The organism is Arthrobacter sp. AQ5-05 (genome assembly GCF_003287975.1).
Classification (GTDB): Bacteria; Actinomycetota; Actinomycetes; order Actinomycetales; family Micrococcaceae; genus Paeniglutamicibacter.
The window spans coordinates 57,672-113,722 of record NZ_QMKQ01000013.1 but is presented as its reverse complement, the minus strand read 5'-3'; the positions used below and the strand labels follow the sequence as shown (position 1 = coordinate 113,722).

Here is a 56,051-nt window from a genome sequence, read left to right as displayed (position 1 = left end):
CGGTGGTGCGGCCGCGGACCATGTGCTGGTCGGAGCCGCAGATGTTGGTGCTCACGGTGCGCAGGATGGCCCCGTGCGGGACCTTGCGCCCCACGTTGGCGGGGTTGACCCCGGGTCCGTCCCTGAGCTCAAGGGTGGGATACGGGGTATCGATGATTTCCACGATCCCCGGCGCCTTGTATGCAACGGCTTTGTTACCTGACATTGAATGGCTCCTATGGGTTGGCGATCAAACCTTCACGGTGCTGCTGGCCGCATCGGACCGTCTGCGAGGGTGGTTGTTGTACGTTTCCGTGAAGCAAGTTGGGTAAATCGACACGTGCAGCGCATATCGCTGCTCGGTGACGAGGGCTTTCAATCCGACTGCGGCGATCGATGGGGTTTCGCTGCCAGGCAGGTCCATCGCAGGTGCCCGGCGGGCGCGGAAGCGACGCCGTTGCCTTGGTTTGGTGCTGTGTTGACATTCCGGGATGGCAATAAGCGGTCGGGGGAGCCCGTGGATCCGGAGCGGGCGATCGGGATTCCTCGCTTGGCATTCTCACGTTGATGTTCCTGCCATGGAAGGCATCCGGTCGATCATTGTCGGAGCTGCTCACCCGGGACCTTGTCGTGGCGAGTCGCGGAACGCCCGGCTGCGCGATGGGACCAGCACCCGTGGGCTTCTCGCCCATGCCACTGCGGCGGAGAAACTGCTCCAGCGGCACGAATCCGCGCAATACCCGGTGCGATACTGCCTTGCGCAGCTGGCAGCGGCTAGGCATCGATCACCAAATCGGTCAATGCTGTCGAGCAGCATGGCAGGAACTTGCCGGCCTCGATTTCCCGTGCCCGGATCCCGCCCTGGTGGTTCATCTCCACGTCCCCGGAAAGCTTGACGATCTTGCATGAACCGCACATGCCTTCCTGGCAGTTAGCGCCAATCCTGACACCTGCCCGTTTGGCAGTCCCGAGGATATGTTCCTCGGGGTCGATGCGCACGTTGATGCCGGTTCGAATGAAGGACAAGATGAGGCTTCCGGTTCCAACGGTGTCGAACGTCGTGACGTCGGGGGAACCGGCCTCCGGCCCTTCTCCCGGCCCGCCGTCGGGGGAGTCGGGGACGGGAGCAGTCGGGTCAACCGTTTCGAGCGGCAGGCCCGTGGCCTCCAGGGTTCCCTCGGCATCGTAGCCAGGCTCATAGATTCCGAACGCCGTGGGCTGGCTTTCGTAATATTCTTCGGCCGAATCCGCGATTTCCTCGGCGATTTCTTCCGCAATATCCACAGCCAGCGCGATCTCCGCCTGGTATTCCAGGATCGTCTGGCGGTCTCCGGAGAAAAACTCCATGTGTATGGATGTATCGTCGACACCGACCCTGTCCAGGAGCTCGGTGGCGGTGTTCAGGTACCCCTCGGGGCCGCAGGCGTAGACCTGGCGGCCGTTGGCATCGGGGGCCACCTCGTCGAGCATTGCCGTGGTCAGCCTTCCGGTCAGTCCTTCCCACGCCTCCGGCTTGCTGCGATTGCCCAAGGAATAGAAGACCTTGACACGCGAATCGACGGCGGCGATGTAGGCCAACTCCCGGTGGAAGGCGAACCCTCCGGCCTCGGCACCGTGGTAGAGCACCACGACATCGGCCTGTCCGGGCAGGGAATGGATTGTCCGCAGCATTGACATGATGGGGGTGATGCCGGCGCCCGCGGCCAGCAAGAGGTAGCGCGCCCTCCGATCGACATCGGGCAGGTGGAACGCACCGACGGGTCCGAGCATGTCCAGCACGGTGCCCGGCTTGACGTTCTCGTGCACCCACGGCGAGACCAGCCCCGTGGGATCGCGTTTGACCGTGACATTAAAGGTCCACGGCTCGGTGGGCGAGCTGGACAGCGAATAGCTGCGGTCCACCGGGTCCTGGTCCTCGCCGTTCACGGGAAAGGCGATGTTCAGGTACTGGCCCGGCCGGAACGCCAAGGGTGCACCGTCGGAACGGCGGAACACGAAGGTCATCATGCCGCCGTCCTCGGGAACGGTCTCGACGCATTCGGCCATGAATTCCTGCGGATGCCAGGGCCCCAGGGCGCGGGCGGCACCGGCGGGTCCATCGGTGGTGCCCATGACCCTGTTCCATGGCATTTCAAGTCCGCGGATGCGCTGCGGTTCCTGAAATGGGGCGGTGGTCGTGCTGTTGATCATGCCAGGTGCTCCTGCACGCGCTGAATGTACCAGTTGATGAATGCCTCGACCTGGTATTCACTCTTCATGTACGGACCTGGCTCATAGGCGGGGCTGCTCGCGCCCTTCTGGCACAGCTCCACGAACGCCTTGTCCTGCAGGTTGGTCTGCTTCCAGGTGTGGGTGAGCTTCTCGAGGTCGTAGTCGACGCCTTCGACGGCATCGTCGGCCACCAGCCAGGTGGTGCGCACCAGGGTCTGGTGCTCGTTGACGGGGAACACGGCGAACGTGATGGCGTGGTCGCCGAGAAAGTGGAACCAGCTGTTGGGTTGCAGGTGCATCGAGCAGCGGCCGAGGCGGAAATCGCGCAGGTCCCCAAGCAGCTTCTTGGAAAGTCGGTGCCCGTCGGGCGAGAACGACTCGCCGTCGCCGTCGAGGGACTCGCGGGAGATGCGGATTCCCGCCACGCGGGTGTCGAGCTCCTCGACGACCTCGTAGGGAATGCCGTAGCGCTGGCAGCGCTTTTCGAGCGCAGCCTGTGCTTCCTTGTTGCGGTCCCACACTTCTTCGAGATGTGGCGGGATGAGGCCCTCCGTCAGGCCCCAGGTGGGGAAGAGGGAGCAGGCGAGTTCCGGGTGGCCGTCGCAGTGGTAGCACTCCCGGTTGTTCTCCATCACGAGCTTCCAGTTGGCTTCTTCGATGATGTTCTGCTGGTAGGCGACCCTCGTCTTGGCCAGGTCGTGGGGTGCGAGGTAGGGCTCGAAGATCTTGGCTGTTTCATCGAAGTCGGCCGGGGGCTCGTCGGCCATGCAGACGAAGATGAGTCCGGCGTATTCGCGGCTGTGGGCGCGTTTGAGGCCGAAGCAGCTCTTGTCGAAATTGGTTTCTCCGGGCGCGGAGGCATGGATCAAGTCGCCGTTGGGGGAGTAGGTCCAGGAGTGGTAGCCGCAGACCATGTTGCCGGTGGTCCCGGCAGGTTGTGTCAGGACCCGTGCTCCGCGGTGGCGGCACACGTTGTGCATGACATTCACGCCGCCCTCGTCGTTGCGCAGGACGATCAAGGAATAGGGGCCGTAGTCGACAGTGACGTAGTCGCCCGGCTCCGGGAGCTCTGCAACACTCGCGGCAAAGATCCAATGCTTGCCGAAAATGGCCTGCATGTCGATCTTGAAGACCGCCGGATCGACATAGAAGGGGGCATCGAGGGAGTAGCCTTCACGCCGATCGTCGAACAGCTCGCTGATTTCTGCCAGCTGCCCTGCAGGCAAGGTCGAAGCGAGTTTGCCTCGTGATGACAGAGGCACGTTCACTGAAGCAGACATGTGTTTACTCCTCGGAGGAATGGGTATGCGTTCGGGGCCCGGGGGCCACGGGGTGATCTTCGTCACCGCAGCTGTCGAAATCGTCTTACTCATGAGGTTAGGGATCCTCCATCTGCAATAAAAGCGCAAGATTTTGGAGATAATGATGCACAATGTGTGCATGATCGATTCACGAATCACCACGCTCAGGGTATTCGCCCGATGCGGCACCGTCGCAGGAACCGCGGAGCTCACTGGCTATTCACCTTCCGCCGTCTCCGCGCAGCTGCGGGAACTGCAGCGCGTGCTCGGCATGCAGCTTCTGGCAAAGGACGGACGGGGCGTCCGCTTGACCGCCACGGGGCGATTTCTTGTGGAGGGTTCGGACACGCTGATTACGCAGTGGGAGCGGCTGCGCGCCGCGGCCCTGGAGGCCGGCGACCAGGTGCAGTCCCGCTTGGGGCTCGGCGGCTTTTCCACCGCAGCTGCCCAATTGCTCGCGCCGCTTGCAGCCACCCTGCGCACGGCACACCCGTCGTTGGAGGTCCAGGTGCTCGAGGCGAATCCGGCACGGTGCTTCGACCTGTTGGTTGCCGAGCGAATCGACCTTGCGGTCATCGTGGCAATGCAGTCCGAGACGTATGTTGAAGAGGATCCACGTTTCGAGCAGACAACGCTGCTCAATGATCCCCTCGACGTGATCCTTCCCTCCGACCATCCCCTGGCGTCGCGGGAAACGGTGACGCTCGAAGAGCTGGCGACGGACCCCTGGATCACGGAAGCCCCCGGGTCCACCTACCATTCGCTGTTCACAGCGGCGTTCACTGCTGTTGGCGTCACTCCGAGAATTGCCCATGAAGCCGTCGAATGGGAAACCCAGATCGCCTTTGTCGGCGCGGGACTGGGAGTTGGACTGCTGCCGCGCCTGGCGACCCTGGGAAATGCAGAGAACGTGACCCGGCTGCCCATATCGGGCAGGGGGCGGCCCTCGCGCAGGATCGTCGCTGCCGTGCGCAAGGGCAGCCTCGGATCACCGCTCATCAAGGAATCCCTTGGCATCCTGCAGGCCCGGGCGAAGCGAATCCTCACCGAGCGACTGGAAGGCGACCTGTGACACCGCGTGATCATCGGCTTGGTCCCTTGGAGGCGAGGAGAACAGATGGTCCGGCGCGTCCTAAGCCATCAAGCGCCTGGGGACGCCGGGCCATCGTTCTGCAATTTGCCGTGTGGTTTCCTCCCCGCAGGGAACGCAGGGGTCCTGAATCAGCGGTTTTCGGTCACGAGGGATGCCGGACGGGTTTGTGACCGGCGGGCCCCCGCTGGCGTCCTTCGAAATCTGTCACGTCCGGAAATGAGGACTGGGCCAATGGTGGCAACGCACCTGCTTCACGGGCGTTGATGCCGTCGGCCTTCGAACCCGGGTTCCCTCGGCGACGCCCACTCGCATGACCCCTGCCCTGCGGAAGTGGGGAAAAGCATCCACGCCAAGGTCCCACCAGCGATTCCTCGCGTTTCCACTCGGCGCGCCGGGCTCCATGCATCGGTTGCACGCATTGCCGCCGCGTAGGCCGGAAATTCTCGTGGTCCTTCTCCGTCGGGAACGCATCTCATTCAGCCAGCCATTTTCATTAGTTCGCAATCCCTTGACTTTGCGATGTGAGGTGGGCCACGATTGTTGCTCGAGACGCTTGCTGTTGATCGATACGAAACAATATCCATCCTTTAGTTGCCGCACCGATCACGCAGCAGGCAATCATTCCGCCCGGCGTCATCCACCGCGAATAGCGCTCCCGCGTTGGGCGCATCTCCCCGTTCCACGGCTCCACCTGGCTCCAAAGACGCAATTCGAATCCCCAGTCAAAGGAAATCCGCATGGCAGTGAACACCGATGAAACCTTGTCCGACGATCAGGATGTGCCCGAGGCGGAACTGGCCGAGGAGGCGGAAACCGTGCGCCCGCCAGCGGACGACAGCATGATCCTGCAGGAGTTGAAAGACAGCGAATCGGAGCGGAAGGCACTGCGGGTGATACCGCGCCTGCCCGAGGGTTTGGACAAGGTCACCTTCGGCGTTGCCGGAGCCTTCGCGCTGGCCTTCGTCATCTGGGGGCTGACCAACACAACATCGCTCTCGACGGCCTCCAGCGTGGCATTGTCCTGGGTCACGGAGAACACCGGTTGGCTGTTTGTCTCGCTGGCCTCGTTCTTCGTGATCTTTGTGCTCTGGCTGGCCCTGGGCCGCTTCGGGAACATCCCGCTTGGCCGGGACGGGGAAAAGCCCGAGTTCCGCACCGTCTCCTGGATCTCGATGATGTTCAGCGCCGGCATGGGCATCGGACTGGTCTTCTACGGCGTGGCGGAACCGCTCTACCACTATGTCTCCCCGCCCCCGGGAACCGTGGACGGAAGCACCCCCGAGGCCATCCAGACGGCCATGGCCACCTCCATCTTCCACTGGAGCATCCACCCGTGGGCGATGTTCGCGGTGGTCGGCATCGCGATGGCCTACTCGACCTTCCGGCTGGGGCGCCGGCAGCTGATCTCCTCCGCGTTCACTTCACTGTTCGGCCCGCGTGTCGAGGGGCCGGCCGGCAAGATCGTGAACATCCTGGCCATCTTCGCCACGCTCTTCGGAACAGCCGCCTCGCTGGGGCTCGGGGCCATGCAGATTGCCAGCGGCATCGAGTTCAACGGCTGGGTCGGCAAGGTCGGCTCCCCGGTTCTGGTCGCGGTCATCACGGTGCTGACCATCTGCTTCGTGCTCTCCGCAGTCTCCGGGATCTCCCGGGGCATCCAATGGCTCTCCAACATCAACATGGTCCTGGCCCTGCTGCTGGCGGTGCTCGTCTTCGTGCTCGGACCCACGCTGTTGATCCTCAACCTGATTCCTTCGGCCATCGGCGACTTCGTCCGGGACCTGCCATCGATGGCCTCCCGCACCGAGTCGGCCGGAGACGAGTCGGTGCGGGCATGGATGTCGGGCTGGACCATCTTCTATTGGGCCTGGTGGGTGTCCTGGGCACTGTTCGTGGGGATGTTCATTGCCCGGATCAGCCGCGGACGCACCATCCGCCAGTTCGTCACCGGCGTGCTGCTGGTCCCGTCCCTGGTGTCCGTCATCTGGTTCTCGATCTTCGGCGGAGCCGCCTTCGACGTCCAGCTCAAGGCCGAAGCGTCCAACGGGGCCTCCGGCTCGATGGTGAGCATGGTCGACGGGGAACCGTCCATTGACTTCGAGGGCGCCATGTTCGATCTGATCCAGCATCTTGGCACCGGCCCCGGGGTCACGCTGGCCATTGCCATCCTGGCGATGGTCCTGGTCGGCATCTTCTTCGTCACCGGCGCCGACTCCGCTTCGATCGTGATGGGCTCGCTGAGCACCAATGGGCGCATGGAGCCCTCCAAGCGCGTGATCGTGTTCTGGGGCGTACTCACCGGTGCGGTGGCAGCCATCATGCTGCTGGCCGGCGGGGACGACCCCGGGCAGGCGCTGAACGGCCTGAAGAACATCACCATCGTCTCCGCCCTTCCCTTCGCGATCGTCATGTTCGTCCTGTGTATCGCCCTGGTCAAGGACCTGCGTCGCGACCCGCTGGCCCTGCGCAAGAGACTGGCCGACTCGGTGGTCGAACGGGCCATCCGCAGCGGTGTTGACGAACATGGCGGGGTGCCCTTCGAGCTGGTGACCAGGCACGACTGCACCGAGACCTGCGAAGCGGAGGCCCGTTGCCCGGGCCGGGGCACCGACGCCTGACGAACCTCCGCGATCCACTGGCCACCATCACCCAACAACCATCCACCTTTCAGCGACCCAAGGGAGCAACCAACGTGACCACCACGACCCACGAGACGACAGCGACCGCCAACGCCACGCACCCGCGCAGCGTCCGCTTCGTCCTGACCCTCTCTTGTCCCGACAAACCCGGCATCGTGCGGGCCGTGACCGGGTTCCTCGACGATGCCGGCTTTGACATCGCCGAGCACCAGCAATTCGACGACCACGTCGGCGGCCGGCTCTTCCTGCGCACCGCGCTGTCCGGAGGCGATCCACGGGAAACCGCCGGGACGCTGGAAGCCGCGTTCGGAAAGCTGGCGGGGGAGTTCGACATGGACTTCGCGTTCCACGACGGGCGGGCGCAGCGCGTGCTGGTCATGGTCTCGAAGTTCGGGCACTGCCTCAACGACCTGATCTACCGCTGGCGGACCGGAACGCTCGGGGCCGAACTGGTGGCCGTCGTCTCCAACCACGAGGACCTGCGCCCCATGGCCGAGGCCGCCGGGCTGCCGTTCATCCACATCCCGGTCACCGCCGACACCAAGCCCGCGGCCGAGGCCCGGCTCCAGGACGTCATCGCCGAACACCGGGCCGACGTGGTGGTGCTGGCCCGCTACATGCAGGTGCTCTCCAACGAGCTGACCGCCGCGCTGCACGGGCGGGCCATCAACATCCACCACTCGTTCCTGCCCGGGTTCAAGGGAGCCAAGCCCTACCACCAGGCCTACGCACGCGGCGTGAAGATGGTCGGGGCCACCGCGCACTACGTCACCGAGTCCCTGGACGAGGGACCGATCATCGAACAGGAGGTGTTCCGGGTCGACCATGTCCCGGACGCCGACGCCCTGGCGCGGATCGGGCGCGACGCCGAGGCCCAGGCCCTCGCCCGGGCCATCACCTGGCATTGCCAGCACCGCATCCTGCTGAACAACACCCGCACCGTCGTCTTCCGCTAAGCACCCCCGAAAAGGAGCATTTCCATGAACCAAGCACCGAACGTCGTGATCATCGGGGCCGGCATCGTCGGCGCGAACCTGGCCGACGAGCTGGCCGTCCGCGGCTGGACCAACACCACCGTCATCGAGCAGGGGCCCCTGCACCTGGCCGGCGGGTCCACCTCCCACGCCCCGGGCCTGGTCTTCCAGACCAACCCGTCCAAGTCGATGACCGAGTTCGCCAGCTACACCGTCGAAAAGCTGCTGTCCCTTCAGAAGGACGGCACCTCCTGCTTCAACCAGGTCGGAGGGCTGGAAATCGCCACCACCCCCGAACGCGTGGAGGAGCTGGCGCGCCGGCACGGATTCGCCACCTCCTGGGGACTCGAATCGCGGCTGATCGACGCGGCCGAATGCAAGGCGCTCCATCCGTTGCTGGATGAGAATGCGGTGCTGGGCGGCTTCCTGGTTCCCTCCGACGGGCTGGCGTCCGCGGCGCGGGCGGTGCAGCTGCTCATCGAGAAGTCCACCGCTGCCGGGGTGCGGTTCCTGGGGGACACGACCGTCACCGGGATCGAGCAGGACGGGGGCAAGGTCACCGGGGTGAGGATCGGGGACGACACGGTCATCGAGGCCGACATCGTGGTCTCCTGCGCCGGATTCTGGGGCCCCGCCATCGGGGACATGATCGGGATGCGCGTGCCGTTGCTGCCGCTGGCCCACCAATACGTCACCACCGACGCGCTGCCGGAGCTCGCCGGGCACAACTCCGGCCCCCACGGGGCGTCCCTGCCGATCCTGCGCCACCAGGACAAGGACCTGTACTACCGCGAGCACGGGGATCGGATCGGCATCGGCTCCTACGCCCACCGCCCGATGCCGGTGGCCCTGGACTCCCTGGCGAAGGTGCCGGCCCAGGACATGAGCGAGCACGAGATGCCCTCGCGGCTGGACTTCACCGAAGCCGACTTCCTGCCCTCCTGGGAGGACTCGAAGGCGCTGCTGCCTGCATTGGGCGGTCGTTCGATCGAGGACGGGTTCAACGGCATCTTCTCCTTCACCCCCGACGGCGGCCCGCTGGTGGGTGCGGCCCCGCAGCTGGAGGGCTTCTACGTGGCCGAAGCCGTCTGGGTGACCCATTCGGCCGGCATCGCCCGCGCGGTGGCCGAGCTGCTGATCGACGGGCAGTCCTCGATCTCCCTGCACGAGGGCGAGGTGACCCGCTTCGAGCCGGTGCAAACCACCAAGGAGTACATCTCGGAGACGTCCCAGCAGAACTTCGTGGAGATCTACGACATCCGCCACCCGCTCGAGCCGCGCACCTCACCCCGGGATCTGCGCTCGGCCCCGTTCCGGGCCCGCCAGGAAGAGCTTGGCGCGTTTTTCCTGGAATCCGCCGGCTGGGAACGTCCGCACTGGTTCGAGGCCAACCGGCACCTGCTCGAGACCATGCCCGATGCATGGCGCTCCCCTCAGCGCGACTCCTGGTCCAACCAGTTCCACTCGGAGATCTCGGCGGCCGAGGCCTGGCGGACCCGCACCGCGGTGGCCATGTACGACATGACCCCGCTCAAGCGGCTCGAGATCACCGGGCCCGGCGCCCTGGCGCTGCTGCAGAGGCTCAGCACGGGCAACATCGCCAAGAAGCCGGGCGCTGTCACCTACTGCCTGCTGCTGAACGCGGACGGCGGTATCCGAAGCGACGTGACGATCGCGCGGCTGGGGGAAGAACGCTTCCAGCTGGGCGTGAACGGAAACATCGACCTGGACTACTTCAGCGTTGAGGCGCGCCGGGCCGCCGCGGCGGACCCGGGGGCCTGGGCACACGTTGCCGACATCACCGGTGCCACCTGCTGCATCGGGCTGTGGGGGCCGCTGGCCCGCGAGGTCATGGCGAAGGTGAGCGCGAACGACTTCTCCAACGACTCGCTGAAGTACTTCCGCAGTGCCGAGGTGGTCATCGGCGGGATCCCGGTCACCGCGATGCGCCTGTCCTACGTGGGCGAGCTCGGCTGGGAACTTTATGCCAGCGCCGAGACCGGGCAGCGGCTCTGGGACGTGCTCTTTGCGGCCGGGGCCGAACACGGGATCATCGCCGCCGGGCGCGGGGCGTTCAACTCGCTGCGCCTGGAAAAGGGCTACCGTCTCTGGGGCACCGACGTGACCCCCGAGCACCACCCGTTCGAGGCCGGGCTGGGCTTCTCCATCGCCAAGGACAAGACCGGGTTCGTGGGGGCGCAGGCCGTGGACGTGCTGCGCAACCAACCCTCGGAGCGGGCGCTGCGCTGCCTGACCATCAACGACGGGACCTCGATGGTGCTGGGCAAGGAGCCGGTGTACCTCGACGGGAGCCCGGCCGGCTACGTGACCAGTGCCGCCTACGGCTACACGGTGCGCACGCCGCTGGCCTACGCCTGGCTCCCCGCCTCCACGGTGGAGGGGGACCAGGTCGAGATCGAGTACTTCGGCCGACGGATACCGGCGACGGTGGCCGCGGACCCGCTCTTCGATCCGAAGATGGAGCGACTGCGCGGCTAGGACGCGGAGGCCGGCTCCTGGGACGGCGGGGCGGTGCGCACCAGCGGGGCGGCGGGGGCCGGCTGCGCGGTGTTGCGCCGTCCCTCGATGGCGCGGGCCAGGGTGACCTCGTCGGCGTACTCCAGGTCCCCGCCCACCGGCAGGCCGGAGGCCAGCCGGCTGATCTTGATGCCCAGCGGGCGCAGCGTGCGCACCAGGTAGGTGGCCGTCGCCTCGCCCTCCAGGTTCGGGTCGGTGGCCAGGATGATCTCGGTGATGCGCTCATCGCCCAGCCGGGCGATCAGCTCGCGGATGTGCAACTGCTCCGGGCCGATCCCGTTGATCGGGTTGATGGCCCCGCCCAGCACGTGGTACCTGCCGGTGAAGGCGCGCGAGCGCTCGATGGCGATGACGTCCTTGGATTCCTCGACCACGCAGATGATGTCGTCCCCGCGTCGCTCGTCGCGGCAGATCGAGCAGGTCTCCGACTCGGAGACGTTGAAGCACACGGTGCAGAATTTCACCCGTTCCTTGACCACGGAGATGACCTGCGCCAGGCGCTTCATGTCCTCCGCATCCGCTTCGAGGATGTGGAAGGCAATGCGCTGGGCAGACTTCGGGCCGATGCCCGGAAGCCTTCCCAATTCGTCAATCAGTTCCTGGACTGCGCCTTCGTACACTTGGATTCACACTGCCTAATCTTGCTGTTCGCTGCGACCTTGTTTGCGTGCACCAGACACTACACACCGGCCCCGACGCTTGGTCCCGGCCGGCGGGCCGTCATCGAGGCCGGTTGGGGCGCTCGATCACGTTGCCCTGCGCGTCGCGTTCCTCGATGACGAGGCCCTTGAGGATGCGTTCGATGGCGGGAACCCCGATCAACGAGGAATCCTCGATCTCGATGTCGTCGTCACTGGGGACGAACTCCGTCTCATCCAATTCTACTGGTGCAACCGGTGCCTGCGGGCGCTGCTCCGCAAGCGGCGTTGTCCGCGGGCGGGCGAAATCCGGGGCGTCGTCCGGGTTGCCCCAGGCACCGGCCGACGGATCGGTGGTGATCGGGGCATGCACGGGTGCCGGGTGCGAATCGGTGAACCCGGCGGCCCGGTTCATCAAACGCTGGTAGCGGCTGAGCTTGCCGCCGGTGGCGGGCACCGGGGCACCTGGTTCCTCGGCGGCCGGGACGGGAGCCGGAACCGGCATGCCCCAGGTGGCGGCCGATGCACCGGGGGGAGGAGCAACCGGGCGGTCGGCAGCACCCAGGGACGGGGCCGGGGCGACGTAGCCCTTGGGCGTTGCCGGAGGCGGGGCCGCCGGCAACGTGGCGCCGGCCGCTCCCGAAGGATCGTCCTCGACGGCAGGACCGGCAACCGGGGTTCCCAGCTCACCTTCCCAGTCGGGCACCGGCACGGAGGAAGCATCCCAGTCGCCGCCGCCGTCATCCCACGGCTCGGAATCCCAGGTGGGTTCCGGTCCGAAGCCAGGGTCCTCGGCGGAGGCCTCCGCGAGGGGCTGCTCGGCCACCGGAAGCGGGGTCGGTGCCGGTGCCGCGGGCGCGACTGCGGCTGCAGGCTGCGGGGCGACCGGTTGTGGAGCAGCCGGTGCCGCGGATGCCGCCGAGGGTGCGGTTGCCGCGGCGGGCGCGGGCGCGGCGGGAGCGCCCTGGGCGGCAGGTTCCGGTGCGGCTTCCCGGCCGGGTTGGCTCGGAACGGGCGCACTGGAAGGGGAAGGGGCGGTGTGCTGCTGTGGTGCGGATTCAGCTGGACCAGTGGTCACCGCCGGCTCGGGCCGGCGATCAACTTTTGGGCCAGAACCACCCGCGGGTGCGGAGCCTCCCTCTGCGATGACCAACTCTATGTTCACGCCGAGCACCTTCTGGATGCTCTGCCCCAGGATCGCAACGTTGTCCGCCCGCGCGGTGAATGCGGTCATGGCGCCGGTGTGAGCGAAGCTCACGGTCAGCGTGCGGCCGTCAAAGCCGGTGACCGACGCGTTCGGCGCCACCATCATCCAGACGAACCGCTTGTTGCCCTTGAGCTCTTCCAGGATGTCGGGCCAAGCGCGGCGGAACATTTCCACCGAGCCGGTGCCGCCGGATTGCGCCGACGGGCCCTGGCCCTGCTGCGGATGTGCGGCCGGTGGCTGCTGCTGACGCGGTGCCTGATTCTGCTGTTGCTGCAGCGGAGGCATCTGACCCTGCGGCTGCCCCTGCTGTTGCCGGGCTTCGGTCGGCTGCTGCTGGCGTTGCTGCCCGGGGGCTTGGCTCTGCTGCTGCGCGGCGTATTGCTGCGCATTCCGCGGCTGGGGGGCGGCCTGTTGCTGTTGCGCGGCTCGCTGCTCGGCTGCAGCACGTTCTTGCGCGGCACGTTCTTGCGTGGCACGTTCCTGTGCAGCTCGCTCGGCGGCGGCATGCTCCTTGGCGGCCTGCTCTTCCTTGACCTTCTTGGTGAAATCCGCCATGGCCTGGTTTTGCTGCAGCGGTGCGGGTTCGGGTGCCGGAGCTGCTGGCTCGCCCTCGGTCTCCGGGGCGCGATCGGGCAGGATGCTGAACGGTGGCACATTGGCTGGCGGGTGCACCGGGGTGCCCTGGGCGGGCGAGACCGGCTCGGTGACGGGGTTGACGGGGCCCTCGGGAACCGGTCCCCAGGTTCCGCCCCAATCGGGGGAGTGCCCGGCCGGTTCCCCGGCTGCGGGAGCTTCCGCAACGGGTGCCGACGGTGCCGGTGCCGCCGATGTTTCCGGTGCGGGTGCAGCAGCGGCGGCGGGAGCGGCCGAAACCGGGGCTTGGGAAGGCTCGTCGACCTGTTCGATGAGAACTTCAGCGGGTGCGGACGGGGCAGGCGCGGCTTCGCTTGCAGCGGGGGCATCGGGGATTGCCGGGGTTGCCGGCGCCTCGGCGGCGCCGCCTTCCTTCTGCGCACGGGCCGCGCGCAGGGCCTCGCGTACCGCGGCCGCACCCTGGCCCGAGGATTCGCCCTCGAATCCGGCGTTGGAACCGCCATGGCCCGGCTGGCCGGAGTCGCCTGCCGGCATCGGTGGAATCTCGTCGCCGGAGTAGGCCAGGCGGCGTTCGATCCGGTCCATGCGCGCGTTGAAACCACGTTCGGTGGCGTCCGAGGCCGGAAGCAGCAGTCGGGCGCAGAGCAGCTCGAGGTGCAGGCGCGGCGACGTCGCACCGGTCATCTCGGTCAGACCCGCATTGGTGACATCGGCCCAGCGGCTGAGCTCGGCCTGGCCGAGTCCCGCGGCCTGGGCCTGCATGCGGTGCAGCTGGTCCTCGGGCAGGCCGCGAATGATCTGGGAGGCATTCTCGGGAACCGCGCGCACGATGATCAGGTCGCGGAAGCGTTCGAGCAGGTCCTCGACGAATCGTCGCGGGTCGTGCCCGGTCTGCACCACGCGGTCCACGGCGGCAAACACGGTTGCCGCGTCCCCGGCGCCGAGGGCATCGACGACATCGTCGAGCAGCGTGGCGTGGGTGTAGCCGAGCAGCGAAACCGCCAGCTCGTAGTCCAGGCCGTTGGGCCCGGCACCGGCGATCAGCTGGTCAAGCACGGACAGCGAGTCGCGCACCGACCCGCCGCCTGCCCGGATGACCAGCGACAGCACGCCCGGGGCCACGGAGACGCCCTCGGCCGTGCACAGGTACTCGAGGTACTTGATCAGCGGCTCGGGCGGGACCAGACGGAACGGGTAGTGGTGGGTGCGCGAGCGGATGGTGCCGATGACCTTGTCCGGCTCGGTCGTCGCGAAGATGAACTTGATGTGCTCCGGCGGCTCCTCGACGATCTTCAGCAGGGCATTGAAGCCCGCCGAGGTGACCATGTGGGCCTCGTCGATGATGAAGATCTTGTACCTGTCGCGCACCGGGGCGAAGGTCGCGCGTTCGCGCAGGTCGCGGGCGTCGTCGACGCCGCCGTGGGACGCCGCGTCGATCTCGATCACGTCGAGGGACCCCGGGCCGCCGCTGGCCAGCTCGATGCAGCTGGGGCAGGTTCCGCACGGGGTCGGCGTTGGGCCCTGGGCGCAGTTCAGGCAGCGGGCCAGGATGCGGGCGGACGTGGTCTTGCCACAGCCGCGCGGACCCGAGAAGAGATAGGCATGGTTGACCCGGTTCTTTTCCAGGGCCGTCATCAGCGGCGTGGTGACATGTTCCTGCCCGATCACGTCCGCAAAATTGTCTGGACGGTAGCGACGGTAAAGAGCTGTACTCACGAGGGCCACCCTATCGGTTTTCCGGATGCATGCGCACCCGGATCGGTTGTGAAGACCCACGGTTGCGTGGGCAGCAGTGCTGGATCGAAGGCCGCCAGCGCCGCGGAGAGCGAGTCGCCGGGCAACCCCAATGAGGCAAGGATCATGGTGCGTGCCGCCGCGGCGTCGATGCCCACGGCGGCAAGCCGGCCCAGGGTCACCGACCCGTCGCGCTTGGCCAGGCGCTTGCCGTCCGCGTTCAGGGCCAGCGGCACATGGGCGTAGACCGGAGGTTCGGCGCCGAGCAGCCGGGCCAGGTAGGCCTGCCGCGGGGCCGAGGAGAGCAGGTCGTCGCCGCGGACCACCTGGTCGATGCCCTGGGCCACGTCGTCGACGACCACCGCCAGATTGTAGGCCGGGACCCCGTCGTTGCGCAGCACCACGAAGTCGTCCACGACCCCGGTGTATTGGCCGTGCAGCACGTCGGTGACGGTGAAGGCTTCCGCCTCGGTGCGCAGCCGCCAGGCTGCCGGCCGCAGCCCGCGCTTGGCGACCCGTTCGGCCTCGGTGAGATCCCGGCAGGTCCCGGGATAGGTTCCGGGTGCGGCGTGCGGGGCGCTGGAGGCCTCGGCAATGTCGCGCCGGGTGCAGAAGCATTCATAGAGCAGGTCGCGGGCCCGCAACGAGCCGAGGGCCTCCGCATAGAGGCCGGAGCGCTCGGACTGCCTCACGACCTCTCCGTCCCAGGTGAGCCCGATGGCGGCGAGGTCGGCAAGCTGGAGTTCCTCGGCGCCGGCACGTGCGCGGTCGAGGTCCTCGATGCGCATGAGGAATCCGCGTGAGCTGGAGCGGGCGAAGAGCCAGGCCAGGATCGCGGTGCGCAGGTTGCCCAGGTGCAGTTCTCCCGAGGGGCTGGGAGCGAACCGTCCGGAACCCATCGACCTACTCCCTTTCGACTCCCGGTTTCGAGGTGGTGGGGCCAACACTCGTTGCGGGAAAATAGTAAAGGCCCCTCATGCACCTGCCAGAGCCCATCTACCCTTGCTACCTTCCGGTCCTGGGGGAGTTCAACAGGATGACACCACATGAGGGGCCGTCAAATAGTCTACCCGAGACAGTGCCCAGGCCCGAAATCCGCATGCGTCGATCGGCTCACGTATTCCTGCCTTCACGGCTCGGGGGCGTCGTCGCCGATTCCCGGGATCTTCTCGGACCCGTTCCAGCCCAGCAGCCGCTTGGTTTGCGCATCGATCGTGGTTCCGGGCAGCATCAGCTGGACCGGCGGCGCATCGGGGCCCAGGGGGCGGGGGTACAGCAGCCCGTCGGGCAGCTCCAGCTGAGTCAGGCCGTGCGGGGTGCGCCATTGCAGCGAACCGTTGCCCAGGTACACAGCTTGCCAGCCCAACACATGCTTGTAGATCTGGTGCCGCTTGCACAGCAGCTGGGCATTGCGCGCCGAGGTGCCGCCTCCGGCTGCCCAGTCGTCGATGTGGTCGAATTCGGAGAGGTCCGGGGCCCGCCGGCAGCCGGGAAACCGGCAATGCTCGTCGCGCACCCGCAGAAAATCACGCAATGCCTTGGAGGGCTTGTATCGCTTGCGGCCCAAATCCAGGACGGAGCCGGTCCACGGGTCGGTGAGAATGGGCCGCAGCGACGGCGCCGCGGCGGCCAGCCGCACCGCGACACCGATCGGTATGGGGCCATACCCCTCAAGGTTGGCGGTCCCGCGCTCCGGGTTGGCCAGCAGCTCCAGTGCCGGGATTGTCAGCCCCACAAAGGGCGGGGGTTTCTTCGTAGGCTGACCGGGCCAGCCCTCGAGCAGCGAATCCCTGAAGACGTCGGCACGCAGCTGGCCCAGCGCCCGGTCAGCTTCGCCCGGGAGCAACAGGTTGGCGTGAGTGGAAACGGTGTTGTAGATGGCCAGCACGTCTTCGGCGGGCATGTAGGCCTGCAGCACCGCCATCCCGTCTTCTTCGGGCCACCACACCAGCGAACGTCCCGTCTCCGCCCGCGACCTGCGGTCCGCGGCAGATTCAGGATGCAGTCGCTCCCGTGCGCGCTTGATGCGCAATGCCATGGCCGCATCGGAGGCGGTGGCCGCGGTGGGAAGCAGGCTCGCCTCGATTTGTCGGGCGGTTGCGCGTGGGATGCCGCGGGTCTGTTTCACCAGCGCTGCGGCCGTGCGTGAGGTGATGGATCCGGTGTACAAGGCGAAGAGGGAGGCCTCGTGTACGGTCCGCAGGCCCTCGGCGGTGGCCAGCCTGTTGAAGGTGGAATGCTCCGAGGTCCTGGTGACCATGGCGGCCTCGGCCACGAACGAGGATCGGTTCAGGTCCTGGTCCAGCCGGGAGAGCGGATAACCGTGTTCCTCGATCTCCCGCTTGTAGTCAAAGAGCGTGGGGTTCTCCTCCGACAGCGGAGTAGGCATGCCGCGCTGCACCATCTCGGAGGTGTCGGCCAGCAATGTGGATTCCAGCCCGTCGATCATGGCGCGGATCCGACTGAGCTCGCGCAACTGGTTCAGGCCCTGTGCCGGGTTTCGCGGGGAATGGGTCGATGTGAGCTTCGCTACTGCCCTCATGAGGGGGCTTCGGGCCAGGAAGGCTTCCACAAGGGTGCTCCAAGTGCCATCCATCCCGGCATAGTAACGAGACCCGGCAGGCGGCACGCCACCTCCTTCTGGCCCGGAATTGCTCTGGTGCGCCGCAAATTTTCCCATGTTCCAGTTCAACCCGGCACGGTCCAGCCCGCGCCCGGCCGCTGCCCGGCTGTGGAGTGCGGCCGGGGCCATCCGGGGGTGTGCGGGAAAGGGCTCCGGGCTGCCCGAAGCGGCTCTTGGGTGTGGGCTTCGAGCGTCGATTAGTTGTCATCGAAATTGTCCGCTATGCTGGAACCTGCTCTTTGGAGCAAGCTGGAGGATTCGCCTAGCGGCCTATGGCGCACGCCTGGAACGCGTGTTGGGTTCACGCCCTCGGGGGTTCAAATCCCCCATCCTCCGCGGATACGGTATCGGTCTTGACCTGAGAAATCTCGTCAAGGCCGATTTCGTTTAAGCTGCACCACCCGATCGGGAAATCGTTAGACTAACGACCAGTGCATTGGCGAAAGTTGATGGCGCCAATCGAACGTAGCTGAAGAGGTGAGTGTGTTGACCGAACGCCGTATCGCAGTGGTCGTGGAAGACGACGCCGACATCCGGGGGTTGCTGGAGGTTGTCCTGCAGCAATCCGGGTTTGACGTCCATTCCACGGATTCAGGGGTTGCCGGCGTGGAATTGGTGGAATCCCACCATCCCGATCTGGTCACCCTGGATATCGGTTTGCCGGACATCGACGGATTCGAAACCGCCCGCCGGATCCGCAGCGTCTCCGACGCGCACATCCTGATGCTCACCGCGCGGTCCGACGAGATCGATACTGTCCTGGGACTCGAATCAGGTGCCGACGAATATGTCACCAAGCCGTTCCGCCCTCGTGAGCTGCGTGCCAGGGTCGATGCGATCATGCGCCGGCGCACGGGCCTCAGCGGCCCGGCGCACGGCGCCGCGCCCGCTGAGAACCGACCTGCGGCCCAAGCCCAGGACGAGGCGGCCACCGACGAGGCCCACCTGCGCGGCTTCAACGGGTTGGTCATGAATGTGGCCACCTACTCGGTCCACGTTGACGGGGAAGCCAAAGTCGTCACGCCGACGGAGTTCACGCTGCTCGAATCGCTCCTGGGTGCCAAGGGCCACATCCGTACCAAGACCGATTTGGTGAGGCGGTTGCGCAACGAGGATTCCGACGCCGGAACCTACGTCTCGGCGTCCGATGAGCGGTCCGTGGAGGTGCATGTGGGAAACCTGCGGCGCAAGCTGGGAGACTCTGCCCAGGAACCGCGTTGGATTGAAACCGTGCGCGGGGTTGGCTACCGCGCGGTGGCTAGGCGTTAGCCGACCCTAGATATGCCCTTAGTGCGTGCTCGGCAAATCCGGGTGCGCCCAACACCGCAAGGATCGTGCCCCCGGCCCGCTCGATGCGGCCAATGAGTTCGCCCTGGACCTCCCGCTGGTCGTCCCGGAAAGCGTCGTGCAGCAGAAAAGCCAGCCAGGCCAGGCCGTGGGCTCCGGCCATGGTTGCCGCGGACTTCAAGGAGAGCGCGGCATCCTGTCCCGCGGCTCCGTCGTGCAAGGAATGGGCCTGGTTCAGCCGTGTGATTCGCCTCGGCAGAAGCGACTTGAATTGGGCAATGAACTCGTCGACGCATTGCGGTCCCAGGTCCGAGCACAGTTTTCCCAGGGTCTGCGTGCATACCGCGTCGTCAGGGGAAATGGGCAGGAACCTCATGGTCCCATCATGCTGCGCAAAGCTCACGAACGGGCCCCAAAAACGCTCAAGACAACCTCAAGGAAGTCGCCATGATTCTTGAGGATACTGTGCGGCAATATTGCCTGCGTTTGGATGAAAAATTGATGTTGACAAGGAATAGTGTTGATTGCTGAAGGATCGGGTGAATCCGCGCCGACGGCAACGGGGAAAGTGATGAGTCCCCGAATACCAATTCAAGGTTCTTCACTCGCATCATGGGGGCGTGAGTGGACTCGACGAACCTGGCAAAGTGTGAGTTTCAGGTGCACCTTGAACTCACACTTTGTTTTTAAGCCGCCGTTCAGCGGCGAGAGTCCGGGTGCACGGACGGAAGGCCCAGCGGGCGGACCGAGGACCCCGTGCCGGAGCCCGGGGACCTGCGCGGCAGGGTGACGGTCATGGTCGTTCCCGCACCCAGCTTGCTTTCGGCCGTGATCGTCCCGCCATGGGCATTGACCAGCTCCTGGCTTATTGCCAGTCCAAGGCCGACACCAGGCAGCCCGGAGCGCCTGGCCCTCTCGGTGCGGAAGAAGCGGGTGAAGAGGCCCTGGAGGTCCTCATCGGACATCCCGTGCCCGGTGTCGATGACCCGGAGCGTGATCTCCTTGCTGTTGCAGTTCATGTCCACCGTGACGGATCCCCCTGCGTCGGTGTACTTGATGGCGTTGGACACGAGGTTGTCCACCACCTGTCCCAGGCGCAACGGATCGCCCAGCACGGCCTCGTGGCATAGGTTTCCCTTGAGCAACGCGATCCCCGCGGTTTCGGCACGAGGGCAGAGGGACTCGATCTGGGCGTGGATCACCGCCCCGAGGTCCATGGCGACGATATTGACCTGGTGGTGTCCGGCCGCCGCGGCGAGCAGGTCGTTGACCATGTGGAGCATCCGCTCGGAATTCCGTGAGATCACATCCACGGCATGATTCTGGGAGTGGTTCAGGCCTGTATCGTCCTGGAGCAGTTCGAGGTAGCCCAGGATCGAAGTCAGCGGGGTGCGAAGCTCGTGGCTCACGTTGGCGAGGAAACGGTCGCGGGTCTTTGAAGCCTCGATGAGCGGGGTGATGTTCTTGAACATGGTCACCGCACCGTCGTAGGCACCGTCTTCGCCAAAGAACGAGCGGGCCGACGTGGACAGGTACATGGGGTTGGAGAATGGGCCCATCGCAAATAATTCGTCGGTGAATTCCTCTTGGCGGATCGCGCGGATGACCGGCCGGTCATGGGGATCCAGGAGCTCGTCGACCGGCTCGTAGTCGGAGGTGACTGCGCGTATCAGCAGCTGGGACTCGTTGGGGTTGGGATTGTTCTCCGGGGTGGCATGCCGGTGCTGGAAGCGCTGGACGTCGTTCATGAACACGTCGTGGCCGTCGCGATCCACCACGACGACCCCGACGTTTGCGGCATTGAGCACGGCGTTCAGCAGGTGGGTCTGCCGCCTGCTGGTGGCCAGTGTCGCGCGCAGCTGCCGTTCGGCCAGCACGGTGTTGTGTGCAGCGATGACCGTGGTGGTGGCCAGGGCCAGGATGGCCAAGGGAATGATCAGCGGCTTGGACATTGCCTCCAGGGAGAAGGCAGTGCCGTGGTGCCACAGTTGCAGCCACGTCGCAGCCAACGGCACGACGAACGAGAGCAGCAGCGTCGTGCGCGGGACGACGCCGGACCAGGCAAACCAGAAGACCGGGAAGGCAATGAACAGGCTGACCCCGCTGAGCCAGGGATAGGCGCCCACGGCCATCAGGGTTGCCGACACCAGACCGAGCGCTGGGATCGAAAGGTACGACTGTGGGCCCAGTCGCGTCCACGGGACGGTCCAGGCCAGCACGCTGTTGAGCAGCGTCAGCAGCACCCCTGCCACGAAATGCCCGTCCCCGTAGATTTCCTCGGGGGCCGTGATGGCCGCCAGGATGCAGGCGATGGCCACCGCCAGCAGCATGGGTGTTTGCGACCAGCCGGCTTTGCGGCGCAACGGGAGGTCGGCAAACGGGACGCCCTTGGTGACAAGCCGGGAGATCAGCGACGGCAACCGGGCTCCCGTGTGGCGCTGCCGGCCCGTGTTCGTGGCACTCATAGGTACAGCATAGGTTCCGTCCCGGCCTGTCCGTGGACTTGTGACCAGGCCGATCCGGATACGGACGGCCAAGTCACCCGTTACATGTCCGCAGGGGGAAGAGCTATTTCACCAGGTTCGGGTAGTGCGCCTTCGCGGTCTGAGGGTGGGCGCGAAGCCAGCCCTTGAGGACATTGGCGCCGTAGGAAGCCAGCATCGGGTTCTGCGGGTCGTCGGAAACGCCGCGGGCCTCGGAGGCTAGCTCGGCCGGCAGCGGCACGGTGTTGATGACCGAGTCCAGGCGCGGGGAATAGAAGAAGGGGACCGAGTACCGGTCAACTCCGGCCGGTGGAGCGGTGACCCGGTGGATGGTGGCCATCAGGTAGCCGTTGGTGGCGACCTCGAGCATCTCGCCGATGTTGACCACCAGAGCGCCCTCGATCGGCTCGACCTCGATCCACTCGTCCTGGCCGTAGGGCTGGACCTGGAGCCCGCCAACCGCGTCCTGCAGCAGCAGGGTGATGAAACCATAGTCGGCGTGGGCGCCGACGCCCTGGGTTCCGGCACCGGGGACGATCCCCCCACCGACGTAATGCACCAGCTTGCCCATCCATGCCGGGGTCTCCGCGAAGGGCTCGTCGAAGTATTCCTGGGGCAGGCCCAGGCCGACGGCCAGTGCGGAGAGCAGCTCGGCACCGACGCGGTTCATCAGCGTTGACCATTCCATGGCGACGGTTTCAAGCTGCGGGAACCGGGCCGGCCACTGGTTGGGACCCTGCAGGTTCAGGTAGGGCGCATCGGCCGGGACGTCGGTGAGGACCTCGCGCTCCGGCCCGTAGTCGATTTGTTCACGCGAATCGGCACGGCCTCGGGTGATTTCGGCACCCAGCCGGGTGTAGCCGCGGAACTGTGCCGAGGTGCGGTTGTCCAGTTCCAGCTTCTGTTCGACGGGCAGAGCGAAGAACTCTGCCAGGGTCTTGAGCAAGTTCTGCGTCGTGCCTTCACCGGCGCCGAAGCCGGTGATCTGGAAGAAGCCCACGCGGTGGGCGGCGTCGCGCAAGGCCGTAATGAAACCTTCATCAAAACTGCCATCGGCGCGACGTGCGGTAGACATGTCTAGGACCGGAACGGTGGTGAGAACTGTACTCATGAATCAAGAATGCACCCGGTCGGCTGGTTTGTGACAGTGAAGGTTACGTCCCGTTCCGTAGTGTGAATCCATGCGTCGGGACCCTTGACGCAGGCTGTGAAACCGCCTAAGAAATCCGCGACTCGCACAAAAATCCGTGGATCGGCCCAAATGTCGCTAGAAGTTTCCTAAGCTGGTCAAGTGATCTTCAAATCTGTCGGCGATTCCCGCCCGTACCCGGAACACGGCTACGTCACCCCGAAGGACTGGTCTTCCGTAGCGCCCATGCAGGTGCGCCTTGACGAGCTGGTGACCACCAAGAGCACCTTGGACCTGGCGGCGTTGCTGGCCGAGGACTCCACGTTCTTCGGGGACCTGTTCCCGCACGTCGTGCAGTGGAAGGGCACCCGCTACCTGGAAGACGGACTGCACCGCGCCGTCCGCACGGCCCTGCACCAACGTTCGATCCTGCACGCCCGCGTGCTGGTCCTGGAAGACTAGGGGAGACCTTGGCGCGCAATACCGATCCAAATGATTGGCACGGCCACCGAATCATCTCCGAAGACCAATTGGCGAGCCCCGAATTCACCACGGATGCCAGGATCAAGAAGCGGCGCACCATCCGCCACGGAATCATCCTTACGTTTATCCTGCTGGTCCTGATCGCGTCCCTGGTCCTGGCCTACATGGTCAACACCCGTTCCCTGATCATCGATGCGCTTGAGCCCAAGCCGGTTGCCGAGGCCCCGATTGCGGTGAACGAGGCCTGCCCCACCACGAAGTTCAACTATGTCGACCCGGCCAAGATGAAGGTCAACGTCATGAACGCCACGCAGGTTTCTGGCCTGGCCGGTGCCACGGCAACGAAGCTGAAGAAACGCGGATTCAAGGTCGGGGACGTGGGCAACGCGCGCCTGTCCAACGTCGAGGTGGTGGGCGCCGTGACCTCCGGGCCCGACGGTTACGCCCAAGCCATGACGGTGCAGCGGCACATCAAGGACCTGACCTACGTCTATGATCCCAAGCGCCCGGGGAAGACCGTGGACTTGGTCGTTGGCACCAAGTACAAGGACCTGGTCAGGGAAAAGTCGGTCAACAAGAAGCCCGGGAAGCTTGGTTGCACCCCGCCGAAGCCGAAGGGCGATGCAAAGCCGTCGACGGCCCCGGAAAAACCGGAACCGTCGACGGAGCAAAAAGACAAATAGCGGGATTAGCTGCAGCCCTCGGGACCGCACACCTCACCGTCTGGTGAGGGTGTGCCGAGCATCTGCAGGGTCTCGCCTCCGATTTCCTTCCAGACCTGGTTCAGGGCCTGCTCGAAGACCTCCGATGGCTGGGCGCCGGAAATCCCGTACTTGTCCTCCAGGACGAAGAACGGTACGCCACTGACACCCAGCTCGCGGGCACGAACACCATCGGCCCGCACCGCATCGGCGTACTTGTCCCCGGAGAGCACCTCGGCTGATTCCGCCGGGTCGAGGCCCACGGAATCGGCGATGCCTTGGAGCGCCGCGGTGCTGCCGGTGTCCACGCCCTTCTCGAAATGGGCCGAGAGCAGGGCTTCCTTCATCTTGTTGCCGAGGTTGCGCTCCTTGGCCAGCGCCAGCAGGCGCAAGGCGGTGAAGGAGTTGGCCGGGCGCAATGCCTCGAAGTCGTAGTCCAGGCCTTCCCCGGCTGCCTGGGCGGTGACATGCTCGAGCATTCCGGCGACCTGCTCGGCGGGCATGCCCTTGGCCTTGACCAGGTAGTCCACTTCGCTGCCTTCGTAGTGGTCCGGCAGCGAAGGATCGAGCTGGAACGCATGCCATGTCACGTCGACCTTGTCCCCGAAGGGAAGGGCCGCAACGGCCGTCTCGAAGCGGCGCTTGCCAATGAAGCACCAGGGGCAGGCAATGTCGGAATAAATGTCAACGCTCAGGCGGGTTTCAGTCATACCTTGGGCAACAGCCGAGCCGGAGGGCATATTCCCTGCAATCGCCGGGCCGGAGCGGGGCCTTGGTCACCAATACCGGTCGGTGCCGGATGCCACCGGCCCGGCCGGAAGTGGGGATGGCTTCGGATTCCCGGGCGCGGGAGATTGGCGGATTGGCTGCTCGCTCGGCCGGAAATGCAGGTACGCGCATCGATTTCCCCTGGCGGAATGGATCGCCATAATGCAAAAGGACCCACGGGACCACTCATTGAGCGTCCCGGGGGTCCTGCCGATGCGACTGCGGGATCCTGTCCGCTAGTGCGAATCGGCAGACACGTATTCGCGCCCGGTTTCGTCGACCAGCTCGGCACGTTCGTGGCCCTTGCCGCGGACCCATACCTTGTAGGCGACGAAGAGGAACGCGATCCACACGGTGCCCACGACCAGGGCCACGCGGGTGGCGGGCATGATGCCCAGCAGCACGATCACAAAGCCCATGAAGCCCAACGCCACGTAGGAAGCGGCCGGCCACCAGGGGGAGGGGAACTCCGAGGCGGGCAACCCCTCGCGCTTGATGGCCCGCTTCATGGCGATGTGCGAGAGCAGGATCATGACCCATACCCAGACGGTCGCGAAGGTCGCGATCGAGGCGATGATCAGGAACAGTGATTCGGGCAGCAGCGCGTTGAGCACCACGCCGGCCAGCAGCACGATGCCCATGGTCAGCACTGTCATCCAGGGCACCCCGTTGCGGGAGATCTTGGCGAAGGATGCCGGGGCGTGGCCCTGCTGGGCCAGGCCGAACATCATGCGTCCGGCCCCGAAGATGTCGGAGTTGATGGCCGAGATCGCGGCGGTGATCACGACGGCGTTGAGGATATGTGCCGCCGCGGGGATGCCCAGGGAGTCGAAGATCTGCACGAACGGACTGCCCTCCGAGCCGACCTGGTTCCACGGGTAGATCATCATCAGTACGCCCAGGGTGCAGACGTAGAACAACAGGATGCGAACCGGTACGGTGTTGATCGCAGCGGGGACGACCTTCTTGGGGTTCTCAGCTTCGCCGGCGGTGATGCCGATGGTCTCGATGCCGCCAAAGGCAAACATCACGATCGAGAAGGAAGCCAGCAATCCCCAGAAGCCGTTGGGGAAGAACCCTCCGGCTGCAAGCAGGGTGCCGAGCCCGGGGTTCGCCTCGGCCGGCAGCCCGAAGCCGAAGAGCACGATCAGCACCCCGCCGATGATCATGGCGATAATGGCGGAGACCTTGATCAGCGAGAGCCAGAACTCTGTCTCGCCAAAGACCTTGACCTTCATCATGTTCAGCGCGGCTATGAAGAAGACCACGGCCAGGATCCAGATCCAGCGCGGCACATCCGGGAACCAGAATCCCATGTAGATGCCGAACGCGGTGACGTCCGCGATTGCGACGATCGCCATCTCGAAAGCAAACGTCCAGCCGGTGATGAACCCCGCGAACGGGCCCAGGTACTTGGAGGCGTATTGGCCGAAGGACCCGGAGACCGGGTGCCGCACCGCCATCTCGCCCAACGCCCGCATCACCATGAAGACGGCGGCGCCGCCGAGCATGTAGGCCAGCAGGACCGCCGGGCCGGCGGCCTGGATGGCGGATGCGGAACCGTAGAACAGTCCGGTGCCGATGGCCGAGCCAAGGGCCATGAATCGGACGTGGCGGACATTCAGACCGCGGGCAAGCGCCTGGGCAAATTGGGGCACGGAAATAAACCTTTGGTTGGAAGGGGCTTGTTCAATGATAAGTGGGCAACCCGAATCGGTTGTGGTTCGGTGGCGTGGATCACCCCCAAGCCCGCACTGCAAGTTGGCCGGGCGAAAACCTGAAAGCGCGGCCTGCGTGCGTCGAGGCAGCCCGGTTTGGGCGCGTCAATATAATGGGTGGGAGCCGGAAGCGATCTTGAGCGCGCACCGGGCCCATGATTTTGCGGGTGCCCCAGCCCGGAGCGTAGCTTTGCGCCGGGGCACGGATGAGGAGAAAACACGTGGCGCGGTCTTTGGGATGGCGGGGAGTCGCCTTTGCCAGTGGACTAACCGCAATTGCCGGATTCGTGGATGGCGTGGCGTTCATCCACTTTGGCGGATTCTTTGTCTCGTTCATGAGCGGGAACTCGACCCGTTCCAGTGCGGGACTCGCAGAAGGAAACTACTTCGAGTGGGCGTTGGCCATCGGGCTGGTGCTCAGCTTCGTGCTGGGCGTGGCCGCGGCGACCTTGGCCAGCCAGGTGCCGTCGGTGCACCGGCGCGGAGCGGTGCTCTCGGTGTCCTCGGTCTTCCTGGTGGCTGCGGCCTTGACCACGCTCGGGTCGCTCCATGCCGTGTGGACAGCGGCCTTGATGGCCATGTCCATGGGTGCCATCAACGCGACCTATACGCGCCGCGGCGAAGTCAGCGTGGGGCTGACGTACATGACGGGGGCCCTGGTGAAGATGGGCCAGCACCTGGCGACCGCGCTGGTCGGCGGACCCAAGTGGGCTTGGCTGCCGTACGGCGCGCTCTGGGCCATGATCACGATGGGTTCCTTCGTCGGGGCCTTCCTCTACCTGCAGGTGGGATTGTTGATCCTGTGGGTAGCCGCGTTGGCACTGGTCCTGTGGACTGTCGTTGCCTTCCTGAGGGACAGCCCCGGACGGATCTTCGGAACCCTCGGTTAGGCCGTCCTGGGCCGGGTGCCGCGCGCATGGCGGCCGTGGACCTGGAAGTACAGGGCGATGCCAAGGGCCGACAGCACCGCGAGGATCCCGAACATGCCTGTGTAGCCCAGGTGGGGGATGAGCATTCCCAGCATCACCGGCCCAAAGCCGATCCCGACATCAAGCATCAGGAAGAATGTCGAGGTCGCCACGCCGAGTTCCGCCGGGGGCACCGCGTTCACGGCAATGGCCTGGGCGCAGGGCATCAGCGCCCCGAAACCGAATCCGGTCAGTGCCGCGGCCGAGGCGACGGTCAGGTTGCTCGGAGTGAACGCCAGCGCCGCCATGCCCAGGGCAAAGACGACCAGCAGCGGATACATGATGGCGTTGTCGCCCCGCCGGTCCTGGATGCGTCCGGCAAAGAGCCGGGAAACCAGCACCGTGACGGCGTAGACCAGGAAGAACCAGCTGGCGGCCTCGGCCATGGAGCTGGAAATCAGGAAGGGGGCCAGGAAAGAGATGATCCCCGAGTAGGCGATGCCGCAGACCAGCAGCACCAGGGAGATGGGCAGCGCGGCGGGGCTGATGATGGAACGGATGAAGCTGCCGCGCCGCGGGGCACCCTCGTGCTTGGCGTGCAGCCGAGGCGGCTCTGGCATGTGCATCGTCAATGCGATGGCCAGTGCGGACGCCGATGAAACCGTGCAGAACACGAAGACGGAGGTGTAGTTGCCGTTCGCGGCCAGCACCACCGCCAAGAAGGGGCCCGCCGCGGTGGACAAGGTGGTGGAAAGACCGAAGTATCCGGTTCCCTCGCTGCGCCGTGCCGGGGGAATGATGGCCTGGACCGCGGTGGCGATCGCGGTGTTGCCCGATCCGAAAGCCATGCCATGGACAAACCGGACGATGAGCAGCAGCCACATGGTGTCGCTGAAGATGTAGAGCACCGAGGCCAACACGAACACGCACAGCGAGATGACCATCAGTCGCTTGCGTCCCAGGACGACCAGCAGCTTGCCGGCAAAGAAACGCGCGGTGACCGAACCGATGATGAACGCGCTCGAGGCCAATCCGGCGGCGCTGTCCGAAGCATTGAATCTGTCCACGGCGTAGATCGCCATCGAGGTCATCAAGAGGTAGAAGACCATGGAAATGAACAGGTTGGCGGTGGCGGCGAGCAGGAAATCCCGGGTGAAGAGTTTCGTGGGGGGATCGTGTGGCTGGCTCACCGGGCTCCTTCTGGGGTTCTTCCTGCTTTTGGTCCCGAATCGGGGCCATCCACAATTATCGGCCCCGGGCTTGGCGGGTTTGGGCATTTGATGACGCGGAGGTTGGTGTCATTGCCGACAGCCCCGTGCGGTTGCCATCGTTTTTGGCCCGGCGAAGCCGTCACCGTTGCCAAAAGTCCGAAGAAAGGAGAACGACTAGCGTCCCAGATGCCAGGAGTAGGAAGCATCATCCCAGTTCATGGTCGATGTGAAGACATAGCCGCTTTCGGTTTTGTCCTTATTGGTCTTGTTCACTGCTATGCATTCGAACGTGGTTGTCAGACTAGTGAGGTCATCAAGAGATCCCCCGCCTGTGGGAGTGCAGCTCACTCGCCTGATCGGACCGGTCAACGTGCCCTTCTTGACTCGGGCCTTGGCATCTTTTTCGATGCTGGACTCAAGTTCCGAAACGTATACTTTGCGCACCGCTCGCTCTACGCCTTCAGAAGCGGCCGCGGCCGAAGCAGATGCTGCAAGTTCAGCGGATGCCGCGGCCGCAGCTGCGGACGAACTCGCTGCCGCCGACGAAGCCGCTGCTACTTGCGAGGCCAAAGCCTCTTCCGCGGCGTTCTTGGCGGAGGCCTGCTGGGTAAGGAAAACGGCGAGGACTACTCCGAGCACCACCAAAACCGCAGCAATTACTCCCCAGAGGATTTTGGGTGACAGTTGGTTTTTCCTGCCAAAAGGCTTCCCGCAATTAGGACAGAAATTGCCCGAGACAGATGACTGGACGCTGCAAAAGCGACAAATGCGGATCAGGACCGGATCATCGACCGAACTATCGGCATTGTTATCTTCCACGTGGAACCCCTGCTTTTACTTTGCGAGTGAATAAGTTGGTCAATTCGGGAATCGCCAGCTCTTATCATGCCAGTTCACAGGAAAACGCATGGGTTTTGGCAGTGATCGACAATTTCAGGGAAGACTGGGCAGAAAACGATCGTCCCCGCCATAGGCAGCTCTGCCGGTGGGGACGATCGAAGTCTATTCAGTTGTTGCTTGGTGGCGGGGACCAGGGGGTGTTCGCGTCGTTGCGCTTGCCCCCTGCCCCTGCCGCCACAGCGGATCTACGCTGCCGGTTCGAGTGCCTTGGCCTCGCGCAGGTAGCGGTTGTATGCCTGGACGGTGAGGAAGGTCGGGAAGTCCTCACGCAGGGCGCATGCCTCGAAGATCTCGCGGGCGTCGTCGAAGCGGTCGCCCTCGAAGCGGGAAAGCTTCTCGAATTCCTCTTCGGTCAGTGCCTCGACCCAGTGGCGGGAAATCAGTTCGCCCTCGTCGGTGATGGCCGCCTGCTGGATCCACTGCCAGATCTGCGAACGCGAGATCTCCGCGGTGGCGGCATCCTCCATGAGGTTGTGGATGGCGACGGCGCCGTTGCCGCGCAGCCAGGCCTCCATGTAGCGGATGCCCACCTCGATGTTGTTGCGGATGCCGGCCTCGGTGATCTTGCCCTCGGTGCCGGCGATGTTCAGCAGTTCCTTGTCGTCCGGGGTGACATCGTCGCGGGTGTTCTCGCGCTGGTTCGGGTTATCGCCCAGGATCGAGTCGAAGACCTCGCGGGCCACCGGAACCAGGTCCGGGTGTGCCACCCACGAGCCGTCGAAGCCGTCGTTGGCTTCGCGGGTCTTGTCGGCGCGGACCTTCTCGAAGGCCACGGTGTTGATTGCCTCGTCCTTGCGGTTGGGGATGAAGGCAGCCATGCCGCCGATGGCCATGGCACCGCGACGGTGGCAGGCACGAACCAGTTGCTCGGTGTAGGAGCGCATGAACGGCGCGGTCATGGTGACCATGCCGCGGTCCGGGAGCACGAAGCGCGGGCCGCGGGAACGGAAGTTCTTGATGATGGAGAAGATGTAGTCCCAGCGGCCGGCGTTCAGCCCTGCTGCGTGGTCGCGCAGCTCGTAGAGGATCTCTTCCATCTCAAAGGCCGCGGTGATGGTCTCGATGAGGACCGTGGCGCGGATGGTGCCCTGCGGGATACCCACCAGGTCCTGCGCCAGGATGAAGACGTCGTTCCAGAGGCGTGCCTCCAGGTGGTTCTCGATCTTCGGCAGGTAGAAGTAGGCGCCGCGGCCCTGGGAGATCAGGCGCTGGGCGTTGTGGAAGAAGTACAGGCCGAAGTCGACCAATGCGCCGGAGACCGGCTTGCCGCCAACCAGCAGGTTCTTCTCCGGCAGGTGCCAGCCTCGGGGGCGAACCACGATGGTGGGCAGGTCTGTGAGATTTTCGCCGCCCAGCTTGTATTCCTTGCCCTCGGGCGAGGTGAAGTCGATGTTGCGATCCAACACCGCACGCAGGTTCAGCTGTCCGTTGATGACGTTCGACCAGGTGGGGGTCGAGGAATCCTCGAGGTCGGCCAGCCAGACCTTGGCGCCGGAGTTCAGTGCGTTGATGGCCATCTTGCGGTCGGTCGGGCCGGTGATCTCCACACGGCGGTCCTCCAGGCCGGGAGCGATGGGGGCAACCTGCCAGGTGGCGTCGTCACGGATGTGCTTGGTCTCGGGACGGAACTTCGGGTCCGAGCCGTTGGCGATCCGTGCACGGTTGAGTTGGCGGGTCTGCATCAGTTCTGCGCGGCGTCCGTCGAATGCCTTGTGGAGCTGGGCCAAGAAGTCCAGCGCCTGGGGGGTGAGGATCTGTTCCTGCCGGCGGACGGGGGCAGCGACCAAAGTAATACCGTTCAGGGTGATTGGATCGTTCATGGCTGTGACTCCTTCTTGAATCAAGATTTTTGGTGGCGGTGCGCCGGGAAAAATATGGGGAAATACGTGAGGGTCGGTGGGCCGGCTGTCTCCAGCCGGCCCACCGGAACCGCGGCGGCAACCGCCGAAGTTGGTTTAGTGGAACTGGCCGGCTTCGGTGGATCCCACCAGAGCCAGGGTGGAGGCGTTCGGGTTCAGAACGGTGGCAATGTCGTCGAAGTAGCCGGTGCCCACTTCGCGCTGGTGCTTGGTTGCGGTGTAGCCGCGTGCCTCGGAGGCGAACTCGCGCTCCTGCAGGTCGACGTAGGCGGTCATGCCGTCACGGGCGTAACCGTGGGCAAGGTCGAACATCGAGTGGTTCAGGGCGTGGAAGCCAGCGAGGGTGATGAACTGGAAGGTGAAGCCCATGGCACCGAGTTCGCGCTGGAACTTGGCGATGGTTGCATCGTCCAGGTGCTTCTTCCAGTTGAAGGAAGGGGAGCAGTTGTAGGAGAGCATCTGGTCCGGGAAGTCTGCCTTGACTGCCTCGGCGAACTTGCGGGCAAGTTCCAGGTCCGGGGTGCCGGTCTCCATCCAGATGAGGTCGGAGTACGGTGCGTAGGCCTTGGCACGGGCGATGCAGGGCTCGATTCCGTTGGTCACCTTGTAGAAGCCTTCCGCGGTGCGCTCGCCGGTGACGAATTCCTTGTCGCGGTCATCGACGTCGGAGGTGATCAGGGTGGCTGCCTCGGCGTCGGTGCGGGCGATGACTACCGACGGGGTGTTGGCGACATCCGCTGCCAGGCGGGCTGCGTTCAGGGTGCGAACGTGCTGCTGGGTCGGGATGAGGACCTTGCCGCCGAGGTGGCCACACTTCTTTTCCGAAGCGAGCTGGTCTTCCCAGTGAACGCCCGAGGCGCCGGAGGAGATCATGGACTTCATCAGTTCGTAGGCGTTCAGCGGGCCGCCGAAGCCGGCTTCGGCGTCTGCCACGATCGGCACGAGCCAATCCTCAACACTCTTGATGCCTTCTGCATGCTCGATCTGGTCGGCGCGAAGCAGTGCGTTGTTGATGCGGCGGACAACCTGTGGAACCGAGTTGGCCGGGTAGAGGGACTGGTCCGGGTAGGTGTGGCCGGAAAGGTTCGCGTCTGCGGCGACCTGCCAACCGGACAGGTAGATGGCGCGGAGGCCGGCCTTGACCTGCTGTACTGCCTGGTTGCCGGTCAGGGCGCCCAGTGCGTTCGTGTAGCCGCCGGTCGGGGCTTCCTCGGTGAGCTGCTTCCAGAGCTTTTCGGAGCCGCGGCGAGCCAGGGTGTGCTCTTCCTGCACCGAGCCCTGCAGCTTCACGACGTCTGCTGCCGAGTAATCACGAGTAACGCCGTTCCAGCGTGGGTTGGTTGCCCAATCCTGTTCGATTGCTGCGATACGGTTCTCGGTCGAGTTCTGCTCGGTCATTGCCTTCTCCTTGCTGGTTGCCGGTGCCGGTTCGGGATCATCTTCGTTGATGTTCCCGGTAGGTTGTTCCGGCGTTCTTTCTGCGTAAGAACTACATTTCCGCACTTTGCCAGAGTCGGCTAGAGGGTTTTGATGGAAAGATTTGCGTTTCTTTGCGAAACCTAAAAATGCGGCCGCTCGACCACCGATCCGGGCAAGAAAGCCGGAAATGGGTCGAGGTCCGCGGGAAATCGCCGAAGAAGCCCGGGTCTTTTTAGAGGCCAAACAACAGGTGTTTCATCGCGACCCACGTCAACAAGGAAAAGCGGTGGTTGGAGCGGGTCATCTCCAGGGAAGACGGGGGGCATGTCGGAGTTCGAGGAAAAAGCGGTGCGGTGCCGGCTGCCTCAAGAAGTGCGCCTCACGGCCTGCATGGCATCGTCGGCCACCTGCCGGGGCGTGCCGGACCCGTCGACGATGTGCCAACCCCTGGCCAGCGCAATTTTCCGGTAGGCCTCGCGCGACGAGCTCAAATACGCAAGGGTCTCGCTGTCCTCTCCGCGCAGCAGGATCCTGGAGTATGCGACATCGGCCGGGACGTCGATCAGGACGATCGCATCCGGGCGCGGAAGCCGGGCCAGCATCCACGGCAAGACGACACCTTGGGGCAGGCCCCGGACGGAACGCAAGACCAGCTGGCAGGCCACGTGGCGATCCATGACGGTGGTTCCGTGAAAACCGACGGCACGGGTGTGGGCAAGCAGGACATTGACGCACCGGACGACCGATTCAAGTCGATTCGCCCAAGCCGGCGTCAACGCCGTCCCGAACCGGGCGGCCACCCGAGTCATCCAGCGGCGCCCGGCCGGGTTGCGCAACAGCTGGGCACGTGCCCCGGAATTCCGGAGGGAAGCCACCAAGGCTGTGGCCGTGGTGGTCTTGCCGGCCCCGTCGATCCCCAGCAGTACGACGGTCCGGCGGCGCGACGAATCACCGGAAAGGGAGTCTGCCTCCCGAAGTTCCGGTCGGTCGGCAAACGCAAAGCTCGTGGCCGTGCGGAATGAAGGCAAGGGGCTCCGTTGGTTGGTTCGGTGGTCTCTCTCTTTCAGGTTCAACGAACAACACAATAGATTTGATGCCAACATTGGCCTGTGTATTTCCGGTTAATCGCAAAGTCCGGCCGGCACCAGGATCACGTTGCGCTACAGGACGTGGGAGGCGATGAGCTGCGAGAGCGCACGCACGTCGACCTTGCCCTTGAATTCAAGGCGGACCTTGCCCAGGCCACTGAACCACAAATCCAGCTCGGCATCGAGGTCGAAGGTCCCTGCGGTTTCCACGGAGAACGCCTGGATCCTGGAATACGGCAACGACGTGTAGTCGCGCTTCTTGCCGGTGATCCCCTGGATGTTCACGGCGATCAGCCGCTTGTTGCTGAAGACCACGTAGTCCCGCACGCCCTTGAAGGCCGCAAGCAGTTCCTCGCCCTGGACGAAGAGCGGAGTGACTTCCCCGGCCACGTCGTTCGGGCTGCACGGACTGAGTTTGAATACGGAGGCATTGTTGAAATCAATCATGCCCCGACCTTACCCAGCCGGGGCGACATTCCCGGATGGCCGATGGCTACGCCCGGGCCAGCAGGTCTTCGCCCAGGCCCGCTCGCCGGTAGAAAACCTCGCGGCCGGCACGGATGGTATCGGTGAGCCCCGAAGCCTCCAGCACCTTCAGGTGCCCATTCACTGTTCCCGCTGCCAGGTCCAGGGCGCAGGCCAACTGGGTGGTGGTCATCGGGAGGTCGAGCTGGGCCAGGATCGTGGCCCGCGTGTGGCCCAGGAGCTTGGCCACGGGGGAGTCCTTCACCTGGCGGCTGTTCTCCCAAAGCCGGCCGACCCCGCGCGGGGCATAGGTGAGTGTGGGAACGAATGGTTCGACATCCAGGACCAGGGTTCGCGGCCAGACGAATGCGCTGGGCACCAGGATGAGCCCGTTGCCCGGCGCGGCATGGTGCGAGCCGTCGCAGTTCGCGGTGACCTCCAGCCCGTAGCGGGTGCGCCGCACGCTGGGGTGCAGGGTGTCGAAGACCTGGTGGATTCCGTGGCCTGCCAGCAGCGCCAGACGGTAGTCCAGGTCCGCAAGCAGCATGGCGCGCAGCCTGGGCCAGTATGGCTCAAGGGTCGTCTCCCAGTACCAGCGCAAGGCGTCGACAAGCCGAGTGACTCCGGAGGCAGGATCATCGCAGAACGCGCGGATGGTCTCCATCCTGGTTTGCTCCCGCTCGACCGCCACTAGATAGCTGAGGTCGCGAACCCAGAACTCCGGAGGCACGGCGGCGACCGCCGTGAGCCCTGCTTCGAAGGTGTCCTGCCGCAGCGGGGTGGGCGTCAAGGAGTCGGCAATGAACCCGGTGGGGCGGACCAATGTGGTGAGCAGTTTCAGGTGGTCTTGTTTCGCGGTGTCCCTCGAAGCAAGGATGCGCGAGGTCGCCTCCGTGATCCAGGGCCGGTGCAAGCGGGTTCCGAGCTGCAGGGCACGCACGCTGGTGACGGTTTCCCACAGGGGCGAGACGGTGAAGCGCACCCGGGCCAGGTCCTCGGCCGACAGTCTGATCTGCATGTCACCGAGTCTAGGCTTGCCGCCTCGTTGAGGTAAGGATTCGGAAATAGCCGAATGGTGGTCAGCTGTCACCGGTCGTTTCACGCTTGATGCATGACTACTTCAACCGACGCCTTCAACGTCCAATCAGCCTTCGATAATCCTGCAGCTGCCCGCCATCTGGCCAGAAAACTCACCGCTCGGACGACTGCGGCGGCCCATGCGGCTCCGCGCCGTCGACGGATCTTCGGCCCGCTGCTGGTGTTCTCGCCGCGGCAGGAGGAAATGCTGCGGGAAAACCGCGAACGTGCCTGGCTCGAGCTCCACTCGGTGGTGGCGGGGAGGTTCTGACCAGCGACACCGGTGCCGACGAGCTGCATCGGTGTCATTGGTCAGTCGCTGCCACCAAGCCCAAGCTTGATCGGCGTGAGGCGCGTCATATTACTTTTGTTTGTTGACTAGGTCACATGTGAGACATATCGTTCTAGGACAATTGATATATCACCATGCGGCGCGCCTCCGGTGGCGTCGGAGAGAACCACGGGAGACAACAGCAACATGCCACAAAAAGCCCCCACTCGGGCGCACCTTGACACCACCGAAAAGGCGAGCTTCCTGCGCGTTCTCACCTACGCCGGGGCAATCATTGCATTCCTCATCGGCTCCGGGTTCGCCACCGGCCAGGAGATCATGCAGTACTTCACCTCCTACGGGTACTGGGGAGTCTTTGGCACCGGCCTGCTGGTCCTGGTCCTCATGACCTATGTGGCTGTCGAGTTCTTCGTCGTCGGACAGGCGAAGAAATTCGAGCGACCCTCGCTGATCTTCCACTACTACTGCGGCAAGCACCTGGGCACGTTCTTCGACTACTTCTCGATCCTGTTCGTTTTCCTGAGCTTCACCGTAATGGTCGCCGGAGCCGGCGCCGTCTTCGAGGAGCACTACGGAATGTCGCGATACGCCGGAGGCGTCGGACTCGCCGTGGTTGTCGGCATCAGCGTCTGGTTTGGCCTGAAGTCCCTGGTCGATGTCATCGGAAAGATCGGTCCCGTCATCGTCGTGGTCGCCATTGCGCTGGGCCTGCTGGGGATATTCCGCAGCCCGGGTGGGATTGCCCAGGGCAGCGCCCTGCTGCCGACCCTGGACCTGACCCAGGCCTCCACCAACTGGTTCATGGCGGGGCTGTCCTACGTGGGCTTCTGCATGCTGTGGTTGGCTGCTTTCCTGACCGCCCTCGGAAAGACGGCGCGCAGCCGCAAGGAGGCGGCCGCCGGCGGCATGGTTGGATCGATTGCCTTCTCGGTGGCCTGCATCATCGTTGGCCTGGGCCTGCTCGCGAACGTCGTGGAGGTCGGCGGATCCGAGATTCCGATGCTCGTGCTGGCCAGGGATGTGAGCCCGGTGCTGGCCGCAGGAATCTCGGTCATGATCCTCGCCGGCATCTACACGACGGCAGTGCCGCTGCTGTGGACCGTCTCCTCGCGATTCTTCGCCGACAAGTCGCCGCGCTTCAAGTACCTCACCATCGGCCTGGCAACCGCCGGAACCGTCATCGGACTGCTCCTGCCCTTCTCCCAGATGGTCAACATCGTCTACGTGCTCAACGGTTACGTGGGGATCCTGCTGCTGGTCTTGATGCTGGCCAAGACCGGCACACGCCTGGTGCGTCGACAGCCGCTGTGACCTCGCACGGCGGGTTTGCCGCTATTTCGCGGTGAGACCTGCTCGAGGGCGAGGGGCCGAAGGAGCCCGCGGCGAAGTAGCATCCCAGCCCCCGCCGGCGCCGGGGCAGCGACCCCGGACTCAGGCCGCTGCATGCCGGCCGTGCCCGGTGTCCGGGGCGGGCGCGGGATTCCAGGTCCTTCGGGTTTCGAGGTACCAGAACCACAAGAAGAGCGCGATCTCGTACCACTCGACGAAGAAGACCGCCTGGCTGACCCCGAACGCGGCCAGCACGGCCCAAGCCACCACTCCCAGCGCCATCAGGACCAGCAACCCCGCATAGTGGAGTAGCCCGCCCGCCGCTGGTGTCGGTGTCACCCAGCCTGCCGTTGCCCAGATGGCTGGCGATCGCGACGCCCATGCTGGCGAGCAGGAGCAGGAGCAGGGCCGCGGCCAGGTGGACGCCGACGAAGTTCCTGCCTTCGAACGTTCGCCACAGCAAAAACACCAGGAACCCCGCCAACAGCAGCATGCCTGCCACGGCCAGCCAACGTGTTCCCGTGCGCTGCAGCAATGAGTGCGGCGCCCAGCTGCGGGTCTTCCACTCCAGCCACCCGAACGCCACCGCCACGACCAGCACAGCCACCACGAAGACCTGGATGGAGCGGATGGGCTGCCGGGCCGCAGCGGGGTCCAGGGCGCCCGGCGTCTGGCCCGGTCCGGCGGGGACGAAAGCCACGAACATTGCGTAGAATCCGGCCAGGTTCAGTGCCTGGTCCTCCAGCGGAGGCCCCTTGTAGACCACCAGCAGCACGCCGGTGGATGCCATCATCGCCACGAACAGGTTCCTGGCCGGGCCGAGGTAGTAGGAACTGATGGAGTCCCCGATGTTTCAAGTCCACCAGGCATACAGGGTGATGGCCACCAGGGGCAGCAGCGGAATGACCAACAGCATGAGGCGCAGGTAGCGAAGCGTGTCCCGGCCCTGGATCTCGTCAGTGGGTGTCTGCATGCCTGATTGTGCAACAGCAAATGTCCTATTGGCCAGGGCGGGGATGTGCCGGTGCGGGTCGGTTCCGCCCGGGACGCGCGCTGGCGGGCAGGTCGGCGCATCCGGGCTGCGGGCGCTGCGCGAGGCCAAGACCGCCCGGGAACGGATGCTTGCCGCATCGGCCAAGGCCGGACGCGTCGTTGAGGAATCGAAGCCGAAGGGGCCCGACATCCAGGTGGCAACAGGGACGCTCTGGTGCGGTCCAAGGGGCATGTCGTTGGGGTCGACCTACGGCAGGCCGCACGCGCAGGCCACCTGGCTGCGGCCAGTGTTGGGCGGCCTTGCCCTGGAGGGGTCCAGGGGCCCTGGCGTTTGGGGACCGCACGGGCAATACTGGGTCCAAGCCGGTGTGTGGCCGCTGGAGCCCACCCGCAAGGGAAAGGAAGCACCATGACCGCTGGGGAACACGAACACGGCAATGCCTGGGAATCGGCCAACGTGGACGATGGCGACCACGCCGGCGATGCGCAGCTGGCCGACGAAATCCGGGCCCACCACGCGGGGATGGTCGCGGAGCTGGAGCGGATCACCACCGCCCTGCGGGAAGCCGGGCCGGGGCATGAAGCCAGCGTCCGCGGGCAGCTCCAAGGGTGGTATGCGGAAGTCCTTGTCCCGCACGCCGACGAGGAAGAAGCCACCACTTACGCCGCGGCCGGGGCGCTTGCCGAGGGCAGGCTGCTCATCGAGGGGATGGTCCAAGAGCATGCCCTGATCAAGCGGCTCGTCGGGCATTTTGGCCAGAGCGACGGAGCAGCCGCGGTCGCCTATGCCACTGCGGTCTTCGAGGCCTTCGACAGCCACCAACGCAAGGAAAACGAGCTGATCCTGCCGCTGCTTGTGCGTTCCCCGGCGGTCTCGCTAACCGATGTCATGGGCGGCGGCCACGGCCACCAGCTAGACACCGGCGACAAGGACGCCACCCACGGCGGGCACGCCCACCACTAGGTACTTTCGGCGCGGCCACCGTGGGGCAGGCGGGTGCCTTGGGCCGGTCTCCTGTTCCCGGAGGCTCACCGCCAACCGAGCAAAGGTGCCACGTGGGTCAGGATCGACTCGATCACGTGGGAGTTGTACTCGACGCCGAGCTGGTTCGGGACCGTGAGCAGCAGGGTGTCTGCCGCGGCGATGGCCTGGTCTTCGGCCAGCTTCTTGGCCAGCTCGTCGGGTTCCCCGGCGTAGGACTTGCCGAAGACCGCGCGAGTCTTGGCGTCGATGTTGCCGATCTGGTCCGAGCTGTTGCGGTCGCGGCCGAAGTACTGCCAGTCGCGTTCGTCGGCCAGGGCAAAAATGCTGCGGCTGACCGAGACCCGCGGTTCATGGGTGTGCCCTGCCTCCTTCCACGCCTGCCGGTAGAGCTCGATCTGCTCGGCCTGCTGCACGTGGAAGGGCTTGCCGGACTCATCGTCCTTGAGCGTGGAACTTTGCAGGTTCATGCCCAGCTTTGCGGCCCACACGGCCGTCGCATTGGAGCCCGAACCCCACCAGATGCGCTCGCGTAGGCCCGCCGAGTACGGTTCAACGCGCAGCAGGCCCGGTGGGTTCGGGAACATCGGGTTGGGGCTCGGTTCAGCGAAGCCCTCGCCCGTGAGCACCTCCAGCAGTCGTTCGGTGTGCCGCCGGCCCATGTCGGCGTCGGTTTCCCCGTCGGCGGGGGAGAAGCCGAAGTGGCGCCAGCCGTCGATGACCTGCTCGGGTGAACCACGGCTGATGCCCAGCTGCAGCCGGCCGCCGGAGATCAGGTCCGCCGCGCCGGCATCCTCCGCCATGTAAAGCGGGTTTTCGGTAAGACCATTCTAAGCTATTACGATTGGATGCGTCCAGAATGTTCTCATACAGGCAGACTTTTACGAGGTAGTGTCGCCCCTCGTACTGTCCGGTTCTTCACTCCAGACCAGTTGGCGGAGTTCCCCTGTCTCCAATCGACTCCATCGTTGGCCTAGACCGTCGTCGAACTGAAGCGAACGGTTCCAGGGTTTGACGTCCTCGCCAGGCGCGGCCCTGTCGTGGAAGGTCCGGGGTTGCCCCTCGTGATGGCGTGAACCTCGTGCTTCAATGACATTCCAACTCTTCACAACGCGAGGAAGATAGGCATTCGATCCGGCGGGCTCAGAATCTGAACGGTGCTCAACAATGGATACCTGAAAAATAGGCTCATCGGCCGCGTTATGGACCTCGTAAAGACGAAGCGTGCCCCAGTCACCGTGAGACAAACTTGAGACTACCGTAACCTGGCCAGCAAGCCGCCGTTTGCGGTGCTCCTCTTCCTCGGCCTGCTGGCGTCTAAATTCGTGCCGGTCCTCGGCGGCATTCGCTCGTTCATGTTTTGCATGCATGTGACTAGTCAACGCAAGAACCAAGGAAATTCCGACAGCGGCAAGGGTGGCGAGTGCCCCCATCCATTCGCCCAAGGTTCCTAGTTCCATGTCCGCCAGGATTGATTGCGCCGAAGGGCTGGAAGGGAAGGCATAGGTCATAGGGTCGAGCCTAACGGTTACTGTTCATCGGTGTTTGGCTAGCGCCGCTAACTGTTTTCAAATATTGCTTTGTTGGGCTGTGATTGGAAGTGCAGGGATTCGCAGCGCAGGTACCGGATAGTTCCCGGACGCCAATTTTGTGACGAGACGTAGCGACGATGTCCGGTTGTATGGGCAGTGGGCGATACTAGGGGCATGGAACCTAACCTCTCAGTAAAAGTGACACTAGACTTGACGTCTGATTTGACGTTCGGCGAGTTGAAAGCATTTGTGAAACTCGGTGAAGCAGCCGGGCACGAGAATAATGACAAATTAGCATTCGATCTAAATTCCAATGACGAACTGTGCGCTTATGCGGTCTATGTTGATCCGGACCGTATAAAGCTCGATTAAATGAAAGAGACAGCAAGTGTGTAGTAGGTCCTCTCACTGATTGATGAGAGGCGGGCGCTTCGGGTGATTGTCTCAAAGTGTCCAAATAGTTGGCAGTAGGACAATGGGCGTGCTCTGTCGAAGAAATTTAGGTCAGGGCACGCCGGTGTCACACCTTGCTCAACGTAGAGTCCAGGCATGTGGACGTTGCCGGGTGCCGAGCCTATGCGTCGGCGGCGCCCCGTAGTGTTCAGCTATGACTACCGAAGAGATCATGTTGTGGATTCAAGCGGCCGCCGTTGTGGTTGCTGTTGGCGCATCTATCGTCGCCCTTACCGTCTCGGCGCTGGATCGGCGGAACGCGCGAGCGATAGCCGCGAGGGACCGCGAGGTTGCCGTCCGCCAGGCGAAGCTCATGTTTGAAATGGAGGCGTTGCTCCGGCTGGCGCAGATCCGCCGCCGCGGCGGTCATGTGGACAAAGACATAAGTAAGGACATGGGCGCCGAGGCGGGAGCGCTTGTTGGCGCACTTGGCGCGGACCGTATACCGCGCAACTGGGCCGGTGCCGTCGATAGGGACGAAGCAGGGCTACTTGAGTTCATTTCTGACGAGTCCAAAGAAGGTTGGCAACGGGACTCGGTAGAAGTTCAGGTGGCACTAAACGCCGTCACGGCAGAATTGCGGGATCTGATGGAGGCTCAGGGCAAGGCATAGCTCCTGCCAGACGAACGAAAAGCCCCAAGCTAGCCAGAACTAGCATGGGGCTTTACGTGTCTACCGGGTCGCGGGCGTTGAGGCTCCTTGTTTCACGCGGCCGCTTTTGCCGCTTTGGCGGCCTGGCGGGCCAGATACTTCTCGCGGTCGCATTCTCGGCAGTAGCCACGGAGGCCGTCGCGTGCCTGGCTGTCGCGGGAGAACGCCGAGACAGTTAGGTCCCGTTCGCAGATGGGACAGTGTTTGCCGCCGTGCCTCAACCGATACTCGCGGCGCCGAAAGGCGGCCTCGAACAAGGCCGGGGCGTCGTCGCCGTAGCGGTCGGTTATGGCCGTGAGATTCGCGGTGAAGTCGTTCATGGGTGGTTCCTTTTCGATCAGCGGGGCCGTTAGTCCAGGTCGTCGTCGTAGTCGGGGAAGTCGTCGAGTGCGCCGGGTGTGCGAGGGTTGACGCCGGAAAGACGCGCGATGACGTCATGGCGGTGAAGTCCAGGCACGGCGCGGAGTATCTCGCGGTAGGCGGCACGAGTGAGGGCCTGGAAGGTTCCGGTGTGGTCGGCATGGTGTTCGGCCGCGTAGTCCTCGGCCGCCTCCCAGGCGCTGGCCGGGCTCCAGCCGTCAGGCGGCGTTGTCGGCGTCCAGGGCGGGAGGTCGCCGGAGCGGTCGCGGGGCGTCAGCATTTGGCCGCGTCCCTGGCCGCCAGGGGATGCGCCGGGTGTGTTCTTGCGGCGGGCCATGTCAGCGGCCCCGGCGCTTGTCGTGCATGGCTCGGGCAGCCTTCTGTGCCTGGCGGGAAGCGGACGGGCGTTTCGGGCTGGCGGTGTCGTCCTCCTCGTCGAGGCGCAGATCCAGGAGGCCGAGGAGGCGGACCAAGATTGCCCGCTGTTGTCGTGCCTCGGCGAGGAGCGGGTTTGGGCGGCCGGTCGGCGTGATTGGGCCGTTGGCGCGTATGGAGTCCTCCAGGATGCGCAGGGTATCGACGGTCTCGGCTGCCTGGAGTAGTGCGGCGGTCTCGGGGATGGTCAGTTCGTAGTCGGCGACGGCCGAGGCATAGAGCCGCGCTCCGGCTTCGCCCAGGTGTTGCGGGGCGGCGCCGTGATCCGGTGCGCTGTTGTTCGTCATGAGTCCTTCTTCAGTAGGTAGTTGATCGGGGGGCGGATTTGATTCCCAAGAACACCGCTCGCACGCACGCTGTCAGGCGCTATGTCGCTTCGACCTGGGCCGGTAGGGGGAGGTGGGAGTCCCGCCCCACTCCGGCGCCGAGGTACGGCGAGACCTTGGGACACTGTTCGTTCTAGCGGGCACGGCTAGCGGGCGTTGAAAGGCGTAGCCGTAGGCGTCGATCTGAGCGTCTTTGCCAGTGCCTATGAGTGTTTGGTCATTCGTCGGCTGTTGATCGCTCAGCGCCGCGTAGATGATTTGTCAGGGCTACTCGGCAGGATCGGGCGTCTCGATGATGCGATATTCTGCGACGAGGCGGTCGAACGCTTGGCCTTGCAAGGCTTTGCGCGCGTGACGGACGCGCTCGGCCTCGGGCAAAGTGCGCCACTCGGCGCGGGAATACGGACGTTGCAGTCTGTGCGGGGTGCGCTCCGGTTCGTCAACGATTAGGGGGCGAAGTCTACGGAGGGCGCTTGTCGCGCGGTTCTTCGCGCGGCGTTCGAGTTGATGCAGTGTCAGGATGGCTGGTTGGGCGGTGCTCATTGCTTGGTCCTTTCGTAGCGGGGAGGCGGTGATGCTAGAGGGGGAGGGGAGATTGAGAGTGGGGCTATGCCTCGGAGCGGGTCAGGGTTGCGCGCGTGTAAACGCGTGATGCGAGCCCTCGCCGGGTGACGGGTAGGCCCTCGATGCGCCAGACCTGGCCCTGGATCTCGACGCGGTCGGTGGCGGCCAGGTCGACGGCGCCAGGGACGATTAGGAGCCGCTGGCCCTTGATCACGCGGCGGGTGAAACCGTCGTCCGCGATCGTTTCGACGTCCTGGACCTGGGCGCGCTTCAGGGGCGCCTTCACGGGGTTTTCCCAGTCCTCGACGGTGTCGCCGTAGTAGTCCGTCGTGACGCTGGCGCGTAGGCGGAAGATGGGAGGGGTCCTGGAGGCTCCAGGAGCGTCTAGAAGCATCTAGACCTCCTCGTATGCAGACTTGATGCGGATAGAGCCGACAAAGCCACCAGAGCGGCCCGAGGCGGCTCGGCGGATCTGCTGGACCTCGCGCTTAGTGAGATAGACGCCGGAGGTGTCCGTGATGCCGACGGAATGCTCGCCGAGTGACTCCTGATTCAGCCCGCGCGGGTTTTCAAACTCGCGACGTGCGGCCTTCAGGACCACCAGGGAGACGACGGCGGGAGCGTCGGTTAGCCATGTGGCGGCCTTGGCGGCCGAGACCTCAGCGAGGGCCAGGGTTGCGGCGTCCTCCAGTGCGGCCTCGGCGCGTGCTCGCTCCTCGGCGTCCAGGGTGCCAGGAGAAAAGCCCAGGCGGGCCTCCAGCGCGCTAAGAGGAGGTGGAAGTGTGGTCACGGTCGATCCTTCTTTCGTGCGGCAGCGCGACGGGCGGCGCGGTTCATCGGCTCGCCCTGGGTGGCGCGGGCCATGCGGAGTTGAGTTTCAGTCGCCGGACGCGGGGATATTAGGTGAGCGGGGACTTTTTGGAGACGGCGGGAGCTATGGAAGGAGCGCCATTCTTGGGGCGTGGTCATGCGGTCGGGCCTTTCGGGGTGGGGACGGTGTAGTGGTAGCCGTGCTTGTTGCGCTTGCGCTCGCCGAGGATCTCGTCGGCGACGGCGTAGAAGCTGTATTTGCCGGGAATGCGCCAGGGTGTGCCGTCGGCGTGCGTGGCGCCGTCTGCGACGCGGCGGTCTATGGTTTCGACGGCGTTGTCGTAGAGCGAAGGCGCCGAGACCTGCGTTCCTGTATGGGGTCGCTCGTCGCTGGCGAGCCATTCGGTAAGCCAGGTGCGAGCGCTGAGCTGCGATTCTTGTGCAAGTCGTGACCGGCGCGCTCGGAGATACTCGTTATCCGTAAGTCCAGCGAGATGTTCGGGGGTAGTACCGCTTGCGCGATATGCCTTGGTCTCGTCTTTCCACTTCGGGGCATCACGCCGGAGTGCGACTATCGCGTCTCGTATGTATTTGTGCACGGTGTCGGGTCTGGCCTCGTGTGCCAATATGCGCAAGGAGCGATACCGCCAGCCCGCCTCGGTCGCATCGAGGTCTGGGAGACGAAGGAGCCAGGCCTTGATCTCGGGGAGTAGGTCGTCGACGCTCACGCTTTGCGGCGTGGCGGTGTCGCCGTGCTGGCGGAGGCGGAGTTCGGTTCCTTTTTGATAGACCTCGTAGGTCGACTCCAAATGCGGGAGGAGGGCCACCTCGGCCAAACGGCGTGGGCCGGGGGCGTCAATCGCGATGCCTGATTCGAGTTTGGTCCTGAACGGTTTGGTATCGCTGCGGTCTGGGTCGCGAAGGCGGGCGAGGGCGGCAATGGCCTTGTCCATAGTCGGCTCCTAGTTCGTCGAAGGTAGGGACATGGAAGGAGGGGGCCAGCGGTGCAAACTTGCTCGTTGCGTAGTGTCCGAGCGCCGCCGGCACGGGCGGCCGGTGACGGCGGGTTATCAGCGCCGGGAGGGGTGATTGCTGGATAAAGGTGCAAAGTGGTGAAATGACAGTCGCGACCCTACGTTCTATTTATTTATTAAGAGAGAGAGTTCTTTAAGGGAAAAGGGGATGGACGTAAAGATCTGTCATTTCACCACTTTGCATCCCTGAAAGCTCCTGTTTCGGCGCTTGTACCGGCCCGCCACCGGCGCCCCCGCCTCCTCGGCGTGCGTGTAAACGGGCTCAGCCCAGGAGGCGCTCGGCGTCGCGGGCTATGGCCGCCAGGACGGACGCGTCCGCGCCGTCGATGATGGCGCGGGTTTGGCGCCGGAGTAGGTCGGCGGCGATCTCTTGGCGGTCGGCGAGGCGACGCCGGTAGGCGCGCATTTTGCACGCGTCGGAGCAATAGCGTGCAGTTGGGCGGGTGCCCTCTAGCGAGGACTGGCAGACGTCACAGTGGCGCGTGGGTTGCATGTGGTTCTCCTATGGGTCCAGAAACGGGAAAAGCGGCCCCCGCCCGCCAGGGGTGAGGGCCGCTTTGAGGGCATGATTAGGCGCTGGTCAGCACGCGGACGGCGCCGCCGTTCTCGCGGAGTTCGATGGTCCCGTTCTCTAAGTCCACCGGGAGTGGCATTGCCTTGACGCCGACGAAGGCAGAGACCAGGGAGCGGTCGGCGGCGACGTTGTCGTCGTAGCTCATGATGTGGCGCAGGGCGAAGCCGCCTTCGGTGATTGAGGCGCCGTAGGGGGCACCGTTGGGCACCTGCGGGGCGCGGACGACCAGCGCGAAGGCAGGTCGGATGAATCCGACGATTTCGTCGTCGGCGAGGCGGGTGGATTCGTGGATCTCGATTCCGCGCACCTTGCCGTTGTCGTCGATTGCGTCGTGGTCCAGTAGTTCGGCGTAGACGCCGGGGCCGACGGCGGCGAAGAGTGCTTCGTCGGTGGAAACCCCGGCGGTGCGGAGCTTGCGGCGGATCTGGGTAAAGGTCTTGGCAGGGGCGAGCGGGTCGTGAGCGATCGCAATATCTTCGGGGGTGGCCTTCATGACGGCGGCAACGGCGCGTTCGACGTGCTTAGCCACTGCGAGGGACTGGGGGCGCAGGACCTGCTCGGAGAAGCTCTTGATATCGAGGTTCAGGGTTCCCTCGGACAGTGCGACCTTGTCGTAGACGTGTTCGGTGAGGGTGACGTCGATCGACTGTTCGGCGATTTCATCGGACACCAGCGGGGTCGAGGTGTCGTAGATTCCGCGTGTCTGGGATGCGACAGCGCCGGGGACGCGGACCTTGACGGTCGCGCCCTTACCGGCTGCGAAGTCGGCTTCCAGGTCGCGGTGGACCAGGGCGGCGAGGTTCATGTCCTGGCCGACGATGGTAGCGGCGACGCGGGCGGTCTGTTCGGCGATAAGTAGGGTGTTTGCCATGACGGCGACTCCTTCGGGGTGTGGGTGTTTGGGGTGGGGTCCGCGTGGTGCGGCGTGCTCGCGCCGAGACGTGGGAGCGTGGCCCATGACGCGTGGCGGCGGAAGATCTGGGGGCTAGGTCGATGGTGTGAAGCCGCCCCCGGTCCGTGGCTTCATTCGGAATCGGGGGCGGCTCATCCATGCCCAGGAGGAGCGCAGCGCCGCCCTCTCGCTATGCAGTAAGGACAGACTGTTCGACCCTTGAGGGCGGCGACTGGAGAGGTAACGTTACGGTTGCCTCTATAGGAGTAGGGGGCCAGGAGCCGCGGAGTGGGCACGCAAAAGAGCCCTTCGCCGTGGTTGGCGAAGGGCTCCAGTGGGGTGATAGCGGGGCTAGACGCTCCATTTCTTATGGACGTCCGCGAGGAAAACTGGGAGATATTTGTTGGTCGGTACGGTGTGGAGAGTCGTTGCGAGGATCTCCTCCCACGTCGACAGGGCCGGGACTCCGTCGCGCGGACCGTCGACCATAAGGGCGTCGATCCGGTTGCGAATGTCGTAGCCGAGCTTGTCAGGGCCGGAGGCCGAGATCCAGGCCAGGCGATCCTCTCCCTGGAGGACCGCCCAGCCGACGGTCTCGTCGTCCGGGACCCATACGCGGGAGACCTTGGCGATCTCTTCCCAGTCGGGCTCCGGGTATTGGGCCTGGCCGCCGACGCGGGCCATTGGTTGCTCACGGTAAGACATTGATTCCCCCTAGCTATTCCAGTAGAAGGCTACGCGGGCCGGGTCGATCGGGCTACGCCGTGAAATTGTCGGGGCTACCGTGAGGTGGTCGAGCGCGTTTAGGAGGACCGAACGCCGCCATTCCGGGCGCGGGTCGGCTTCCCAGGCGTCGGCGAGTGTGCGACCTGTCGGCCGTGTGCTTGTGCTCGTTGTGGAAGGCGCCGCGCGGAGCTCGGTTCGGCGTGCTTTGAGTGTCGCTAAGCGTGCCGTCAGCGCCTCGACGTCTGCGTCGTCGTCCAACATTGCGCCGGTGGCTTCCCGTAGGGCCGCTTCGACTTCGGCGAGTTGCGCCTCGGTCGCCGAGGCCGTCGTCTCCGTGACAACCTCGTATTCCGGCCAGGTGCCCGCAAAACGGAGGAACTCGGCTGAAACGTGCTTTTCGAGCCCCTCCGCGTTGATTTTCGGAGAACGGCACTCCCGCCCGTTTCGGCTCGCGCTACATGCATAAATCGGTTTCCCTGATGACGTCGTGACGTACATTTTCCCGTCGCACTCGGCGCAGAACGCGACGCCGGAGAGGAGGCGGGCCGCGCGCTTTCGTTGGGGCTTCGCCACTGGCACGGGAGCGTGCCAGTGTTTCGCGGCCGCCGAGCCGGGCCGGGGTGTCCAGTTCAGGCGGCGGCGGATCGCGTCAACCACGGAACGTGTGAGGATCGGCGGCCAAACCTCGGCAGGGAGGCCGTCGGCGTCGCGGATAAAGTCGCCGTGATGCACGACGCGGCCCAAGAAGGTGTCCGCCGTCCAGAGGTTGCGGAACGTCGCCGCGCGCCATTCTCCCGTCGCGAGGGGTTGGCCCTCGCTGTCGACCGGAGACTCGCCCTTCTGTATGGCGCGACGAGCGGGCGACTTGGAGGTCGGAATCTCGCGCGCGTTCAGGTCGCGAGCGAGCGCCAGAAGTGGCTCGACTCCGTCGATTAGCCGCTGGGCGACCTCGCGGACGATTTCGACCTCGGCGTCGTCATGGACCAGGACGCGGCCGATGCCGTCCGGGGCCGGAATTGAACGGTACCCGTATGGGATCGCCGAACCCCCGGCGTATTTATGCGTCTGGGTTTTTCGGTAGGCAATCGAGTTCGTGATGCGCTTGGCGGCGTTGTCCGCCTCGGAGCGGGCAACTTCAGACAGCACGCCAGCGATCATGCGGAAGGCCGATTGGTCGGATGTGAGGCCGTCCTGGAGGGCGACAAAGAGCGCCGGAGTGCATGAGCGTTTCCGGGCCTTGTGGGCGCGGTCGTCCAACGCCTTTGTTAGCTCGCCGAGCCCGTCCCAGCCCTGGCGGGTGAAGCGGTCAAGTTTCCAGACGGCCAGAACGTCGGCCTCGTCGTCCGCGATCATGCGGACGGCCTCGGTGGCCTTGGCGCGGGACTTGCGGCCGGAAATGCCTTCGTCTGCTAGGACGGCGACCACATCCCAGCCTCGGCGCGTGGCCTCGGCGCGGAGGTCCTTTTCCTGGCGTACAAGGCTAGTGGAGTCGTCGACGACGGCCGACAAGCGGAGGTAGAGGACGGCGCGGGGCAAGGCGGTGAACATTGGGGGCGGCTCCTACTTAAACAGGCGGCCGCAATAGCTTACAACGGCCGATTCGGATTCTCGTAGCGCATGTCGATGACGCCGGTGCCGATTTCGATTCGGCTTGTCCGCGCCCCGATAGCGGAGAGCAGCGGGAACGGGGAGGCATGCTGCTGGGCGAAGTGGTGGACGCGGAAGTAGGCGCCGTCGGCACCGAGCTCCTCGGCCGCAACCGCAAGGTCGATAGCCTGCAGCAGCGAGTCGGACGCGCTGCGCGTGCCGGACTGCGGGTGGTCGGTCCAATGGCCAAATGACAAGAATCCGATGTTCTTCACAAGTGAGGCCAACACGACAGCACGTGTTCGTATTCCCGCGATACCGTGTTGGCCTTGCCGTTTTCCCGAGGAAACCGGCCCAAGCCGCTTGGAATCCTCCAGCGTTCGAGGGGCCTAGCGTGGCTCGGCAATCCGCACGGCCATCAGCGACCCGATGCCAAAGACAAGGGCCGCGGTGAGCACCAAGACCAGGGGCATGTTCCAGGAACCGGTGGAGCTGTTCAGCCAGCCGGCCAGTGACGGGGAGCAGGTGGCTGCCAGGTAGCCGCCTGCCTGGATGCGGGCGGATGCTGTGGCCATGTCGGCGTCGCTGTGGGCAACGCGGGGGATGATCGAGAAGATCGCCGTGAAGCCGCCGCCTTGGGCGATGCCACCGATGATGGCCCAGAGCACGAAGGCCTCGGGGGCGACCAGCAGGCCGATCGGCAGGGTGACCCAGAACAGCGCGATGACGGCGGTGGCAATCCAAAGTTTCGTCCGCGCGGCCAGCAACGGGAGCCCGAACGCGCCGACGACAGCGGCGATCTGGAAGAGGGACGCCGTCGCGCCCGAGGAAGCCGGCGCCAGTCCGCGGGTCTCGGACAGCAACAGGGGCAGCCAAGCCGTCGTGGCGTAGTAGGCGGCTGACTGGCCGCAGAATGCGAAGACCAGCAGGGCGACCACCCGCCGGAACCGGACTCGGTCCGCCGTGGCCTTGGCCGTGGCGGCTGCCGCGCCGGGACCGTTGGAGATGTTGTGCGCCGCGGCCGCACGAGGCACCATCGGCCGCGAGGCGGAAGTTTCTGCGGCCAGTGCACGTCGTTGGCGCAGTATCCAATAGGCAAGACCCGCTGCGGTGACCACACCCCAGGACGCGATCGCCCAGCGCCAGCCCACGAGCGCGGCCAGCGGGGCGGTGCCCAGCAAGGTGGCCATGGAACCGATGTTCATGGTTGCCGAATAGACGCCGGTGACGGAGGAAATTCGGTTCCACTGCACGTCACGGCGGATCAACACGGGGATGGCAATGTTGCCCAACGTCATCGCGGACCCGATCAACACGGTTCCCGCCATCATCACCGAGGACGGCCCGATGGAGCGGATGACGGTGCCGGCCAACACCCCGGCCAGGCACAGGATGATGGTGGCCTCCGGGCCGAAACGGCGAATCGTCCGGGTGGCCAGCGGCGTGGCGAGCGCAAACAGCAGCACGGGAAGCCCGGTCAACAGGCCCGCCCCGAACGCCGACAGGCCGGTGTCTGCCTGGATGTCCCCGATCACCGCCGTCGGCGCAATGATCGGCGCGCGCAGGCTCAAGGCAACGACCACGATGCCCGCTATGACCCAGGGCAAGGGCGTGCGCGGGGATGGGCGGGTGCGCGAGGCGATCTCCTCCGGCTCAAGTGGGTTGGATGCGCAGGTGCGCGGGAAAACTCTTGCTGCCAGCCTAATAGAGCCATTGCCTTCGGTGCAGGGTGCGTCGTCGGGTGTCACAGTGTGTACGCACAGAACGGGTTCCAAGCGGCGACGCGGACGTGGCCGCGAAAGCAAGAACCCTCGCAGCCACGTCTGCCTAACCAACCGTTTCTGGGGTGTCTTGTTAGAACGAGTACACGGGGATCTCCGAGATGATGGTGCTCCACGGGGTTTCGATAAAGGCCTCAACATTGGCGCTCGGGCCCCTGAGCTGCGACTTGCTGAGGGAAGCTCCGACGCCGCCGAAGGACGCGTTGGCCTCGTCCGCATTGGACCAGTTTCCACCCATTCTCGTCGTGCAGGTCCGCGTGCACGCTTCGGCGCACCGGGTGTCGCTGCAGACGCTCCAGCGTTCGTTCGCCGGAACCGGCAGGGGGCTCAGCTCGCTCATTCGCCGCCGGCGCCTTGAGGCCGTTCGCCGTGACCTGGTCGATCCCCGCCTGGCAAATCCTACGATCGCCGAGATTGCCGCGGCATGGTGCCTGCCTGACGCCCAATGGCTCGCCAAGGCGTTCAAGGCGGAGTTCGACCTGTCGCCGTCGGAATTCCGCAGATCCGGAGCGGCCGTCGGGTTGACGCCTGTCCCCCGGTCCGCGCTGCCACACCGCGGATGACGATATCCGGCCCGATGGCCCGCGGGGTGCCGCGGCGGGCCCCAGCCACCGGAATAGACTCGAGGCATGCCGACACTGAACAAGGACACGACGCTTTGCATCTCGCTGGCTGCGCGGCCCAGCAACAACGGGACGCTGTTTCACAACCACCTCTACGACCAGTTGGGAATGAACTGGATCTACAAGGCATTCGCCCCGGCCGACCTGGCCCAGGCCGTGGCTGGCATCCGCGGGTTGGGAATCCGGGGTGCGGCCGTGTCCATGCCCTACAAGGAAGCGGTGATCCCGCTCATCGACCACCTGGCACCCTCCGCCGCCGCCATCGGGTCCGTGAACACCATCGTCAATGACAACGGCGTGCTCACGGCCCACAACACGGACTACTCGGCGGTCGTTGAACTGCTGCGGACCCACAGTGTTTCCCCCGCCCTGCGAACCGTGGTCAGGGGCTCCGGAGGGATGGCCAAGGCCGTGGTGGCGGCGCTGGCGCACTCCGGGTTTGGCGACGTCGTGGTGGTGGCCCGCAATGAATCGGCCGGACGGAACGTTGCCGAGACCTACGGCTTCACGTGGGCGTCCGAAACCGCCGACGGTGCGCAGCTGCTGGTCAATGCCACACCCATCGGGATGGCCGGTGGCAAGGAGTCGCACATGCTGCCCTTCTCGCTGGACCAGGTGGAAGCGGCGCAGGTGGTGTTCGACGTGGTGGCCGTGCCGGTAGCGACCCCTTTGACCAGTGCCGCACGCGCGGCAGGAAAACGCGTGGTGACCGGGACCGACGTGGCAACACTGCAGGCCGTGGAGCAGTTTGTGCTCTACACCGGCGTCACGCCCACCGCGGAACAGATCCGTGCCGCCCGCGAATTCATGCTGGCAAGCACGCAAAGCGCCTGATCGGTTCCGGCGCCTGACTGCGAAACGTGGTGCGTCGTGGATCGAGCCGGAGGTTCGCTCCCGCCGGCACTCATCGTCCGCGCAAACGTCCAAGAAGTCGACGCAGTGCGCCACGGTCACCGAGATGCCCCTCAAGTTCCCAGGGATCGGCAGCCGCGTCGGACAAGTGGCCGTTCTCCCCATAAAGAATGTGCCCAGTGCCTGGTCCGGGATTCTGCGCGCCGGCGAGATTGGGCAACCCCGGGCTGGTGGCAGAGCCATGCAAGGCTGCCGGACCCACGCGTGGGATGTTGCGCGATTGGTCGGTTGGATGGACAGCTACATGTTTCACGGCGATCACCGAACCTTGTTTCCGTACGTCAATTCTAGCTCCGGTAGCCGCGCGGGAGACCTGTCGCGGGCCCGGAACTTGTTTTGCGGTGGAGTCGGGCCGATGGGTGCACCACGGCGGGACGGTGCCCGGGGTGGATCAAATGACGATTCCCTGCGTCGTGCGGCAGCCGAAAGGGGTGCCTCCGCCAGGCCGAGGCGACCGCTGCCCTTGCCGTGCTGGTGGCTGCGGGTTCGGGCGGACGGGGCATCGACGACGGCCTTGCCGGGCGGTGGGGCCCAAGGTTCAGCGGGACCACATGTAGGGCGTGGTCGTCGAGGCCTTGAGCAGGCCGGAGCGTTCCAGGATGGGCCTCGAATATTCCGTCGAGTCGCTGTGGACCAAGGTCTTGCCCGCCGCGAGTGCCGACCGTGCCCGTGCCGCCGTCAGCGCGCGGTAGATGCCGCGCCCGCGGTAGGCCTCGAGGGTGGCTCCGCCCCAGATGCCGGCGAAATCGGTGTCCGGTACGGGCTCGAGCCGGCCCGCTCCGACCATGCGCCCATCGGTCTCGGCGACCCACAGCTCCATGCCGTCGTTGCGCGCGAGGCGTGAAACAAGTGCGTCGGCAAGGCGGGTGTCGGCGGGATCGCCGAAGGCCGCCTCGGCCATCTCGCTCATGGCGCGGACATCGGCATCGCTGCTGATCCGCCGCAACGCCACTCCTGCGGGCATGGGGGCGTCGTTGCACAGTCCCTCGAGGGCCCCGATCATGATCGACTCGGGTTTCTCGGGCACGAAACCATGGTCCAACAACGCCTCGTGCAGCCCCGGGGCGCGATCGTGGCCGCGGCTCTTCCATTCGACGCGGGTGATCTCCGGATCGGCACGGAAGTGGTCCAGCGCCCGGCCGACGAGTGCCGCAATGCCGCGCCCCTCCAGGTCCCCCAGGCCGCGGTAGGTGATGAAACCACGCCCGCCGGCGAAGGTCACCAGTCGCAGGGTGCCCAGCGCATCGACCCGGATCGCGCTGGGTGTCTCGGCGTCGGTGCGGAGCTGGTCGTCGTAGGCTTTGAGGTAATTCGCGAGGTCGTTCACCGGCTTCATGCTGTCAGTGCGGCATGTCCGGCGCAACCCCCCCCGTTGAACGGCAGCCACCCCGATGCCATGCGGCGGAAATGCCCGATGCGCACGGTCCGCATGCGAAGGAACTGCCGGCGCAGGGTTCCGCGGCCGCCGGCGGAATTCAAGGACCCCATCGGCCGCTCCTGATCCGCGTGCGTTCCTGATGGCTCTCGGACGGCCGTGCCGGCAAGGAACCCGGGAAAACTTGCCCAATCGCATGTTTGGGGGTTTCCCGAAGAGACTTTTTGGGCAAAGTGCTGGGAAGATCTCTGTTTCTTCGCGTACCCTGAAAATGTGAGCACCCCCACATGGAACCGGCCCGCAACGCCGGAAAAGAGCATCCTGTCCCCGGAGGACGCCGAAGAGCTGGACATCATTTCCCTCGGCCGGCGGATCCGCCACCTGCGCAAGGCCAAGGCGATGACCCTTGACGACCTCTCAGGGGCCGTGGGGACGGCGCCGAGCCAACTCTCGCTGATGGAAAACGGGAAGCGCGAACCCAAGCTGAGCATGCTCAAGTCGCTGGCTTCGGTCTTCGGCGTGGGGCTCGAGGAACTGCTCGGGGCCGAGCCGCCCACCCGGCGCGCGGCCCTGGAGATCGAACTCGAGCGTGCCCAGCGCGGCCCGCTCTACCAGGCGCTTGGGCTGCCCAAGGTGCGCATTTCCTCCCGGCTGCCCATGGACGTGCTCGAATCCCTGGTCGGGTTGCAGGGCGAGCTGGAACGCCGGCTCAACGAGCAATCCGCAACGCCCGAGGAAGCCCGGCGCGCCAACGCCGAGCTGCGCGGGGAGATGCGCGAGCGCAACAACTACTACCCGGAGATCGAGAAGGAAGCGTCCAAGGTGCTCAAGGCCATCGGCCACGCCGCCGGGCCGCTCTCGCACCACGAGGTCGCCGACATCGCCTCGCACCTGGGCTTCTCGCTGCACAACGTCTCGGACCTGCCGCACTCCACCCGCTCGGTGACGGACCTGAAGAACATGCGGGTCTACCTCACCCAGTCCCAGCGCTCCGAGCACTCGACCCGGTCGGTGCTGCTGCAGGCGTTCGGCCACCACGTGCTGGGCCACGCCACCCCGAGCGACTACGCCGAGTTCCTGCGCCAGCGCGTGGCCACCAACTACTTCGCGGCGTCCTTGATGATGCCCGAGAAGGCCACCGTCGAATACCTGCAACGCGCCAAGAGCGCCCGCGAGCTCGCGGTCGAGGACATCCGGGACGCCTTCGCCGTGTCCTACGAGACCGCTGCCCACCGCTTCACCAACCTGGCCACCGAGCACCTGGGCATCACGGTGCACTTCCAGAAGGTCCACGAGTCCGGCATCATCCACAAGGCCTACGAGAACGACGGGGTGAACTTCCCCATGGACCACATTGGCGCCATCGAGGGCCAGTCGGTGTGCCGGCACTGGACCAGCCGCGAGGTCTTCGACGTGGCCGACCAGTTCAGCGCCTACAACCAGTACACCGACACCACTGCCGGCACCTTCTGGTGCACCGCGCGGACCGAGCGTTCCACCACCGGCAAGTTCTCGCTGAGCATCGGGGTGCCGTACGTGCACGTGAAGTGGTTCCGCGGGCGAGACACCACCGAGCGTTCCATCTCCACCTGCCCGGACGAATCGTGCTGCCGCCGCCCGCCGTTGGAACTCCAGAAGCAATGGGCCGGGCAGGCCTGGCCCAGCGCCCGCGCGCAAACGCACCTGCTGGCAGCCATGCCGCAGGGGGCCTTCCCCGGCGTCGACGAGACCGAGGTGTATTCCTTCCTGGCCCAGCACTCCGGCGACAAGTAGTGCCCTCCGTCACATGGTCGTCATCCTTTCCGCCTGCCGGGCATTGCTGGTAGGTATAGGAGGCACCCAGCACCACCTGCCGAACTCCCACCGAAGGGGACACTGAAATGAAGTATGTCGTCGGATGCATTGCGGACAAGCGAGGCCGCGAGGCGATCTCGCTTGCCCTGGCCCTGTCCAAGTCGCTGGCCGCGCCGACGCATGCCGAACTCGAGCTGGTCCACATCATCCGCGGGGCCGCGCCCGAGGACGCGGGATCGCACAGCGAGCGCGTCTACCAGCAGTTCCTGCGGCAATCCGCGCAGAAGTGGATGGACCGCGCGCGGGCACTGGTGCCCTCGAGCATGACCGCGCGCACCCACATCCGCTTTGCCGGGTCGATGGCCGAGGGCCTGCTCGAGGCCGTCTCCGCGTTCAAGGCGGACCTGGTGGTGGTGGGCGCCGCCAGCCACGGGCCGTTCCGGCGCTTCACCGTTGGGTCCGTGGCCAACGCGCTGCTGCATTCCTCCCCGGTGCCCGTGGCCCTCGCGCCGTCGGGGTACCTGCCGCCGCGGGAAATCACCCGGATCACCTGCGCCCTGGGCACCCGCACGGGAGCGGACTCGGTGCTGGAGGTCGCCGTGGATTCCGCCGCGATCCGCCACGTGCCGCTGCGGCTGATTTCCCTGGTGGCGCTGGACGGGGATTCAAGCCACGCCGATGCCGGGCAGTGGGCCCGCGCGCATGCCGCCACGACGCTGGAACGCGCCATCGAAGGGGTGCGGGCCCGCACCATCGTCACCGCCGACGTGGCGCAGGGGAAGTCCACGGAGGCGGCCATCGACTCCCTGGACTGGGACGAGTCGGAAATCGTGATGATCGGGTCCTCCCGCCTGGCCGAGCGCAGCCGGATCTTCCTGGGATCCACCGCCAACAAGATGCTGCGCGCGCTGCCGGTACCCATGGTCGTGGTCCCGCGCTTCCACGTCCCGGTCCCGGCCGCCGCCCGCCAGGGACACATCTAGGGCCAGGCCCGAACC

Annotated in this window: 52 protein-coding genes, 1 tRNA gene, 1 other RNA gene and 3 pseudogenes; 18 read left to right on the top strand and 39 right to left on the bottom strand. The window is 65.2% G+C overall.

The window, feature by feature from the left end:
- The 3 genes and pseudogenes from DQ353_RS12730 to DQ353_RS12720 all read right to left on the bottom strand — a co-directional run.
- A pseudogene (locus tag DQ353_RS12730) lies at positions 1-205 on the bottom strand (formaldehyde dehydrogenase, glutathione-independent); the annotation flags it as partial.
- 548 nt (positions 206-753) lie between these two features.
- Positions 754-2,169, bottom strand: coding sequence for a ferredoxin reductase (locus DQ353_RS12725; RefSeq protein WP_113763116.1), 1,416 nt, complete (start codon positions 2,167-2,169; stop codon positions 754-756).
- Complete coding sequence (locus tag DQ353_RS12720) at positions 2,166-3,470, bottom strand: aromatic ring-hydroxylating oxygenase subunit alpha (RefSeq protein ID WP_113763115.1); 1,305 nt, start codon at positions 3,468-3,470, stop codon at positions 2,166-2,168. The genes DQ353_RS12725 and DQ353_RS12720 overlap by 4 nt, the downstream gene beginning before the upstream one ends.
- Before the next feature lie 160 nt (positions 3,471-3,630).
- Between DQ353_RS12720 and DQ353_RS12715 the strand changes: the two genes are divergently transcribed.
- From DQ353_RS12715 to DQ353_RS12700, 4 genes are all read left to right on the top strand, one after another.
- Positions 3,631-4,563, top strand: coding sequence for a LysR family transcriptional regulator (locus DQ353_RS12715; protein ID WP_113763124.1), 933 nt, complete (start codon positions 3,631-3,633; stop codon positions 4,561-4,563).
- Between the two features lie 758 nt (positions 4,564-5,321).
- Positions 5,322-7,202 (top strand): BCCT family transporter, encoded by a 1,881-nt coding sequence (locus DQ353_RS12710; RefSeq protein WP_113763114.1) that lies wholly within the window; start codon positions 5,322-5,324, stop codon positions 7,200-7,202.
- A gap of 74 nt (positions 7,203-7,276) precedes the next feature.
- Entirely contained in the window at positions 7,277-8,179 is a 903-nt protein-coding gene (gene purU, locus DQ353_RS12705; protein WP_113763123.1) for a formyltetrahydrofolate deformylase, read from the top strand.
- A 24-nt stretch (positions 8,180-8,203) separates the two neighbouring features.
- On the top strand, positions 8,204-10,696 hold the full coding sequence (locus DQ353_RS12700; protein WP_113763113.1) for a GcvT family protein: 2,493 nt from the start codon (positions 8,204-8,206) through the stop codon (positions 10,694-10,696).
- Here DQ353_RS12700 and recR read toward each other — a convergent pair.
- From recR to DQ353_RS12675, 5 genes are all read right to left on the bottom strand, one after another.
- Positions 10,693-11,355: a recombination mediator RecR gene (gene recR, locus DQ353_RS12695; RefSeq protein WP_113763112.1), complete on the bottom strand. Its 663-nt coding sequence runs from the start codon at positions 11,353-11,355 to the stop codon at positions 10,693-10,695. The two genes, DQ353_RS12700 and recR, sit on opposite strands and share 4 nt — an antisense overlap.
- Before the next feature lie 100 nt (positions 11,356-11,455).
- Positions 11,456-14,890: a DNA polymerase III subunit gamma and tau gene (locus DQ353_RS12690; RefSeq protein ID WP_113763122.1), complete on the bottom strand. Its 3,435-nt coding sequence runs from the start codon at positions 14,888-14,890 to the stop codon at positions 11,456-11,458.
- Entirely contained in the window at positions 14,887-15,807 is a 921-nt protein-coding gene (gene gluQRS, locus DQ353_RS22310) for a tRNA glutamyl-Q(34) synthetase GluQRS (protein ID WP_113763111.1), read from the bottom strand. Before gluQRS ends, DQ353_RS12690 begins: the two co-directional genes overlap by 4 nt.
- Positions 15,808-15,870: 63 nt before the next feature.
- Positions 15,871-15,967: signal recognition particle sRNA small type (ffs, locus tag DQ353_RS12680), an RNA gene on the bottom strand.
- Between the two features lie 70 nt (positions 15,968-16,037).
- Complete coding sequence (locus DQ353_RS12675) at positions 16,038-17,450, bottom strand: HNH endonuclease signature motif containing protein (protein WP_181578376.1); 1,413 nt, start codon at positions 17,448-17,450, stop codon at positions 16,038-16,040.
- 332 nt (positions 17,451-17,782) lie between these two features.
- On the opposite strand from DQ353_RS12675, the gene DQ353_RS12670 reads away from it, so the two are divergent.
- Positions 17,783-17,867, top strand: a tRNA-Ser gene (locus DQ353_RS12670).
- A 150-nt stretch (positions 17,868-18,017) separates the two neighbouring features.
- Positions 18,018-18,800 (top strand): response regulator transcription factor, encoded by a 783-nt coding sequence (locus DQ353_RS12665; protein ID WP_181578375.1) that lies wholly within the window; start codon positions 18,018-18,020, stop codon positions 18,798-18,800.
- On the opposite strand, the gene DQ353_RS12660 is transcribed toward DQ353_RS12665, so the two are convergent.
- The 3 genes from DQ353_RS12660 to DQ353_RS12650 form a co-directional block, all read right to left on the bottom strand.
- A complete protein-coding gene (locus DQ353_RS12660; protein WP_113763109.1) occupies positions 18,790-19,194 on the bottom strand; it encodes an Hpt domain-containing protein in 405 nt (134 codons plus the stop codon). The two genes, DQ353_RS12665 and DQ353_RS12660, sit on opposite strands and share 11 nt — an antisense overlap.
- A gap of 322 nt (positions 19,195-19,516) precedes the next feature.
- Positions 19,517-21,283: a sensor histidine kinase gene (locus DQ353_RS12655; protein WP_113763108.1), complete on the bottom strand. Its 1,767-nt coding sequence runs from the start codon at positions 21,281-21,283 to the stop codon at positions 19,517-19,519.
- Between the two features lie 103 nt (positions 21,284-21,386).
- Positions 21,387-22,412: an isopenicillin N synthase family dioxygenase gene (locus tag DQ353_RS12650; protein WP_113763107.1), complete on the bottom strand. Its 1,026-nt coding sequence runs from the start codon at positions 22,410-22,412 to the stop codon at positions 21,387-21,389.
- A gap of 180 nt (positions 22,413-22,592) precedes the next feature.
- On the opposite strand from DQ353_RS12650, the gene DQ353_RS12645 reads away from it, so the two are divergent.
- Positions 22,593-22,892 (top strand): type II toxin-antitoxin system VapB family antitoxin, encoded by a 300-nt coding sequence (locus tag DQ353_RS12645; RefSeq protein ID WP_071214717.1) that lies wholly within the window; start codon positions 22,593-22,595, stop codon positions 22,890-22,892.
- Between the two features lie 68 nt (positions 22,893-22,960).
- Positions 22,961-23,596 carry a LytR C-terminal domain-containing protein gene (locus tag DQ353_RS12640; RefSeq protein ID WP_181578374.1) on the top strand — a complete coding sequence of 212 codons (636 nt, stop codon included), beginning with the start codon at positions 22,961-22,963 and terminating at the stop codon, positions 23,594-23,596.
- A gap of 5 nt (positions 23,597-23,601) precedes the next feature.
- Here DQ353_RS12640 and DQ353_RS12635 read toward each other — a convergent pair whose 3' ends face one another.
- Together DQ353_RS12635 and DQ353_RS12630 are read right to left on the bottom strand one after the other, a co-directional pair.
- Positions 23,602-24,324: a DsbA family oxidoreductase gene (locus DQ353_RS12635; RefSeq protein WP_113763105.1), complete on the bottom strand. Its 723-nt coding sequence runs from the start codon at positions 24,322-24,324 to the stop codon at positions 23,602-23,604.
- A gap of 294 nt (positions 24,325-24,618) precedes the next feature.
- Positions 24,619-25,983, bottom strand: coding sequence for an amino acid permease (locus tag DQ353_RS12630; RefSeq protein WP_286166801.1), 1,365 nt, complete (start codon positions 25,981-25,983; stop codon positions 24,619-24,621).
- 338 nt (positions 25,984-26,321) lie between these two features.
- Between DQ353_RS12630 and DQ353_RS12625 the strand changes: the two genes are divergently transcribed.
- Complete coding sequence (locus DQ353_RS12625) at positions 26,322-26,990, top strand: YoaK family protein (protein WP_113763103.1); 669 nt, start codon at positions 26,322-26,324, stop codon at positions 26,988-26,990.
- Here the strand turns inward: DQ353_RS12625 and DQ353_RS12620 are convergent.
- The 7 genes from DQ353_RS12620 to DQ353_RS12590 all read right to left on the bottom strand — a co-directional run bounded on the left by DQ353_RS12620 (position 26,987) and on the right by DQ353_RS12590 (position 34,968).
- Positions 26,987-28,198 carry an MFS transporter gene (locus DQ353_RS12620; protein ID WP_113763102.1) on the bottom strand — a complete coding sequence of 404 codons (1,212 nt, stop codon included), beginning with the start codon at positions 28,196-28,198 and terminating at the stop codon, positions 26,987-26,989. The genes DQ353_RS12625 and DQ353_RS12620 overlap by 4 nt on opposite strands.
- A 195-nt stretch (positions 28,199-28,393) precedes the next feature.
- Positions 28,394-29,038: a DUF2510 domain-containing protein gene (locus DQ353_RS21705; protein ID WP_181578373.1), complete on the bottom strand. Its 645-nt coding sequence runs from the start codon at positions 29,036-29,038 to the stop codon at positions 28,394-28,396.
- A gap of 266 nt (positions 29,039-29,304) precedes the next feature.
- Positions 29,305-30,939, bottom strand: a complete 1,635-nt coding sequence (gene aceB / locus DQ353_RS12610) for a malate synthase A (RefSeq protein WP_113763100.1) — start codon at positions 30,937-30,939, stop codon at positions 29,305-29,307.
- Between the two features lie 135 nt (positions 30,940-31,074).
- Positions 31,075-32,376 carry an isocitrate lyase gene (gene aceA, locus DQ353_RS12605; RefSeq protein WP_113763099.1) on the bottom strand — a complete coding sequence of 434 codons (1,302 nt, stop codon included), beginning with the start codon at positions 32,374-32,376 and terminating at the stop codon, positions 31,075-31,077.
- Between the two features lie 386 nt (positions 32,377-32,762).
- On the bottom strand, positions 32,763-33,425 hold the full coding sequence (locus DQ353_RS12600) for a dTMP kinase (RefSeq protein WP_286166800.1): 663 nt from the start codon (positions 33,423-33,425) through the stop codon (positions 32,763-32,765).
- A gap of 132 nt (positions 33,426-33,557) precedes the next feature.
- Positions 33,558-33,932, bottom strand: coding sequence for a PH domain-containing protein (locus DQ353_RS12595; protein WP_113763097.1), 375 nt, complete (start codon positions 33,930-33,932; stop codon positions 33,558-33,560).
- Positions 33,933-33,978: 46 nt separating this feature from the next.
- The gene (locus tag DQ353_RS12590; protein WP_113763096.1) at positions 33,979-34,968 is read right to left on the bottom strand and encodes an ArsR/SmtB family transcription factor; all 990 of its coding nucleotides are present in this window, start codon (positions 34,966-34,968) and stop codon (positions 33,979-33,981) included.
- A gap of 93 nt (positions 34,969-35,061) precedes the next feature.
- Here DQ353_RS12590 and DQ353_RS21325 point away from each other — a divergent pair, with 93 nt between their 5' ends.
- Positions 35,062-35,298 carry a hypothetical protein gene (locus tag DQ353_RS21325; RefSeq protein ID WP_146755247.1) on the top strand — a complete coding sequence of 79 codons (237 nt, stop codon included), beginning with the start codon at positions 35,062-35,064 and terminating at the stop codon, positions 35,296-35,298.
- 207 nt (positions 35,299-35,505) lie between these two features.
- Entirely contained in the window at positions 35,506-36,630 is a 1,125-nt protein-coding gene (locus DQ353_RS12585; RefSeq protein ID WP_113763095.1) for a YkvI family membrane protein, read from the top strand.
- A 120-nt stretch (positions 36,631-36,750) separates the two neighbouring features.
- Here the strand turns inward: DQ353_RS12585 and DQ353_RS22305 are convergent, their stop codons facing one another.
- Together DQ353_RS22305 and DQ353_RS22300 are read right to left on the bottom strand one after the other, a co-directional pair.
- Complete coding sequence (locus tag DQ353_RS22305; RefSeq protein WP_286166799.1) at positions 36,751-36,987, bottom strand: hypothetical protein; 237 nt, start codon at positions 36,985-36,987, stop codon at positions 36,751-36,753.
- Between the two features lie 514 nt (positions 36,988-37,501).
- Positions 37,502-37,873, bottom strand: coding sequence for a hypothetical protein (locus DQ353_RS22300; protein WP_286166798.1), 372 nt, complete (start codon positions 37,871-37,873; stop codon positions 37,502-37,504).
- Positions 37,874-38,050: 177 nt separating this feature from the next.
- On the opposite strand from DQ353_RS22300, the gene DQ353_RS12575 reads away from it, so the two are divergent.
- Positions 38,051-38,605: a hemerythrin domain-containing protein gene (locus DQ353_RS12575; protein WP_113763094.1), complete on the top strand. Its 555-nt coding sequence runs from the start codon at positions 38,051-38,053 to the stop codon at positions 38,603-38,605.
- 65 nt (positions 38,606-38,670) lie between these two features.
- Here the strand turns inward: DQ353_RS12575 and DQ353_RS12570 are convergent.
- Positions 38,671-39,441 (bottom strand): annotated as a pseudogene (locus DQ353_RS12570) (LLM class flavin-dependent oxidoreductase); the annotation flags it as partial.
- 63 nt (positions 39,442-39,504) lie between these two features.
- Positions 39,505-40,134 carry a hypothetical protein gene (locus tag DQ353_RS21320; protein ID WP_146755246.1) on the bottom strand — a complete coding sequence of 210 codons (630 nt, stop codon included), beginning with the start codon at positions 40,132-40,134 and terminating at the stop codon, positions 39,505-39,507.
- A 195-nt stretch (positions 40,135-40,329) separates the two neighbouring features.
- Between DQ353_RS21320 and DQ353_RS21700 the strand changes: the two genes are divergently transcribed.
- Positions 40,330-40,527, top strand: a complete 198-nt coding sequence (locus tag DQ353_RS21700) for a hypothetical protein (protein ID WP_181578372.1) — start codon at positions 40,330-40,332, stop codon at positions 40,525-40,527.
- 235 nt (positions 40,528-40,762) lie between these two features.
- Positions 40,763-41,221, top strand: coding sequence for a hypothetical protein (locus DQ353_RS12565; protein WP_146755245.1), 459 nt, complete (start codon positions 40,763-40,765; stop codon positions 41,219-41,221).
- A gap of 92 nt (positions 41,222-41,313) precedes the next feature.
- Here DQ353_RS12565 and DQ353_RS12560 read toward each other — a convergent pair whose 3' ends face one another.
- From DQ353_RS12560 to DQ353_RS21995, 14 genes and pseudogenes are all read right to left on the bottom strand, one after another.
- A complete protein-coding gene (locus tag DQ353_RS12560) occupies positions 41,314-41,580 on the bottom strand; it encodes a hypothetical protein (RefSeq protein WP_113763092.1) in 267 nt (88 codons plus the stop codon).
- Between the two features lie 29 nt (positions 41,581-41,609).
- Complete coding sequence (locus DQ353_RS12555; RefSeq protein WP_113763091.1) at positions 41,610-41,900, bottom strand: hypothetical protein; 291 nt, start codon at positions 41,898-41,900, stop codon at positions 41,610-41,612.
- 58 nt (positions 41,901-41,958) lie between these two features.
- Positions 41,959-42,342, bottom strand: a complete 384-nt coding sequence (locus tag DQ353_RS12550) for a terminase (RefSeq protein ID WP_113763090.1) — start codon at positions 42,340-42,342, stop codon at positions 41,959-41,961.
- 306 nt (positions 42,343-42,648) lie between these two features.
- Positions 42,649-42,924 carry a hypothetical protein gene (locus tag DQ353_RS21315; RefSeq protein ID WP_146755244.1) on the bottom strand — a complete coding sequence of 92 codons (276 nt, stop codon included), beginning with the start codon at positions 42,922-42,924 and terminating at the stop codon, positions 42,649-42,651.
- 64 nt (positions 42,925-42,988) lie between these two features.
- A complete protein-coding gene (locus DQ353_RS12540) occupies positions 42,989-43,339 on the bottom strand; it encodes a hypothetical protein (protein ID WP_113763088.1) in 351 nt (116 codons plus the stop codon).
- Positions 43,340-43,735 carry a hypothetical protein gene (locus tag DQ353_RS12535; protein ID WP_113763087.1) on the bottom strand — a complete coding sequence of 132 codons (396 nt, stop codon included), beginning with the start codon at positions 43,733-43,735 and terminating at the stop codon, positions 43,340-43,342.
- Between the two features lie 175 nt (positions 43,736-43,910).
- On the bottom strand, positions 43,911-44,708 hold the full coding sequence (locus DQ353_RS12530) for a hypothetical protein (RefSeq protein ID WP_113763086.1): 798 nt from the start codon (positions 44,706-44,708) through the stop codon (positions 43,911-43,913).
- Between the two features lie 343 nt (positions 44,709-45,051).
- Positions 45,052-45,282 (bottom strand): hypothetical protein, encoded by a 231-nt coding sequence (locus DQ353_RS12525; RefSeq protein WP_113763085.1) that lies wholly within the window; start codon positions 45,280-45,282, stop codon positions 45,052-45,054.
- Between the two features lie 76 nt (positions 45,283-45,358).
- Positions 45,359-46,234: a major capsid protein gene (locus DQ353_RS12520; RefSeq protein ID WP_181578371.1), complete on the bottom strand. Its 876-nt coding sequence runs from the start codon at positions 46,232-46,234 to the stop codon at positions 45,359-45,361.
- Positions 46,235-46,606: 372 nt separating this feature from the next.
- Positions 46,607-46,960, bottom strand: a complete 354-nt coding sequence (locus tag DQ353_RS12515) for a hypothetical protein (RefSeq protein ID WP_113763083.1) — start codon at positions 46,958-46,960, stop codon at positions 46,607-46,609.
- 9 nt (positions 46,961-46,969) lie between these two features.
- Entirely contained in the window at positions 46,970-48,529 is a 1,560-nt protein-coding gene (locus DQ353_RS12510) for a recombinase family protein (RefSeq protein WP_113763082.1), read from the bottom strand.
- A 53-nt stretch (positions 48,530-48,582) separates the two neighbouring features.
- Positions 48,583-48,843: pseudogene (locus DQ353_RS12505) on the bottom strand (LLM class flavin-dependent oxidoreductase); the annotation flags it as partial.
- Between the two features lie 114 nt (positions 48,844-48,957).
- Positions 48,958-50,175: an MFS transporter gene (locus DQ353_RS12500; protein ID WP_113763081.1), complete on the bottom strand. Its 1,218-nt coding sequence runs from the start codon at positions 50,173-50,175 to the stop codon at positions 48,958-48,960.
- 247 nt (positions 50,176-50,422) lie between these two features.
- On the bottom strand, positions 50,423-50,689 hold the full coding sequence (locus DQ353_RS21995) for a hypothetical protein (RefSeq protein ID WP_220094012.1): 267 nt from the start codon (positions 50,687-50,689) through the stop codon (positions 50,423-50,425).
- Between DQ353_RS21995 and DQ353_RS22610 the strand changes: the two genes are divergently transcribed.
- Positions 50,595-50,912, top strand: coding sequence for a helix-turn-helix domain-containing protein (locus DQ353_RS22610; RefSeq protein ID WP_220094011.1), 318 nt, complete (start codon positions 50,595-50,597; stop codon positions 50,910-50,912). The genes DQ353_RS21995 and DQ353_RS22610 overlap by 95 nt on opposite strands.
- 66 nt (positions 50,913-50,978) lie before the next feature.
- A complete protein-coding gene (locus tag DQ353_RS12490; protein ID WP_113763079.1) occupies positions 50,979-51,806 on the top strand; it encodes a shikimate 5-dehydrogenase in 828 nt (275 codons plus the stop codon).
- A 616-nt stretch (positions 51,807-52,422) separates the two neighbouring features.
- On the opposite strand, the gene DQ353_RS12485 is transcribed toward DQ353_RS12490, so the two are convergent.
- The gene (locus tag DQ353_RS12485; RefSeq protein WP_113763078.1) at positions 52,423-53,220 is read right to left on the bottom strand and encodes a GNAT family N-acetyltransferase; all 798 of its coding nucleotides are present in this window, start codon (positions 53,218-53,220) and stop codon (positions 52,423-52,425) included.
- Between the two features lie 312 nt (positions 53,221-53,532).
- Between DQ353_RS12485 and DQ353_RS12480 the strand changes: the two genes are divergently transcribed.
- Both DQ353_RS12480 and DQ353_RS12475 read left to right on the top strand, forming a co-directional pair.
- The gene (locus DQ353_RS12480) at positions 53,533-55,032 is read left to right on the top strand and encodes a helix-turn-helix transcriptional regulator (RefSeq protein WP_113763077.1); all 1,500 of its coding nucleotides are present in this window, start codon (positions 53,533-53,535) and stop codon (positions 55,030-55,032) included.
- 107 nt (positions 55,033-55,139) lie between these two features.
- Positions 55,140-56,036 carry a universal stress protein gene (locus DQ353_RS12475; protein ID WP_113763076.1) on the top strand — a complete coding sequence of 299 codons (897 nt, stop codon included), beginning with the start codon at positions 55,140-55,142 and terminating at the stop codon, positions 56,034-56,036.
- Positions 56,037-56,051 lie beyond the last annotated feature (15 nt).

Coding starts and splice junctions, on each gene's coding strand:
- DQ353_RS12715 (WP_113763124.1), top strand. CDS start 3,631: ATGATCGATTCACGAATCACCACGCTCAGGGTATTCGCCCGATGCGGC.
- DQ353_RS12560 (WP_113763092.1), bottom strand. CDS start 41,580: ATGAACGACTTCACCGCGAATCTCACGGCCATAACCGACCGCTACGGC.
- DQ353_RS12555 (WP_113763091.1), bottom strand. CDS start 41,900: ATGCTGACGCCCCGCGACCGCTCCGGCGACCTCCCGCCCTGGACGCCG.
- DQ353_RS12660 (WP_113763109.1), bottom strand. CDS start 19,194: ATGAGGTTCCTGCCCATTTCCCCTGACGACGCGGTATGCACGCAGACC.
- aceA (WP_113763099.1), bottom strand. CDS start 32,376: ATGACCGAGCAGAACTCGACCGAGAACCGTATCGCAGCAATCGAACAG.
- DQ353_RS12540 (WP_113763088.1), bottom strand. CDS start 43,339: ATGCTTCTAGACGCTCCTGGAGCCTCCAGGACCCCTCCCATCTTCCGC.
- DQ353_RS21315 (WP_146755244.1), bottom strand. CDS start 42,924: ATGAGCACCGCCCAACCAGCCATCCTGACACTGCATCAACTCGAACGC.
- DQ353_RS12635 (WP_113763105.1), bottom strand. CDS start 24,324: ATGACTGAAACCCGCCTGAGCGTTGACATTTATTCCGACATTGCCTGC.
- DQ353_RS12585 (WP_113763095.1), top strand. CDS start 35,506: ATGCCACAAAAAGCCCCCACTCGGGCGCACCTTGACACCACCGAAAAG.
- DQ353_RS12650 (WP_113763107.1), bottom strand. CDS start 22,412: ATGAGTACAGTTCTCACCACCGTTCCGGTCCTAGACATGTCTACCGCA.
- DQ353_RS21700 (WP_181578372.1), top strand. CDS start 40,330: ATGGAACCTAACCTCTCAGTAAAAGTGACACTAGACTTGACGTCTGAT.
- DQ353_RS12530 (WP_113763086.1), bottom strand. CDS start 44,708: ATGGACAAGGCCATTGCCGCCCTCGCCCGCCTTCGCGACCCAGACCGC.
- DQ353_RS12515 (WP_113763083.1), bottom strand. CDS start 46,960: ATGTCTTACCGTGAGCAACCAATGGCCCGCGTCGGCGGCCAGGCCCAA.
- aceB (WP_113763100.1), bottom strand. CDS start 30,939: ATGAACGATCCAATCACCCTGAACGGTATTACTTTGGTCGCTGCCCCC.
- DQ353_RS22300 (WP_286166798.1), bottom strand. CDS start 37,873: ATGCCCCTTGGACCGCACCAGAGCGTCCCTGTTGCCACCTGGATGTCG.
- DQ353_RS21325 (WP_146755247.1), top strand. CDS start 35,062: ATGACTACTTCAACCGACGCCTTCAACGTCCAATCAGCCTTCGATAAT.
- DQ353_RS12630 (WP_286166801.1), bottom strand. CDS start 25,983: ATGGCCCTTGGCTCGGCCATCGGCACCGGACTGTTCTACGGTTCCGCA.
- DQ353_RS12575 (WP_113763094.1), top strand. CDS start 38,051: ATGACCGCTGGGGAACACGAACACGGCAATGCCTGGGAATCGGCCAAC.
- DQ353_RS12720 (WP_113763115.1), bottom strand. CDS start 3,470: ATGTCTGCTTCAGTGAACGTGCCTCTGTCATCACGAGGCAAACTCGCT.
- DQ353_RS12510 (WP_113763082.1), bottom strand. CDS start 48,529: ATGTTCACCGCCTTGCCCCGCGCCGTCCTCTACCTCCGCTTGTCGGCC.
- DQ353_RS12550 (WP_113763090.1), bottom strand. CDS start 42,342: ATGACGAACAACAGCGCACCGGATCACGGCGCCGCCCCGCAACACCTG.
- DQ353_RS12655 (WP_113763108.1), bottom strand. CDS start 21,283: ATGAGTGCCACGAACACGGGCCGGCAGCGCCACACGGGAGCCCGGTTG.
- DQ353_RS21320 (WP_146755246.1), bottom strand. CDS start 40,134: ATGACCTATGCCTTCCCTTCCAGCCCTTCGGCGCAATCAATCCTGGCG.
- DQ353_RS12590 (WP_113763096.1), bottom strand. CDS start 34,968: ATGCAGATCAGACTGTCGGCCGAGGACCTGGCCCGGGTGCGCTTCACC.
- DQ353_RS21995 (WP_220094012.1), bottom strand. CDS start 50,689: ATGAGCGAGCTGAGCCCCCTGCCGGTTCCGGCGAACGAACGCTGGAGC.
- DQ353_RS12490 (WP_113763079.1), top strand. CDS start 50,979: ATGCCGACACTGAACAAGGACACGACGCTTTGCATCTCGCTGGCTGCG.
- gluQRS (WP_113763111.1), bottom strand. CDS start 15,807: ATGGGTTCCGGACGGTTCGCTCCCAGCCCCTCGGGAGAACTGCACCTG.
- DQ353_RS12565 (WP_146755245.1), top strand. CDS start 40,763: ATGACTACCGAAGAGATCATGTTGTGGATTCAAGCGGCCGCCGTTGTG.
- DQ353_RS12700 (WP_113763113.1), top strand. CDS start 8,204: ATGAACCAAGCACCGAACGTCGTGATCATCGGGGCCGGCATCGTCGGC.
- DQ353_RS12525 (WP_113763085.1), bottom strand. CDS start 45,282: ATGCAACCCACGCGCCACTGTGACGTCTGCCAGTCCTCGCTAGAGGGC.
- DQ353_RS12475 (WP_113763076.1), top strand. CDS start 55,140: ATGAAGTATGTCGTCGGATGCATTGCGGACAAGCGAGGCCGCGAGGCG.
- DQ353_RS12675 (WP_181578376.1), bottom strand. CDS start 17,450: ATGAGGGCAGTAGCGAAGCTCACATCGACCCATTCCCCGCGAAACCCG.
- DQ353_RS12485 (WP_113763078.1), bottom strand. CDS start 53,220: ATGAAGCCGGTGAACGACCTCGCGAATTACCTCAAAGCCTACGACGAC.
- DQ353_RS12725 (WP_113763116.1), bottom strand. CDS start 2,169: ATGATCAACAGCACGACCACCGCCCCATTTCAGGAACCGCAGCGCATC.
- DQ353_RS12710 (WP_113763114.1), top strand. CDS start 5,322: ATGGCAGTGAACACCGATGAAACCTTGTCCGACGATCAGGATGTGCCC.
- DQ353_RS12595 (WP_113763097.1), bottom strand. CDS start 33,932: ATGATTGATTTCAACAATGCCTCCGTATTCAAACTCAGTCCGTGCAGC.
- DQ353_RS12520 (WP_181578371.1), bottom strand. CDS start 46,234: ATGGCAAACACCCTACTTATCGCCGAACAGACCGCCCGCGTCGCCGCT.